Annotated in this window: 47 protein-coding genes and 1 riboswitch (2 of these 48 only partly in view); of the genes, 32 read left to right on the plus strand and 15 right to left on the minus strand. The window is 57.7% G+C overall.

Going from position 1 to position 57671, the window contains the following annotated elements:
- The 5 genes from GT003_RS04305 to GT003_RS04325 all read left to right on the plus strand — a co-directional run.
- On the plus strand, nt 1-383 hold the final stretch of the coding sequence (locus tag GT003_RS04305; RefSeq protein ID WP_161694815.1) for an ABC transporter substrate-binding protein. It extends 970 nt beyond the left edge of the window; the window shows 383 of its 1353 coding nt (coding positions 971-1353); the start codon falls outside the window, past its left edge; it ends in the stop codon at nt 381-383.
- 69 nt (nt 384-452) lie between these two features.
- The gene (locus tag GT003_RS04310; protein ID WP_161694817.1) at nt 453-1394 is read left to right on the plus strand and encodes a carbohydrate ABC transporter permease; all 942 of its coding nucleotides are present in this window, start codon (nt 453-455) and stop codon (nt 1392-1394) included.
- Nucleotides 1394-2212 carry a carbohydrate ABC transporter permease gene (locus GT003_RS04315; protein ID WP_161694819.1) on the plus strand — a complete coding sequence of 273 codons (819 nt, stop codon included), beginning with the start codon at nt 1394-1396 and terminating at the stop codon, nt 2210-2212. Before GT003_RS04310 ends, GT003_RS04315 begins: the two co-directional genes overlap by 1 nt.
- 11 nt (nt 2213-2223) lie before the next feature.
- Nucleotides 2224-3963, plus strand: coding sequence for a cache domain-containing sensor histidine kinase (locus GT003_RS04320; protein ID WP_161694821.1), 1740 nt, complete (start codon nt 2224-2226; stop codon nt 3961-3963).
- Nucleotides 3960-5456: a response regulator transcription factor gene (locus GT003_RS04325; RefSeq protein ID WP_161694823.1), complete on the plus strand. Its 1497-nt coding sequence runs from the start codon at nt 3960-3962 to the stop codon at nt 5454-5456. Before GT003_RS04320 ends, GT003_RS04325 begins: the two co-directional genes overlap by 4 nt.
- Before the next feature lie 249 nt (nt 5457-5705).
- Here the strand turns inward: GT003_RS04325 and GT003_RS04330 are convergent, their stop codons facing one another.
- Nucleotides 5706-6533: an exonuclease domain-containing protein gene (locus GT003_RS04330; RefSeq protein WP_161694825.1), complete on the minus strand. Its 828-nt coding sequence runs from the start codon at nt 6531-6533 to the stop codon at nt 5706-5708.
- Between the two features lie 176 nt (nt 6534-6709).
- Here GT003_RS04330 and GT003_RS04335 point away from each other — a divergent pair, with 176 nt between their 5' ends.
- Both GT003_RS04335 and GT003_RS04340 read left to right on the plus strand, forming a co-directional pair.
- Complete coding sequence (locus tag GT003_RS04335) at nt 6710-7624, plus strand: permease (protein WP_161694827.1); 915 nt, start codon at nt 6710-6712, stop codon at nt 7622-7624.
- Complete coding sequence (locus GT003_RS04340; protein WP_161694829.1) at nt 7621-8646, plus strand: TIGR03943 family putative permease subunit; 1026 nt, start codon at nt 7621-7623, stop codon at nt 8644-8646. The genes GT003_RS04335 and GT003_RS04340 overlap by 4 nt, the downstream gene beginning before the upstream one ends.
- A gap of 85 nt (nt 8647-8731) precedes the next feature.
- Here the strand turns inward: GT003_RS04340 and GT003_RS04345 are convergent, their stop codons facing one another.
- The 6 genes from GT003_RS04345 to GT003_RS04370 form a co-directional block, all read right to left on the minus strand.
- Complete coding sequence (locus tag GT003_RS04345; RefSeq protein ID WP_161694831.1) at nt 8732-10411, minus strand: DUF11 domain-containing protein; 1680 nt, start codon at nt 10409-10411, stop codon at nt 8732-8734.
- On the minus strand, nt 10408-17121 hold the full coding sequence (locus GT003_RS04350) for a DUF7507 domain-containing protein (RefSeq protein ID WP_161694833.1): 6714 nt from the start codon (nt 17119-17121) through the stop codon (nt 10408-10410). The genes GT003_RS04345 and GT003_RS04350 overlap by 4 nt, the downstream gene beginning before the upstream one ends.
- A gap of 66 nt (nt 17122-17187) precedes the next feature.
- Complete coding sequence (locus GT003_RS04355; RefSeq protein ID WP_161694835.1) at nt 17188-17826, minus strand: methyltransferase domain-containing protein; 639 nt, start codon at nt 17824-17826, stop codon at nt 17188-17190.
- Between the two features lie 211 nt (nt 17827-18037).
- Nucleotides 18038-18556, minus strand: a complete 519-nt coding sequence (locus GT003_RS04360) for a C40 family peptidase (protein ID WP_420831380.1) — start codon at nt 18554-18556, stop codon at nt 18038-18040.
- 231 nt (nt 18557-18787) lie between these two features.
- Nucleotides 18788-19243 carry a cupin domain-containing protein gene (locus GT003_RS04365; RefSeq protein WP_161695305.1) on the minus strand — a complete coding sequence of 152 codons (456 nt, stop codon included), beginning with the start codon at nt 19241-19243 and terminating at the stop codon, nt 18788-18790.
- A gap of 173 nt (nt 19244-19416) precedes the next feature.
- Complete coding sequence (locus GT003_RS04370; RefSeq protein WP_161694837.1) at nt 19417-19974, minus strand: superoxide dismutase family protein; 558 nt, start codon at nt 19972-19974, stop codon at nt 19417-19419.
- A 195-nt stretch (nt 19975-20169) separates the two neighbouring features.
- Between GT003_RS04370 and GT003_RS04375 the strand changes: the two genes are divergently transcribed.
- From GT003_RS04375 to GT003_RS04395, 5 genes are all read left to right on the plus strand, one after another.
- Nucleotides 20170-21141, plus strand: coding sequence for a Gfo/Idh/MocA family oxidoreductase (locus GT003_RS04375; RefSeq protein WP_161694839.1), 972 nt, complete (start codon nt 20170-20172; stop codon nt 21139-21141).
- A 160-nt stretch (nt 21142-21301) separates the two neighbouring features.
- A complete protein-coding gene (locus GT003_RS04380; RefSeq protein ID WP_161694841.1) occupies nt 21302-21730 on the plus strand; it encodes a DUF2203 domain-containing protein in 429 nt (142 codons plus the stop codon).
- A gap of 203 nt (nt 21731-21933) precedes the next feature.
- A complete protein-coding gene (locus GT003_RS04385; protein WP_161694843.1) occupies nt 21934-23121 on the plus strand; it encodes a glucosaminidase domain-containing protein in 1188 nt (395 codons plus the stop codon).
- Nucleotides 23122-23195: 74 nt separating this feature from the next.
- Nucleotides 23196-23292, plus strand: a riboswitch (purine riboswitch).
- 81 nt (nt 23293-23373) lie between these two features.
- The gene (locus GT003_RS04390) at nt 23374-24348 is read left to right on the plus strand and encodes an EamA family transporter (RefSeq protein WP_161694845.1); all 975 of its coding nucleotides are present in this window, start codon (nt 23374-23376) and stop codon (nt 24346-24348) included.
- Between the two features lie 93 nt (nt 24349-24441).
- On the plus strand, nt 24442-24984 hold the full coding sequence (locus tag GT003_RS04395; protein ID WP_161694847.1) for a DUF1697 domain-containing protein: 543 nt from the start codon (nt 24442-24444) through the stop codon (nt 24982-24984).
- A 242-nt stretch (nt 24985-25226) separates the two neighbouring features.
- Here the strand turns inward: GT003_RS04395 and GT003_RS32105 are convergent, their stop codons facing one another.
- A complete protein-coding gene (locus tag GT003_RS32105) occupies nt 25227-25397 on the minus strand; it encodes a hypothetical protein (RefSeq protein WP_170312128.1) in 171 nt (56 codons plus the stop codon).
- Nucleotides 25398-25735: 338 nt separating this feature from the next.
- On the opposite strand from GT003_RS32105, the gene GT003_RS04400 reads away from it, so the two are divergent.
- Nucleotides 25736-26440 carry an SDR family oxidoreductase gene (locus tag GT003_RS04400; protein ID WP_161694849.1) on the plus strand — a complete coding sequence of 235 codons (705 nt, stop codon included), beginning with the start codon at nt 25736-25738 and terminating at the stop codon, nt 26438-26440.
- A 302-nt stretch (nt 26441-26742) separates the two neighbouring features.
- On the opposite strand, the gene GT003_RS04405 is transcribed toward GT003_RS04400, so the two are convergent.
- The 3 genes from GT003_RS04405 to GT003_RS04415 form a co-directional block, all read right to left on the minus strand.
- Nucleotides 26743-28209 (minus strand): DHA2 family efflux MFS transporter permease subunit, encoded by a 1467-nt coding sequence (locus GT003_RS04405; RefSeq protein WP_161694851.1) that lies wholly within the window; start codon nt 28207-28209, stop codon nt 26743-26745.
- A gap of 276 nt (nt 28210-28485) precedes the next feature.
- On the minus strand, nt 28486-29094 hold the full coding sequence (locus tag GT003_RS04410) for a thymidine kinase (protein WP_161694854.1): 609 nt from the start codon (nt 29092-29094) through the stop codon (nt 28486-28488).
- A gap of 114 nt (nt 29095-29208) precedes the next feature.
- A complete protein-coding gene (locus GT003_RS04415) occupies nt 29209-29496 on the minus strand; it encodes a hypothetical protein (protein WP_161694856.1) in 288 nt (95 codons plus the stop codon).
- Between the two features lie 267 nt (nt 29497-29763).
- Here GT003_RS04415 and GT003_RS04420 point away from each other — a divergent pair, with 267 nt between their 5' ends.
- The 5 genes from GT003_RS04420 (at nt 29764) to GT003_RS04440 (ending at nt 37087) form a co-directional block, all read left to right on the plus strand.
- The gene (locus GT003_RS04420) at nt 29764-30861 is read left to right on the plus strand and encodes a threonine aldolase family protein (RefSeq protein WP_161694857.1); all 1098 of its coding nucleotides are present in this window, start codon (nt 29764-29766) and stop codon (nt 30859-30861) included.
- A 266-nt stretch (nt 30862-31127) separates the two neighbouring features.
- Nucleotides 31128-32684 (plus strand): spore germination protein, encoded by a 1557-nt coding sequence (locus GT003_RS04425; RefSeq protein ID WP_239565610.1) that lies wholly within the window; start codon nt 31128-31130, stop codon nt 32682-32684.
- Entirely contained in the window at nt 32681-33796 is a 1116-nt protein-coding gene (locus tag GT003_RS04430; RefSeq protein WP_161694859.1) for a GerAB/ArcD/ProY family transporter, read from the plus strand. Before GT003_RS04425 ends, GT003_RS04430 begins: the two co-directional genes overlap by 4 nt.
- Nucleotides 33793-34917: a Ger(x)C family spore germination protein gene (locus GT003_RS04435; protein ID WP_161694861.1), complete on the plus strand. Its 1125-nt coding sequence runs from the start codon at nt 33793-33795 to the stop codon at nt 34915-34917. Before GT003_RS04430 ends, GT003_RS04435 begins: the two co-directional genes overlap by 4 nt.
- A 613-nt stretch (nt 34918-35530) precedes the next feature.
- Nucleotides 35531-37087, plus strand: coding sequence for an ABC-F family ATP-binding cassette domain-containing protein (locus GT003_RS04440; protein ID WP_161694863.1), 1557 nt, complete (start codon nt 35531-35533; stop codon nt 37085-37087).
- Between the two features lie 108 nt (nt 37088-37195).
- Here the strand turns inward: GT003_RS04440 and GT003_RS04445 are convergent, their stop codons facing one another.
- The gene (locus GT003_RS04445; protein ID WP_161694865.1) at nt 37196-38053 is read right to left on the minus strand and encodes a helix-turn-helix domain-containing protein; all 858 of its coding nucleotides are present in this window, start codon (nt 38051-38053) and stop codon (nt 37196-37198) included.
- Nucleotides 38054-38206: 153 nt separating this feature from the next.
- Between GT003_RS04445 and GT003_RS04450 the strand changes: the two genes are divergently transcribed.
- Entirely contained in the window at nt 38207-41020 is a 2814-nt protein-coding gene (locus GT003_RS04450; protein WP_161694867.1) for an alpha-L-rhamnosidase-related protein, read from the plus strand.
- 119 nt (nt 41021-41139) lie between these two features.
- Here the strand turns inward: GT003_RS04450 and GT003_RS04455 are convergent, their stop codons facing one another.
- Nucleotides 41140-43050 carry an ABC transporter substrate-binding protein gene (locus GT003_RS04455; RefSeq protein WP_161694868.1) on the minus strand — a complete coding sequence of 637 codons (1911 nt, stop codon included), beginning with the start codon at nt 43048-43050 and terminating at the stop codon, nt 41140-41142.
- A gap of 138 nt (nt 43051-43188) precedes the next feature.
- On the opposite strand from GT003_RS04455, the gene GT003_RS04460 reads away from it, so the two are divergent.
- The 6 genes from GT003_RS04460 (at nt 43189) to GT003_RS04485 (ending at nt 49745) form a co-directional block, all read left to right on the plus strand.
- On the plus strand, nt 43189-44739 hold the full coding sequence (locus tag GT003_RS04460) for a DUF4153 domain-containing protein (protein WP_161694870.1): 1551 nt from the start codon (nt 43189-43191) through the stop codon (nt 44737-44739).
- Nucleotides 44740-44776: 37 nt separating this feature from the next.
- The gene (locus tag GT003_RS04465) at nt 44777-45160 is read left to right on the plus strand and encodes an MmcQ/YjbR family DNA-binding protein (RefSeq protein WP_170312129.1); all 384 of its coding nucleotides are present in this window, start codon (nt 44777-44779) and stop codon (nt 45158-45160) included.
- A 388-nt stretch (nt 45161-45548) separates the two neighbouring features.
- Nucleotides 45549-47300, plus strand: a complete 1752-nt coding sequence (locus GT003_RS04470) for a proline--tRNA ligase (protein ID WP_161694872.1) — start codon at nt 45549-45551, stop codon at nt 47298-47300.
- Nucleotides 47301-47582: 282 nt separating this feature from the next.
- Nucleotides 47583-48863, plus strand: a complete 1281-nt coding sequence (locus GT003_RS04475; protein ID WP_161694874.1) for an ArsB/NhaD family transporter — start codon at nt 47583-47585, stop codon at nt 48861-48863.
- 18 nt (nt 48864-48881) lie between these two features.
- Nucleotides 48882-49163: a hypothetical protein gene (locus GT003_RS04480; RefSeq protein ID WP_161694876.1), complete on the plus strand. Its 282-nt coding sequence runs from the start codon at nt 48882-48884 to the stop codon at nt 49161-49163.
- Nucleotides 49164-49280: 117 nt separating this feature from the next.
- Nucleotides 49281-49745, plus strand: a complete 465-nt coding sequence (locus GT003_RS04485) for a GyrI-like domain-containing protein (RefSeq protein ID WP_161694878.1) — start codon at nt 49281-49283, stop codon at nt 49743-49745.
- A 107-nt stretch (nt 49746-49852) separates the two neighbouring features.
- Here the strand turns inward: GT003_RS04485 and xerS are convergent, their stop codons facing one another.
- Nucleotides 49853-50935, minus strand: a complete 1083-nt coding sequence (gene xerS / locus GT003_RS04490) for a tyrosine recombinase XerS (protein WP_161694880.1) — start codon at nt 50933-50935, stop codon at nt 49853-49855.
- 219 nt (nt 50936-51154) lie between these two features.
- On the opposite strand from xerS, the gene GT003_RS04495 reads away from it, so the two are divergent.
- The 6 genes from GT003_RS04495 (at nt 51155) to GT003_RS04520 (ending at nt 56242) form a co-directional block, all read left to right on the plus strand.
- The gene (locus GT003_RS04495) at nt 51155-51526 is read left to right on the plus strand and encodes a GntR family transcriptional regulator (RefSeq protein WP_161694882.1); all 372 of its coding nucleotides are present in this window, start codon (nt 51155-51157) and stop codon (nt 51524-51526) included.
- On the plus strand, nt 51523-52416 hold the full coding sequence (locus GT003_RS04500; protein ID WP_161694884.1) for an ABC transporter ATP-binding protein: 894 nt from the start codon (nt 51523-51525) through the stop codon (nt 52414-52416). The genes GT003_RS04495 and GT003_RS04500 overlap by 4 nt, the downstream gene beginning before the upstream one ends.
- A complete protein-coding gene (locus GT003_RS04505; RefSeq protein WP_161694886.1) occupies nt 52413-53099 on the plus strand; it encodes a hypothetical protein in 687 nt (228 codons plus the stop codon). Before GT003_RS04500 ends, GT003_RS04505 begins: the two co-directional genes overlap by 4 nt.
- A gap of 125 nt (nt 53100-53224) precedes the next feature.
- Nucleotides 53225-53884 carry a cell wall hydrolase gene (locus GT003_RS04510; RefSeq protein WP_161694888.1) on the plus strand — a complete coding sequence of 220 codons (660 nt, stop codon included), beginning with the start codon at nt 53225-53227 and terminating at the stop codon, nt 53882-53884.
- 241 nt (nt 53885-54125) lie between these two features.
- Nucleotides 54126-55541 carry an immunoglobulin-like domain-containing protein gene (locus tag GT003_RS04515; protein WP_161694890.1) on the plus strand — a complete coding sequence of 472 codons (1416 nt, stop codon included), beginning with the start codon at nt 54126-54128 and terminating at the stop codon, nt 55539-55541.
- Nucleotides 55542-55696: 155 nt separating this feature from the next.
- Nucleotides 55697-56242: an NUDIX domain-containing protein gene (locus GT003_RS04520; protein WP_338045840.1), complete on the plus strand. Its 546-nt coding sequence runs from the start codon at nt 55697-55699 to the stop codon at nt 56240-56242.
- A 58-nt stretch (nt 56243-56300) separates the two neighbouring features.
- Here the strand turns inward: GT003_RS04520 and GT003_RS04525 are convergent, their stop codons facing one another.
- Complete coding sequence (locus tag GT003_RS04525; RefSeq protein WP_161694894.1) at nt 56301-56786, minus strand: C40 family peptidase; 486 nt, start codon at nt 56784-56786, stop codon at nt 56301-56303.
- Nucleotides 56787-57034: 248 nt separating this feature from the next.
- On the opposite strand from GT003_RS04525, the gene msrA reads away from it, so the two are divergent.
- A protein-coding gene (gene msrA / locus GT003_RS04530) for a peptide-methionine (S)-S-oxide reductase MsrA (protein WP_161694896.1) crosses the window boundary here: on the plus strand, nt 57035-57671 show its 5' portion. It continues 350 nt past the right edge of the window; only the first 637 of its 987 coding nucleotides appear in the window; its start codon is at nt 57035-57037; the stop codon falls past the right edge of the window.

Genomic DNA, 57671 nt, shown 5'->3' on the forward strand with positions numbered 1-57671 from the left:
TCACCTCGATGGTCGACGGCGATTCGCAGACGTTCTCCGGCGGCGAACGCTATACGATGGGCGCCTGGAAGGACGGCAAGCATCTGGAGGAGTCGAAGAAGCTGATCGCGTTCTTCTCCAAGCCAGAGAACATGTCCAAGATCGCCAATGCCACGAAGCTGCCGCCCGGCCTCAAGGACATTACGTCCGAGCATGAATTCACGAAGTATTACGAGCAATTCAGCGCTGTGCGCGTATTCCCTTACTTCGACCGCGTCTATCTGCCGAACGGCATGTGGGACGTCATGTGCAAGACGGGCACGGCGCTCGTCGCGGGCGACGTCTCGCCGGAGCAGTTCTCCGACAAGATGAAGCAGGAATACGACCGTCTCCGCAATCAATAGTCAGGCCGGGACGGGAAGGGCGCCGCTCTTTCCGTCCCGTCATACCAACTTAGGCTGGGAGGAGAGCGCATGGCGAGAACAACGACAATCGTTCGCAGCACGGACCGCGCCGCCGCGCCGCTGCAGGGACCTGCCCGGAAGCGGAAGCGCAGCACCGCATGGCTCAATCTGCTCTATGTACCGGCGCTGCTGCTGTTCGCGGTGTTCATTTTCTATCCGTTCGTCAAGGGCGTCCAAATCTCGTTCACGAACTGGGACGGCTACAACCAGGATTACAAATGGATCGGCGGTTCGAATTATAAGCGCTTCTTCAACGACCCCGACATGGGCCGCGTCATTCGAAATACGATTATCTACGGCGTAGGCAGCGCCTTCCTTCAGAATTTGATCGGTCTGGCCTACGCGCTGTTCCTGAATATGAATATTCGAACGCGCGGCGTCGTACGAACGGTTATCTACCTGCCCGTCATCATCAGCTCGCTGATCATGGGGTATATCTGGTATTTCTTCTTCCAATACGACGGCGGCGCCATTAACGATATCCTGCTGCTGTTCCAGGACGAACCGTCCAATCTGCTTGGAGACAAGGATTGGAACAGCTGGATCATCACCTTCGTCAATACGTACCAATACCTCGGTATCGCGATGGTGCTGTTCCTGGCCGGCCTGCAGACGATTCCGAAGGATTATTACGAAGCGGCGACGATCGACGGCGCCACGGCCCTCAGCAGGTTCCGGCATATAACGTGGCCGCTCATCGCCCCGTCGCTCACGGTCAGCATGGTGCTGAATCTGATCGGCGGCCTGAAGCTGTTCGACGTCATCGTCGCGATGACGAACAGCGGCCCCGGCTATGCTTCGGCCTCCATGTCGTCCATCATGTACCTGCTGTATTTCGGCAGGGAAGACGCGGGCTATGCGGCCACGATCGGCATTCTGATGTTCGTCATGATTTCCGTCGTCAGCATCTTCGCCTTGTACTTGCTGCGCAGAAGGGAGGTTCACGCGTAATGAGAAATAAACGGTCGGCGTGGCTGACCTCCTTGTCGCTCGTTATTTGCCTGATCCATATCCTCCCATTTTATATTCTGCTGACGACTTCGTTCAAAGCGGCGGATGACTTGAGCTCCAAATGGGTCATGCCGGGGTATCTGTTCCTCGACAATTTCTCCAGCGCCTGGCGCGAAGCGAACATGATGTCGGCGTTCCGCAGCAACCTCATCGTAACGGCGGTCTCCGTCGTGCTGATCATCATCATCGGTTCCATCGCCGCGTATCCGCTCGCCCGCTACCAGACGCGCTGGAACCAATTCGTCTACGCGGTGTTCGTGTCCGCGCTGATCGTGCCGCCGCTCACGATTCTCGTGCCGCTCTATAAATTCATGGTCGACATCGGCGGCATGAATCAATACTGGGGCATTATTCTCTTGTTCGTGACGTTCAACCTGCCGATGACCATCTTCCTGTACACCGGCTTCATCAGCACGATCCCGCGGGAGCTCGACGAGGCCGCGATGATCGACGGCGCCGGACGGTTCGAGCTGTTTTATCGGATCTTGCTGCCGCTCTTGAAGCCGATTACGGCAACGGTCATCATCTTGACCGGCGTCGCCGTATGGAACGATTATCAATTCTCGGTCTTCTTCCTGCAGCATCCGCATACGCGGACGATCACGGTCGCGCTCGCCTCGTTCTTCGGCCAATACAACAGCAATATCGGATGGGTGGCCGCGGGCTCGCTCATGGGCGCGCTGCCGATGATCGTCCTGTACTTGTTCCTGCAGCGGTACTTCATCTCCGGTCTTGCCTCCGGCGCCATCAAAGGATAGGGAAGTGATCCATGAGACAATCCATTCGGCTCAAGCTGACGCTGCTGTTTCTTCTCACCATCATTCTTCCGATTGTTCTCATCGTCGTGGAGCTCCCCGCCTATTACGTCAAATCCATCAAAGAGCAGCAGTCCTCGCTAATGGCGGGGACTTTAGCTGCTCTTACGTCGCATATCGAGACCTATCTCGACGACCTCGACCGAATGACGGTCACCCCGTATTTCTATGACGACGTCATGCGCGCCATGAAGCTGAAATCCACCTACGGCTGGAACCTCTTGACGCCTTTCGAGCAATTCGAGGCGGGGCAGACCTTGTCGACCACGCTTCCGAACGCGCTGCGGAATACCCGCAAAGATATTCTGGGCACGATCCTGCTGCCGATGGACGGCTCCGTCTACGTCTCTTCGTCCAGCAACTTGACCGGGGCGGTGGATCGCTTTCCGTTCACGAAGCAGGACTGGTACATTAAGGCCTTGCGAGCGGACGGCGACGTGGCGTTCATTAGCGTGCACGACCAGAACTACTTGAACGGCGCGCGGGCGAACGTCTTCTCCGTCGCCCGGCTCATCAAGGACCCCGATTCGAGGCGCCCGCTCGGCGTCATCATGGCGGATGCGGACACGGTCGCCATCGAGCGCATGATCGACGGGATCGGTCTATCTAATGGCGCATTGGCCGCGATATTGGACGATAACGGAAAGCTGATCTATGCGAGCGGTCCCGCCGTGAGCGGGCTTCGCGCGCAATTAGCTTCGGGTGCCGGTTACGTCCATGCGCCCGGAGACGACTATCATGTCGTGAGCAAAACGATCGCGAGATCGCAGTGGGGCATCTATGTCATGTTCCCGGAAACGGCCGTGCGCCGGCAGCTCGATCGCGTCTATGACATCGGAATCTGGTTTGCCGCAGGCGGCCTGGTCGTCGCGCTCATTCTGTACACGACCGTCTCCCATTGGATGGTCACGCCGTTCAAGCGGATGATCCAAACGATGAAGCGGGTGCAGCGAGGCGATATGGGGGCGTTCTACCCCGTAAAGGGAAACGACGAGGTCGCGCAGCTGGGAACGAGCTTGAATACGATGATCAGCCGGCTCGGCGAGCTGATCGATCGCGAGTACCGCGCGGTGCTCGGACAGCGGAACGCGGAGTATCACGCGCTGCAATCGCAGATTCAGCCGCATTTTTTGTACAACACGCTGAACGGCTTCATCGGCTTGAACCGGTCGGGCCAGAGCGCGCTGCTGGAACGGGCGATCCTGTCTCTCGGCGGCATGCTCCGTTATACGCTGGACAAGAACGAACGCGCCAGCCTGAAGGACGAGATGGAGTTCGTGGAGAAATACTGCGAGCTGCAGCAGCTGCGGTTCACGGACAAAATGGAATTCGAGATCGATTTCTCCCCGGAAGTTTATCCCATGCTCATACCGAAGCTGCTGCTTCAGCCGCTCGTCGAGAACGCGGTCATTCATGGCATCGAGCCTTGCAAGTCGTCCTGCCTGCTGCGCATTGAAGCGCATGTCGCGCGCTCGAATGATTTTGGAAGGGATGACGATCGCCTGATCATCACGGTATCGGACAACGGCATCGGCTTCGATCCCGGAACCGGCCGCAGCGGCGTAGGCGTGACGAACGTTCGCGAACGGCTGAAGCTGGCCTTCGAGCATGCGTCCTTTTCGATGCGCTCGGTGCCGGGACAAGGGACGGAGGCCGTCATACAAATTCCGTTGAAGGATGTGGATCTCGCATGAAGCTGGTCATAGCCGATGACGAAAATTTAGTCCGGTACGCGATTCGCAGCATGGTCAGCGAGATGGACGCGGCATGGACGGTCGCGGGCGAAGCAACGAACGGCGAAGACTTGCTCGAGCTTCTCGTGGAACAGCAGCCGAACGTAGCCATCGTCGACATCCATATGCCGGGCCTGAACGGGCTGGAAGCGATCCGGCGGGGCAAGGTCTTGTCGCCGATGACGAAATGGTTGATCCTGACCGGATATTCCGATTTTCAGTATGCGCAGGAAGCCGTGAAGCTCGGCGCGTCGGAATATTTGCTCAAGCCGGTCAGTCCCGACGAGTTGGAACGAGCGCTCTATGCGACCTACAAGGATAGCAGAGAGATGCTCCTGCTTCACAACGAGCGGTTCGGCAGCAATTTAACGGCGCTGCTGCATGGTTTGATTGCGGTTCGTCAGGAGGATCGGGAAGGCGTATTCCACCAGGGCAGCTTCATGGGGGCTGTCTTCGAGCAGGACCGGCCGGCGGGAGGACCGGCGCGTGCCGAGGCGCATGCCGCATTCTACCGGCAGTTGACGGCATGCACCGACAGGCATCTGAACTGCGGCATCCATCTGGCGATCGTCACGCTGCCGGGAGGCGAGTTGGCCGCGGTCGGAGCATGGAACGTCAGCATCGGCTGCGAGGGGAGGCGGCAGGTTGCCGGCTTCTTCGAAGACGTGCTGCGGGAAGCCCGGAAAGCAAGCTCGCAGGAGGAATCGGTCACCGTGCTCGCAACGGGGGAATGCCGCGGATTCAAGGAGCTTAATGCGCGGCTGGCGGGGCTGCAGCAGCTGCGCGAGCTGCGGTTCTTCTGCGGATTCGGCGGCGTGATCGAGTATGGCGGCCTGCAGTCTTTGGCGGGCAGGCAGGAGCTGCTGACCCTGGGCCGGAAGCTTACGGCAGCGTTCGAATATTTGCACGAGGGGCGGTATTTAAACTTTCAGAATACGGCCTTGGAGCTGGAGGCGGCTATCAAGAACTGGGAGCGAACGGCGACGGAAGGCGAGAGGCGTTCGTTGTTCCTGTACATCGGGCATGCCGCGCCGGGGATTCGGCTCTCCGATCGGAGCGGAGCGGATGCCGTCGCGCAGGAGCTTCGCTCGTACGGCGAGCGGATGCTGCGCCAGCTCCAATCGAAGGACATCGCGCAAAGCGACGCCGTCTCGCAGATGCTTCAATATATCGACCGCCATTATGCCGAGGAAGTCGCCATCGGTCAAATCGCCGATCTGCTGAATGTGACGCCCAGTTATCTGAGCACGCTGTTTCATAAGAAGACCGGCATGACGTTCATGAAATACTTAACGCGGCTGCGGATGGGGAAGGCGGAGGAGCTGCTGCTCGGAACCCGCCTGTCGATCAAACAAATCGCCGAAGCGGTGGGGTACTTCAGTACGCGGCATTTCACGAAGCTGTTCACGGAGACGTTCGGGAAGTATCCGTCCGATTATCGAAAATCGGTCTAGGACAGTGGCAGCGAGTTCGCTAGAGCAAGAGGCGCGCCGGTTGCGATACATTGGCGGAAAAGCAGCGAATTCGGAGCAAGAACTGCAGTAGGTCCGGCATACACCCAGCGGAGCGGCAGCCGAACCGGCGCAAGAAGCGCTGCCTCATCGATCAAAGTTTACGAAAAAGGGATGGAGCCGTTTCTCGGCTCCATCCCTGTTCGGCGTTAGCGCGGCGATGCCGGTTTCCCGCGCCTTATTTTGGATCGCTTAATCGTCCTGCTGCGTCTGTGGCTGCGGGTCCGGCTTCGGTTCCGGCTGCGGTGCCGCCGGCTTCGGCTTACGCTGCGGCTTTGCCATTTCGGCCTCGAACACCGCTTCGAGCTCCGCCATTTTGCGCGCGTCGTCCGTCGCGATCTTGCCGGTCAGCACATGCTCCACGATGAGCGCCCACGTCGGCGTCACTTTCTGCGCGGCGATGATGCGGATCGCGTTCTTCACCAGCTTGCGCTCCTTGGCGTTGGAGAAGACGTCGACATAGCGTTGAATGCGGTCGAAGTTCAGGTGCGGGAACACCGCCCGGAAGATTTCCGCCGTCATTCTGGCGTCGTCGAGCGCCCGGTGGGCTTGATTGTCGTCGCCGCTGATTCCGAGCTCGGCGAGCGCGTTCTCCACGCTCACGTCGTTCGTGACGCCCTTGTGCTGAATATAGCCTTTCAGCAAGTCGTAATAGTCGACCTCCAGCCAATAGGCATCGTCCAAGCCGTGCATTCGCGTGTCGAAGACGATTCGTTTCATATCTTCGCCGCCCCATGTCACGATCAGCAGCTCTTCGCGCGGTCCGAGCCATGCCAGAAAATCGGCAATGACGGCCGGGAAGCCGGCCGCCGCATCGATGCCTTCCTGCGGGATGCCGGTTTTCTTCTGAATGAAGTCGTTCAGCTTGGCAAAATAGACCGGTTTGACGAGCGAGGTGAACTGGCCGGTCTGACGAAGCTCCGCATCCAGTCGGACCGCGCCGATCTCAATGACCTCCATCGGCAGGTCGCTGGCAAATTTTCTTCCGTTGAATTCGATATCGAGTATGATGTAGTCCACGTTCGTTTCCTCCGCTCAATGATGTCGCTCTCCATTCTAACAGATAACCGCGAGCGTTGTCGCGGTGCAATATGCGGATCGCGTTCGGACGCAGAAGCGTCATTGGATTTTGCCGACGGAATGATAGATAATGAGGGAAATAGAGAGACTAGGGGACTTTGTCTCGGAGGTATTTCGTGGTCACATTTTTACAGCTTAATACGATTTTTCTCAGTATGATCATGGAAGCGATCCCGTTCATACTTCTCGGCGTCATCGTCTCCGGACTGATACAGACGTTCCTGTCGGAGCGCTGGATCGCGCGCGTCATGCCTCGCAACCGGTACGCGGCCTCGCTGCTCGGCTGCGGCGTCGGTTTGTTGTTCCCTGCCTGCGAATGCGGCATCGTGCCCATCACGCGGCGGCTCCTGAAGAAAGGCGTGCCGCTGCATGCCGGCATCGCGTTCATGCTGACCGGTCCGATCATTAATCCGATCGTGCTCTTCGCCACGTATATCGCGTTCGGCAACGACTGGCATATGGTGCTCGTGCGCGGAGGAGCGGCGATCGTCGTCGCTTACGTAACGGCAATCATCCTGTCTTTCCTGTACCCGAAGCTGCCGATGCGGCTGCATGAGGATGCCATGCCGGAGATTGCCGCCGGCGCGGATGCGTCCATGACGGCCGTAAGCCGCATACCGATGCACCGCCGGTTGTACGACGTCATGCTGCATGCGATCGATGAATTTTTCTCGGTCGGCAAATATTTGGTGCTCGGTGCCTTCATCGCCGCTTCGATGCAGACGTTCATTCCGACGTCGTCGCTGATGAAGCTGGGCGGCAATCCCGTGACCGCTTCGCTCGTCATGATCGTGCTCGCGTTCGTCATGTCGCTCTGTTCGGAAGCGGACGCGTTCATCGCCTCGTCGTTTCGCAGCACGTTCTCGATCGGGGCGCTGTCGGCTTTTCTCGTCTTCGGTCCGATGATCGATATCAAGAATACGCTCATGCTGCTCGGCGTCTTCCGCGGCAGGTTCGTGCTCGTGCTGATCGGGCTCGTTGTCGCTAGCACGCTTGGCGTATCGCTGCTTGTGGGGAGGCTGTTCGGATGATCCGACTGTATGTATTGGCCGGCTTCGGCTGTCTGTTCCTGATGATGAACTTGAACGGCAATTTGAACAAATACATCAACACCAAATACGCCTACTTGTCGGAAAGCGCGATCGTGCTGCTGGCCATCTTGTTCGTCTTCGAATTCGTGCGGCTGTACGCGAAGGAGAAGGAAGCAGCCAAGCGCAAGGCGGCACAGGCTGCGGCGGAGCGCATGAACGCCGAGGGCGGCGCGCATGGCGAACCTGAAGACGAGCTTGGCCATGCCCCGAATAACTCTCACGATCACGGTCATGAACATGGTCACCACCGCCATAACGGGCATGATCATCACGGCCATGATCATTATCACGATATAGCGGGCCACGGTCGCGAAGGACACAGCCATCACGGCCACTCCCATGAGCAGCCCGTCCGATGGAAAAGGTATCTCGGCTACGGGATCTTAATTTTCCCGCTGTTGACCGGATTTATCCTGCCCGTGCAAACGCTGGATTCCAGCTTCGTGAAGGCGAAAGGCTTCTCGTTTCCCGATTTCAACGTGTCGGCCGACAATCCGGGCTTCCACCAGTTTCTGAAGCCGGATACGAGCGTCTTCTACGGCAAGCAGGGCTACGCCAAGGTATCCAAGAAGGAACTAAGCGAATTCGAGTCGGCCAAGGACGTGCGGTTGACGGACGCCAATTTCCTGAAAGGGCTGGAGGCGCTCTACAATTATCCGGATGCGTTCCTCGGCCGGACGCTCAGCTTTGACGGATTTATTTATAAAGGCGAACAGGCGAAAGGCAACTCGTATTTCGTCTTCCGATTCGGATTTATCCACTGCGTGGCCGATTCCGGCGTATTCGGGATGCTGGTGACGTTTCCGGAAGGACAATCGTTCGAGAATGATCAGTGGGTCCATGTGACCGGCAAGCTCGGCTCGGAATTCTACCAGCCGTTCAAGCAGACGCTTCCCGTGCTCGAGGTGAAGGAATGGACGGGCATTCCGAAGCCGAAGGATCCTTACGTCTATCGGGCTTGATCGTTCATGCTTCATCGCAGCAGAAAGGCGCAGTGCTCCTCGATCGGAGCGCTGCGCCTTTCTTGTGCGATTTTTCGCGCGAATGCTATTCTTCGTGAGACTCGATGCGAACCGTCGCTTCGTTGGAATACACGGAAGCGTCCGCATAGGCGGTATGAACCGCGAATCGGTAAGCGGCACGGACGCGGAAACGGATTCGATACTGATAAGGATGCAGATCCACCAGAAGTCGATAGGCGATGGTCGCCGTTTCATCCGGCGAAAGTATGCCGACCGGTATGCCGCTTTCTGCGTCGCCCGGCGTCAACCGCCCGTTTACGTACGCGCTGCCCGGTTCAAGCGAGGTTTCGTCAGGGACGAAATCGATCAGCGTGACGTCTGCGGGATAATTGCCGGTATTCGTGATTCGCACCTCGGCGTAGAATGTTCCGCCGGCTTCGACGAGCTGCGGGTTAACGGCCAGGTGAACGGCAATAACGGGCAGGACGAGGCGTACCGTAACGGTATTCGTCGCGAGCGTATCGGTCACGGCCATGCCGTCGGGAAGCCGGAAGCCGTATTCAAGGACGGCTCGGTTGTCGATGGCGGGCTGAAGCGGCTGCAGGACGACGCGCGTCACGATGACGTCGAAGGTGAGCGTATACGTGATGCCGGGCGGAAGCGGACCGAGCGGGATCCCGTTAACCGGGTCGGCGCCGGGGAGGACGCGGCCGTTCAAAGCCGCGGTACCCTGCACGTAAGACGTGCCGTACGGAATCAAGTCTCTGGCGATGATGCTCGTCTCGAGCGAACCGGTATTGGTAATCACGACGGCGTATTTCAACGTGTCGCCAATCGTGGCCAAACCGGGCTCGACGCTGATGATCGCGTCCAAGGCGGGACCCGACACGATGGCCGTAACGGCATTGGACTCCGCCGATTGTTCGAATTGGCCGTAATGGAACGCAAGCCTTGCACGGTTCGTCAGCCGCGTTTGGACCGGGACGTCAAGCACGACGGCGTTGAATCGGATCTGCTTGACGGCTCCGGGCTCGATCGTGCCAAGCGGAATGCCGGTATTCGGCGACACGGAAGGATTGCGTATTCCGCCGATCGTCACGCTTCCGGGGACGAAGCTCGTGCCCGCAGGCAGCGGATCGAGCAGCACGCACTGCCGGAGCGGCTCCGAACCTTCGTTGGATGCCGTAACGCTGTACGTGATCATATCCCCAACGTACGTAACCGCGCTCGAGACGCTTTTGACCAGACTGACCGCAAGCGCGGTCACGGGCACGGATACGACGTTGGACATGACCGACCCGTTAATGACGCGATCATCCAAGGTCCTGAATTCATAGTCCGCGCGGGCTTGGTTCTCGATCCGCCCGGACGGAGGGACGACCGTCAGAATCAGCTGGAAAACGATCGTATAGAACGCGCCCGGATTCACCTCCCCAAGCGGAATGCCGGCACCCGGCGTGATGCCGGGCACGGGCGATCCGTTAACCAGCACGCTGTTCGCGACGAACGACGTACCGGGAGGCGGGCTGTCATATACGGTTACGTTCGCGGCCCGATTGCCGCTGTTGCTGACCGCGATGCGGAACGTTACGGGCAGCGACAGCCCGGCTTGCGCCATATCGGACGATTTGACGATCGCGATGCTCGGGCCGTTGATGACCGTATTGACGATATTGGAATACGAGAAGCTCGTCACCGTACCGGAATGGAAGGTGACGACGGACTGGTTGCGAATCGTCTGCGGCAGGCTTTCGCCCTCGATCATGACACGAGCACCTGGAATTGGACGATGGAGGAGGCGCCGGCGGCGATGGTTCCTACATTAATGCCGCTGTTCGGATTAGCCGTAGGCGCGGGAACGCCGTTTACGCTAACGCTGCCCGCGATGAAGGTGACGCCTGCCGGAACCGGATCGACGACGGTGACGCTATTGACTGGCGAGATGCCGTTGTTCGTAACGACGATGGTGTAGGTAATCGTATCGCCGCTGACGGCATCGATCGCATCGGTCGACTTGACGGCCGTGACGTTCGGCGAAGAGACGGGAATGATGACCGTATTCGAAAGCACGGAACCGGTCAGCGTGCGCCCGTCAGGCGGCGAGAACGAGTAGGTGGCCGTCGCTTGGTTGGCCAGCTGCTGCGGCGACGGCAGCGCGTCGACCGTTACCTGCAGCGTGACGATGACATGGACCGTCGTGCCCGGCGGGACGCTGCCGACCAGGATGCCGGACGTCGGATCGGCGCCGGGCTGCGGCACGCCTCCGACGGTAACGCTGTTCGGCACGAACACGGCGCCGGTCGGCACGGTATCGAATATCGTGACGGTTGCCGCGATATTGCCGGTATTCGTGACGTCCAGCATGTAGGTGATCGTGTCGCCGACGGTGGCATTCGCCGTGCTTGCGCTCTTGAGCACCGCCAGAATCGGATTATACACGGGCGTCGTGACGGCATTGGATGAGCTCGTGCCCGAGAAAGCGCCGGACGTGAAGCTGACCGTAGACGTATTGGTGATCAAGCCGCTGGCCGGGAGAGAGGCGATCGACACATCGAACGACACGGTGACGGATGCCCCCGGAGCAAGCGCGCCGAGCGCGATACCGGAGGCCGGGTTGTCGGCCGGCCGCGGGCTGCCGCCGACGAGGACGCTCCCCGGAACGAAGGACGTGCCTGCAGGCACGATATCCGAGAGCACCGCGCTGTTCACCGTTGCGACGCTGACGTTCGTCACGAGGCTTACATACGTCACGACGTCGCCGATAACGGCATCCGTCGAAGTCGTGCTCTTGAAGACCGTAATGTTCGGCGAGCTGACCGGAACCGTGAGCGTGTTGGACAACGACGTGCCCGAGAATGACCGCGTGTCCGGCAGGGTATATAAATAATTGCCCGTTGCCTGGTTGACCAGCTGCTGCCCCGCGGGCAGCGTATTGATCAGATATTCGAACGTCGTCGTGATGCTGGCTCCGGCCGCGAGCGTGCCGATGCTGAACCCGACCGCCGGGTCGGCTCCGGCCTGCGGGCTGCCGCCGACCACGACGCTGTTCGGGATGAACGACGTTCCATCCGGCGTATTATCCAAGATGGTTACCGCGGCCGGATAATTCCCGCTGTTCGTCGCGACGACCGAGTAGACGATGCTGCCGCCGACGCTGGCGACGCTCGTCAGCGTCGTTTTCGCAAGCGTAATGACCGGCTGGTAGACCGGTGTCGTGACCGTGTTGGAGAAGGTGACGGCCGCGAAGACGCCGGACGTGAAGCTGACCGACGATCGGTTGCTGACCAAGCCGCCTTCCGGAACGGCGGTCACGGTAACGCTGAAGGTCACGGGCACCGTGTCCCCTGCAGGAATGGAGTTGAGCGAGAATCCCGCCGCCGGATTGGCGGCAGGCACGGCAACGCCATTGACCGTGACGCTGCCCGTCAGGAATGCCGTCCCTGGCGGAATCGGATCTGAGAAAATGACATTGTCGACGGGCGCGATGCCGCTGTTCGATACGGCAATGTTGTACGTCAGCGTATCGCCGATTGTCAGCGCGGTGCTTGGCGTGCTCTTGACGACGCCGACATCCGGCGGAGATACCGGGAACGACAGCGTGTTCGAGAGCGACGAGCCGTTCAACGTGCGGCCGTCCGGAAGAATGTACACGAAAGCGGTCGTCGCCTGATTCGAGAGCTGCTGGCCGGCCGGAAGCGAATTGATGACGACGGAGAACGTTGCGGTCGTGGTTGAAGCCGGGTTGATTACGCCGAGCGGTATACCCGTAACGGGATCCGTGCCCGGCTGCGGCGCTCCGTTGACGATCACGCTGTTCGGCACGAAGGAGACGGATGGATCGATCGTATCGGTCAACGTATTGAATGCGGGATAGTTGCCGGTATTCGATACGGCGATCGTGTACGTGACCGTATCGCCGACCGTAGCATTGGTCGTGCTGGCCGTTTTGACCGCGCTGATAACCGGCTGATAGACGGGAATGGATACGCCGTTCGAGAACGTGATGCCCGAGAAGGCGCCCGAGCTGAAGGTGACGGTCGCCTGATTCGTGATCGCTGCCGGCGTCGGAACGGATGTGACGATCAAGGAGAATGTGACCGGCACGCTGCCCCCGCTCGGGATCGTGCCGACGTTGACGCCGAGCGCGGGATTGGCGCCCGGAATGACGACGCCGTTCAAGGTTACGCTGTCCGGCACGAAAGCAGTGCCGGCGGGAATGCCGTCTAAGAAAACGGTATTCGTGACGGGCGCAATCCCGGTATTCGTGATGAGCACGTTATACGGGATGATGTCGCCGATCGACACGGCGGTCGAAGTCGACGACTTGACGGCGCTGACATTCGGCGACGAGACCGGAATCGATAAGGTGTTGGACAGCTGCGTCCGCGTCAGCACCCTTCCGTCCGGCGGCGTAAACGTATAGGAGGCGGACGCCTGGTTCACGAGAAACTGAGGGTTCGGCAAGGAGTTGATGACGACGGAGAACATGACGAATACGGTACTGTCCGGATTAACGGTTCCGACATTGATACCGCCGCCGGGAGTGGCGCCAGGCTGCGGAACGCCGCCGACGATGACGCTGTTCGGCACGAAGGCGGATGTCGGCGGCACCGTATCCGTCAGTATGACGGTTGCCGCGATATTGCCGGTATTGCTTACCGCGATCGTGAACGTCACGGTATCGCCGACGCTGGCGTTGGCCGTGCTTCCCGACTTGACCAAGCCGATGATCGGCTGGATGATCGGCGTCGTGGTCACGTTCGAGGAAGACGTGGCCGAGAAAGCGCCGGACGTGAAGCTGACGGTCGACTGATTAACGATCTGATCGGACACAGGCATTGTTATCATCACCCCATAGGTTACGGTCGCAAAGGCGCCAGGCGCCAAGGAACCGATCAGAATGCCGGCGGTTGCATCCGCCTGTGGTCTTGCAATTCCGTTCACCGTGACGCTGCCGGGAACGAAGGTCGTGCCGGGAATCGAGGGGCCGACGAAAGTGACGTTGTTGACCGTGGCGATGCCGTTGTTCGTCACGACGCCTACATAAGTGATCGTGTCGCCGGTTACGGCGTCGATGGCCGCCGTGCTCAAGACGACGGAGACATTGGGCGCCGAGACGGGAATGGCGACGGTGTTCGAAGAAGCGGAGCCGTTGATGATTCTGCCGTTCGAGAGCGTGTAGGCGAATGCCGCCGCCGCCTGGTTGACGAGCTGCTGCGGATTCGGCAGCGAATCGACGGTGACTTCGAACGTGACGACGGCCGATCCCGCCGCCGGAATCGATGCGATCGGAATGCCTGCAGCAGGATTCGTTCCTGGCAGCGGCGTGCCGTTCACCTGGACCGAGTTCGTCGTGAACGTCGTGCCGGCCGGAATATTGTCCGTCAGGTTGACCGATGCCGCGATATTGCCGGAATTCTGCAGCAGCAGGGTATAGACCACCGTGTCGCCGAGCGTCGCTGCCGTCCGATTCGCGCTCTTCGCCACCGATATTATCGCTTGGAAGACGGGAATGACGATGGTGCCCGAGAATGACGAACCGTTGAATGCACCCGACGTAAAGCTGACCGCGCCGCGATTGCTCAGCGTGCCCGAGGACGGAATCGAGCTCACGATCACCCTGAATGACAGCGTTACGGAAGCCGATGGAGCGATGGACCCGACGGAGACGCCCGCTGCCGGATTGGCGGAAGGCGAAGGCACGCCGTTGATCAATACGCTTCCGGAGACGAATTGCGAGCCGTCCGGTATCGGATCCGAGACGATGACCTGATTGACCGCCTCGATGCCGTTATTGCTCACGACAAGCGTATACGTAATTTCGTCGCCGACGGCGGCAACCGCTTCGCTTGCGCTTTTGGCGACGGTCACGTTCGGCGTGGAAGCCGGAATCGAGACCGTATTCGAGTTGATGCTTCCGCTAAACGGACGGCCGTCCGGGAGCGTATAAGCATATCCGACAGCCGCCTGGTTCACGAGGTTCGGCGGGTTCGGCAGCGACTGCAGCAGAACCGAGAAGGCGACCGTTGCCGAAGCGCCGGCGTTAACCGTCCCGACGGTAATCCCGGTTTGCGGCGTTTGCCCCGGTCTCGGCGAACCGTTGACCGTGATGCTGTTCGCGACATAGGTCGTTCCGGCGGGCAGAGCGTCCGTCAAGGTCAGCGAGGCAGGGAAATTGCCGGTATTCTGGACCGCGAACGTATACGTGATCGTATCGCCGACGGTCGCCTGCGTCAGGCTGGCTGTTTTCTGCGCGGCGATGACCGGCAGAAAAACGGGGACGCTCACGAGATTGGACAACGATACGCCGGTAAACGTCCCCGAGCTGTACGAAGAGGTGGAACGGTTGTCGAGCTGCGCCGGATTGGGCAGCGCGTTCACGAGCACTTGGAATACGACCGTTACCGAGCTGCTTGGCGCGATGGTGCCGACGGAAATGCCCGCAGAAGGAACGGCGCTCGGCTGCGCGACTCCATTGACGGTCACGGACCCGGCGACGAAGCTTGAGCCCGGCGGAATCGCATCCGTAAACACCACGTTCGTCACGGCGGCAACGCCTGAATTGGACAGGACCGACGTGAACGTGACGGTATCCCCGACGGTCGTTGCCGTGCGATTGACGCTTTTCGCCGTAGTGACGTTCGGCAGGCTGACGGGCAGTACCAGCGTGTTGGACGCCGCGCTGCCGTTCAGCGTCCGGCCGTCGGGCGGACTGTACGAGTACGCGGCCGTGGCTTGGTCCGTCAGTTGAGGCGGCGTCGGCAGCGCGTTCACGAGCACCTGAAACGTCACCGTTCGTGAGCCGCCCGCGGGAACGAGCCCGATCGGGACGCCGACTGCCGGATTGGCGCCGGGCTGCACGACGCCATTGACGGTGAAGCTGTTCGGCACGAAGGTACTGCCCGCGGGAATGTTGTCCGTCAGCGTCGTCGTCGCCCCGATGCTGCCGGAGTTCGCGACCAAGATCGTATAGGTGACGGTGGAGCCGACGGATGCATTGGCGGTGTTGGCGCTCTTGGTCATGGTCAGAACGGGAGCGTAAACAGGCGTATTGACGGTATTCGACGGGATGACGCCGGTGATGATATCTCCGCCCGCGACGCTCTGGAACGTAAACGCCGCGTTGGCGGTGTTGGAAATTTGCTGCGAGCTGGGCAGCGAGGTCACGTTGGCCTTGTATGTAAGCGTGACAGAGGTGCCGAAGGCTAACGTACCGATGGCAACGCCAGCCGTAATATTGGCGGTCGGTCTTGGAACGCCGGCGACGACGACGCTTCCGGCGACGAACGCGGAGCCGGACGGCAGCGCATCGCTGACGACGACGCTCGTGGCGCTCGCGTTGCCTGTATTGCTGACGGTGACGGTATACGTGATTTGGTCGCCGATTATGGTGCTCGTCGTGTTCGCGCTCTTGGAAACGGCGATCGTCGGCGAATTGATGTTGATCTGGAGCGCGAGCCCGTTGACGACATACGCATCGCCGGATGTCGTCAGCTGGAGCACCGCGGACGACTGGTTGTTGACGAGCCGGGCGGACACGTCCACGTTGGTGATGTCCCAGCCTTGGCGGCCGCCGATGATATTGGTGCCCGGCGCGCCGTTCACTTGGTTGCGGTTCCCGAAGGTTCCCGTCGTGTCGAGATTGCCCGAATCGTTGTTGATCTGCGAAGCGAAGAAGTTGGCCGCAAAATTGTTCGGACCCGACAGCGCGACGAGCGATGCCGCCGTCGGCCCGAACAGCGCTTGGTCGCCGGTTCGGTTGGCATCTCCTTCCTGGCCGCTTAGCAGCGCCCGGCCGCCTAGCGCGCCGGAAACCGGCGTGGCGAAGCCCGTTATGGTCGTGTTGACGGGACCGGAAGCAGCCTGAATGAGCACGGCGCCCGCTCGCAGCGACATGTTGCGAAACGGCAGGGCCGGGTTGGAATAGATAACCCCGAGCGTCCAGCCCGCATGATTGGCGGTCGGATCGGTAAGGGCGATCGTTCCGACGACGCCGCCTACGTTGTAGGTGCCGGCCCCGCCTTGCTGGATCAGGGTCGTGACGTTCGCGGAACGCGTATAGCCAAGCGCGCCGGAGCCCAGATCGTAGTTGTTGCTCGTCGCGGGGTCGGGACTGATGCTCGAACTGACATTGTTCGGCAGCCTCAGCGTGACGGGGTTATTGATTGCCCCCGTCAGATTGACGCCGGGAACGAGATACGTGCCGCCCCAGATCAACTCGGCGTAGACGACGGTGCTGCCGGCGGGCATCGTCAGAATCGCATTCGCGTTGTTGATCAGGTAATTATTCGTGGTCCCGGCAGGATAGGTCCCGAACTGAAGGGCGGTATTGGTCGTGGAGAATGCGCCAATGCTGTCCTGGGTACCGGGTACGCCCTCCGTCGTAGAGCGGCTGAGTCCGAGCGTATTGCCGGTGAAGGTGATGGCGCCGGTTATATTAACCGTAGCCCGTACTACGAGAGCAATGTTCCTCACCCCCTAAGCGTGTCGATTACCGAATGCACTATAGGAGCATATGCAGAAAAATCGCGGATGAGAAGTTTATGTCTTTTCTTGCAGGCGGCTTCTGATCTGCTGGACGGCGAGGGGCTCCGAATACGAGGTCTGGCATAGTTCTTGCCATGCGCCGAGGCTGAGCTGGCCTTTGACGACGACGAATCGGTAGAGGATCTCGCTCACGACATTCGCTTGCAGCTCCTTCAACATCTCGAGCTCGTCAGGCTCATAGAGCGGGGGGCTATAAGCGGGCTCATAAAATAATTCCATATGCAGCAGCCGGAAATCATAGGGGAGCGCGGGTACGTAATCGTAAGGGGCAAGCGGCGGACAAGCAGCGCCTTCTTCGGGCTGCATGAAACGGTTGGTTAAGTAGCGAGGGGTATGTTCATCGAATCGGTGCTTCAAATAAGGATTGGAGCTGTGGCGGAAATGATGCGCGTACGGACAGAGAAGCGTAAGGATTGCGCCGTGTTTGCTGATCCGGTACAGCTCAGCGAGGGTAAACGCGAGATTATCCACATACGGAAGCATGCGGCAAACCGCGACCGACGTGACGGAATGATCGGGAAACGGAAGCGCTTCGTTCAAGTCGCTGACCAAATTGATACCGGGCAGCGACAGGCGGTCGATGCCGTAATAATCCGGACGTTTAAACGAGCCGCAGCCGATATCGAGTTTCATTGCATTCGCCTCCCTGGGGGATCGACTCCTTTCTTCAGTGTATGGATAGCCGCTGATGGACGATTATACGCTTGCCCATTCTCGCCAAAAACGGTGCCGTTGATCCAATCATCCGCACGACGAAACCCCCTACTACGCTCGAGAGCGGAAATAGGGGGCTAGAAAGATGCTTTCTATTTAACGAAATGCTTCATCTGACGTCCGCGGATGCTTACAGGACCCTGCGGGCGGTTACGAATCTGTGGTCCCACGTGCTGCCTTTGAACGTGGAAATCGTCACGCCGACGCCTACGCGGTAGGTATGAAGCAGCTTGCCGTTGCCGATATACAGGCTGACATGGTTAATGATGCCGTCGCCGTTCGTGTCCGAGAATACGAGATCGCCGGCACGCAGATTGCTCTTGGATACCCTCACGCCGACCTTCGATTGCGACTTGGACGAACGCGGGAGGCTGATGCCGTTCTTCTTGAAGATATATTGGATAAAGGACGAGCAGTCGAAAGCGCTCGTGATGCCGGCTTTCGCACCGAATTTGTACGGCACGCCCATATATTTTTTGCCCGTGGCCGTGATTTTGCTCGCAAGCGAGGTCTTGGACGACGATGCGGACACGGAAGCTGCCTGCGTCTCGTGCGGCGCTAACGTCATCGCTCCGCCCGTGCAAGCGATCGCAAGGCCAAGTGTGAGGGATAGGATTTTATGAGAGATGCGTTTCTTAGGTGTGATCAACTGAATTCCTCCTAGTGGTTGGTTATTTCTGCTTGGACGTCTTCTCGAAAACTACTATATCACGCCTAAACATGCCACCATTTACCAATGTAAGAGGAATTCCTTGCCTACCAAGGGGGAAACGCCGTTTGTTAGAAAATTATGAGAAATACCTCATGAAACAGGGGTTGACAATTAGAAAGCCAACCAGGTTTATCCCTGATTGGCTTTTTATGGGCCTAATGGCCTAATTCATTTACGGTCAATGAGTTTAAAGTCATCATAATGGAAGCCTGGCGCCACGACGCAGGAGACAAGTACGGGTTCATCGCCCAGCGGCTTCGCCTTCTGCCATACGGTTGCGGGAACGAGTGCCTGCGGATGCTGGCCGTTCGCAATGTCGGGACCGATGACGATTTCTTCGGTCGCATGCGGTTGTTCCTCCGTGCCGCCGAGCGTCAGCAGCAGCGGACTTCCGGAATGCCACAGCCACAGCTCATCGGATAATACCGTGTGCCATTCGGAAGCTTCATCGGGGTGAAGCACGAAGTAGATCGACGTGGCCGCAGCCCGCGCACCGGAATAGGAGCCGCCAAGCACGTCGCGCGGAATTTCGAACGATGCCTTCCACAGCTCTTTGTACCAGCCGCCTTCCGGGTGCGGGGCGAGGTCCAATGCTTTTACCCAAGGGGATAATTCTTTCGTCAAGTTGCTCATGCGTTTGTCCAGTCTCCTCATCCAATGCGAATCTCTCTAGCGATCTCTATCTCAATCTCTATAATAGTATCAATGTAGCCGATTTTGCTCTTGAAGTAAACGAAAGAAGCCATGGCAGTTGATTCCTGGGCCACGGCTTCGCAATGGTGTAAACGCAACAATTGTTATTGAATAACCCCGCAGGCGATCCGATCGCCGGAATTGCCGGATGGATCGGTCACGTAGTCGTCGGCTTTATCGTGAATGACGAGGGAGGATCCGCCGTCTTTCAGAAGCGAATTCGGCTGTCCCTTTGCCAGCGTCACGACTTTCGTCTCGAATTCGGCCTTGGCATTGCCGCCGGCGTCCGCCTTCAAATTAGGAAGATCTCCGTTATGGAAGCCCTTCGGATTATTGAAGCCATGCTGCCTGTCGGCGGGATTGAAGTGCGCGCCTGCGGTTTTGAAGTCGGGCACCTCGCATTTGCCGACCTGATGGAAGTGCAGTCCGTGTTCGCCGGGCGTCAGCTTGCTCGCCTCCACGCGGACCATGACGGAATCGTTCTTCTGCGTGAGGGAAGCGGTGCCGATCTCTTCGCCTTTGGTATTGATCAGCTTGACCGTCACCTGCGGCGCTTGCTGCATATGGTGGTCGCTCGCCAGCGCATGAAGCGGGTTTACCGCCGCAATGCCGGCGATCAACGCGCAAGCGGCCGTTCCTTTCCAAAATCGTGCTTGTTTCATATCGGGAATCATCCTCCTGTGTTGAGCTCCGAGTAGTCGTGTTTCCCGTTTATCATTTCCTGCATTGGCGTTCGGCAAACATCTTTTTTTGGCAGACGCTTCCGAACTTGGCGTAATATTGGATTGGTCGGACCTGCAAAGTATGCTACTTTAGTGATGATAGCGCTATCTTTCACTCATCGGGAGGCGAAACAGGTGAACGCAATTCGCATCGGTTTTATTGGAACGGGCGGCATCGCGGGCTGGCACGCCCGTCAGCTGCAGGAACTGCCGGAAGCGGTCATTACGGCGCTCGCGGATACGAGCGAGCAGAACAGGAACAGCTTTATCGAGAAACACGGTCTGAGCGGCGTACATACGTATGCGGATTACCGGGATTTGCTGGACTCCGGGGAAGTGGACGCGGTCATTATCTGTTCGCCGCATACGCTGCATTTCCAGCAGGCCAGCGACGCGCTTCACAAAGGCTTGCATGTCATGATCGAGAAGCCGATGACCTGCTCTTCCGTCGAAGCCGGTCAATTGATTCAGATCGCCGAGGATGCCGGCAAAATCATGCAGGTGTCGTACCAGCGGCATTTTCAACCCGAATATCTGTACATCCGGGATGCGATCGCCCGCGGGGAAATCGGCAAGCTCACGTCGATCACCGCTTCCCTCTACCAGGAATGGCAGGTCGGAACGGTCGGCTCGTGGCGGCAGAATCCCGCATTGTCCGGCGGAGGCTTCCTGATGGATTCCGGCAGCCATATCATCGACGTGCTGCTCTGGACGACGGGCCTTACGCCGATCGAAGTGAAGCCGCAGCTGCAAATGCACGGCACGCCGGTCGAGATCGACACGTTCACTTCCATTCGGTTCGCGGAAGGCGCGGTCGCCGGTCTCAATCTCGTGGGCAATGCGCCATGCTGGCATGAAACGTTCGTCTTCTGCGGCGAGACGGGCGGCATCTTCTTCGATAACGGCAAAATCACGCTTCGCCGCAAGGGACAGGAGCATGTGACGCCGGAGCTTCCTCAAGCGACGACGAACCAGGACAAGAGCTTCGTGGATGCCATCCTTGGCCGGCATGAAGTGCTGGTTCCGGGCGAATTCGCCTTGAAGGTCGTCAAATTATCGGAGATGATCTACGAAGCAGCAGGTTACGCGCCGCTCGCAAGCGTGTAATCCGCACTCCTTCGCGGTTGAACGGCCGGAGGCTCCTTGACGGAGTCTCCGGCTTTTTTGCGTTCGTTTTCGTGCGAAATGATCCTTTCGGAGGACCGCCGCAGAATGGCATTTTGTGTCGATATACAGTAAACTTGGCTGTAAGGAGTGGATGGATGCGATGAAGCCGGTTACCTTTACATTAGAAGAAGCGAATCGCCTGCTGCCTCGGCTGCAGGAAGAATTAATCAAGCTTCAATTGCTGACGCAGCAATTCGAAATGAAATTCGAGCTGTTGGCGCAGCTGAAGGAAAAGCAACGCGAAGGCATGCTGCCGGCGAACGGCGACGGAAAAGACCCGTTCTTCGAGCTGGAAAGCCAGCTGGAATTCATGCGGATGGAAGTAGAGCTCGCTGTCGGCAACTTCGAACGCCAGGGCGTGCTGCTCAAAATGATCAATCCCGGACTGATCGATTTCCCTTCGATTCTCAATGGTGAGGAAATTCTAATCTGTTGGAAGCAAGGAGAGGAGCAAGCGACTCATTATCATGGCTACGATGACGGCTATATGGGCCGCAAACGTTATCCTGACGCGGGTTTGACGAATTGACAGCAGTTGTGAAAAAAGATTGGAAATTTCTCATTTAAGGAGCCTGAGCAATCAGGCTTCTTTTTGTTTCGTCAGAAGAGGCATGTCCGTCGACAAAAGATCATACGTTTCTTACAGAAGCTTTGACATGCTTTTCAGTTGACAGCCTTTACAATCTAACCTATATCGGAAAGGCCCTAAAAATCCTAGGAAGAGGTGTTTCAATGTCTCGGAGTCTCCAGTGGAATGCAGTGGCTTATATGATTGTCGCGGCGCTTCTCGCGTCGTTATTCTTCTCGTTCAATCTGTCCATGAATAGCGTGTCGTCGAATAACCATGCTGCAGACGTTAATTACCCGTCATGGCTCAAAACGAAAACATGGACCGTGCCTGCCGGCGGGTATGCCGCCGAACACCCATTATCCTCGAAATCCGGCTTTCAGCCCGTCACGGTCATACCCAAATCCCCTACGGCTACGGCTGCTTCGGCTGCCTCTTCCAACCCAGCCATTCCCGCGACTAAGATCGTTCCGGTCGTTACCGAGAAGGTCAGCGCGCCTCCCGTTGCGAAAATCATCCCTACATATAAAGTAACTTCGTATTACCTCAATGTCCGCGCCTTGCCGAATGCCGAGTCCAAAATCCTGAAGGCGGTGAAGATGGGCACGCTGCTGAAGGTGAAAGCCCGGAACGAGAACGGCTGGCTGACGCTGGAAGGCGGAGGTTACGTACACGGCGGCTATGCCGTGCCGGTGACAGGCGAACTTGCCGGGAAGCAAGCCGTATCGTCCGCAGCCGGGGCTGCCGCTTCGCTGGCCGCCTCGACCGGCGCCGCGGCGCTCATGGGCTCGGATAAAGCCGCAGCCGCCCCGATCCAAGCGAAGCAAGCCGCGCAAACGAAAGCCGGCGTGACGAAGCTGGCCGTCCATAACGACACCGCAGCCGGATCCGCCGTGAATGAGGCGGGCGATCCACGGAAGCCGACCTCGAAGGTCATGTCCGATTCCGGTCTGACGAAGGGGCATATCGCCGCCTTGTTGAAGGGAACGAAGCTGCAAGGTTTGGGACTCGAGGAGGTCATCCTCGGCGTAGAGAAGCAATATGGCATTAATGCGTTCTTTACGATCGCCGTCATGAAGCTGGAGAGCGGTAACGGCAAGAGCACGCTGTCCCGTACGAAGAACAATCTGTTCGGATTAAACGCCGTCACCGGCAATGCGCGCAAAAAGGCGTTCAGCTTCGCGACCAAGGGGGACAGCATCCGGAAATTCGGACAACTCATCAACGACAATTACGTCGAAAAAGGATTTACGACGATCGAAAAAGTCGCGCGAAAATATTGTCCTGCCAATGGATTATGGGCAGGGCATGTCCGAACGATCATGCGGGGCGACTTCGGGAAGCTGACCTGACGTGATCCAAAATGGGTGCAAAATGCGGTTGACAGGATCTCACTCGTCATGTAATATTTCGAGAAGTGAGCATTTGTAGCAGTTCGAATTTCATTCGTATAGCCTCGCAGCAGGGCGGGGGTTTCTACAGGAAGCCGTAACTTCCTAACTACGAATATGGACGATCCCAGTCGGATTCCATATTTGCGGTTAGGAAGTTTTTTTGCGTCCGCATGACCGGACTGCCAGCTCAAGAGAGGGGTCAATTTATAAATGAAGTATGCAATTGCCGTATTTCTGGGTGCCGTCAGCTACGGCATTTTATCTACGATCGTCGTAAAGGCATACGGCCAAGGTTATCAATTGGGCGAGGTGGTCGGCTCGCAGCTGTTGGTCGGATTCGCATTGTCCTGGCTGCTGGCCTTATTCACGAAAATGCACTCGGCGCGCAAGCGGAATGCGGTACCGCATTCCGCCGGCGGCAATTCGGCCGCCGGAGCAACGATGCGGCCCGGATTAACCTGGAAGCAGCGCCTGCTGCTGATGTCCGCCGGCATGCCGACAGCCTTGACCGGTCTTTTGTATTACCAGTCGCTGCGCTATATCCCGAATTCGCTAGCCATTATCCTCTTGTTCCAATTCACATGGATGGGCGTGCTTATGCACGCGCTCCGGAATCGCAAACGGCCTAGCAATCTGATGCTGGTGACGCTTGCCGTCCTGTTCGGGGGAACGCTGCTCGCGGCCGGCATTCTGGACCAAGGCTTGAGCCATTTCGATGCCCTCGGCGTCGTTCTAGGCCTGCTCGCGGCCGTGAGCTATTCCCTGTTCGTCCTATTCAGCGGAAAGGCCGTGCCTGCCGCGGAGCCCGCGTACCGCAGCGCCTGGATGATTACCGGCGGACTGATTCTCGTCTTCATTCTGTTTCCGCCGGTCTTCCTGTTTAACGGGTTGATTTGGGGTCATTTGCTGTTGTTCGGTTTGCTTCTCGGCCTATTCGGCGCCTTTATCCCGCCGGTGCTGTTCGCCGCAGGCGTTCCGCATATCGGCGAAGGCATGGCCGCCATTCTCGGCGCTTCCGAGTTGCCGGTTGCCGTCATGCTGTCGGCGATCGTTCTGCATGAGCGCGTCAGCACGCTGCAGTGGGTCGGCGTCGTGCTCGTATTGCTCGGCGTCGCGCTGCCGGAGCTCGTCAAGCGGCGCCCGCGTACGAGGGCAAAAGGCTACGTCCACAGCCGCAGGGCGTAATATCGCTTATGCTTCATTTCATTGTCATCCAAATGCCGCCGCGGTATAGTGGAATCATAATGGCAAGCTGGAGAGAATGGAGTGGCTGTGGCAATGACGAACTTTATTGCGCTTATTCGAGGTATCAACGTCGGAGGGAAGAATAAGCTGCCCATGGCGGATTTGAAGCGCGAGCTCGAAGCAAGCGGCTTGGAGCGCGTCCAGACGTACATTCAAAGCGGCAATATCGTGCTTCAATCGGATAAGGATGCACAGCAGCTGAGAGCGGATATCGAAGCTGCAATAACGCGCGTATCGGGCATCGTAACGAAAGTAATGGTCCGCACGGAGTCCGAGCTGAATGCCATCGTCGAGGGCTGTCCCTATGCCGAAGAAGCCAGCGCGGAAGGGAAGAGCGTTCATCTTACCGTATTGCACGAGCCGATTACGGAGAAGCAGCTCGAGAAACTGAATGCCAGTATCTCTGATCGGGACCGATATCATGCGGAAGGCACGGCGCTTTATTGCCACTATGGGCAAAGCGTGTTGGATTCCAAGCTGGCCGGCAGTATCGCCAAGCTCGGAGACGGTACAACGACGCGCAACTGGAACACGGTGCTGAAGCTGCAAGCGATGATCGAGGCGTTGAAATCGTAAACGCGGGCAATTTGCCGGGATTAAGCACGGAGTAATGCTGGCAGCATGCGATCCGCTTGGCGTCAAAACTGGCAAATCTGAAAAATGAAAAGTTATCGCGCGAAGAAGCCTCCCGGCATGCCGGGAGGCTTCTTTGCTGTTCCAATCCGATTATCCGGAAGCGAAGCCGGATATAAGAGCGGTACGTTTGTCGGCACGAGCAGGGCAGAGGGGGATTCCGCCCGGGAGTTCCATTTATGCTTTTATTCCTGCTCTTCGTTCTGTGCGGAGTGGTTCGCCGACTGGTTGTTCTCGAACGCTTCTGCTGCTTCTTCAGCGGAGAACTCCGTGTCTTCCTGACCAGGCACAGGCAGTTTGTTCAACTCCGAAGACTGCACGTCTGCTTTGGAAACTTGATTTTGATTATTCGACATGGGTACACCTCCTTAGCTGATCTTATGGCTGCTTTTGGCAACAAAAGCTATAATGCCCATGCGTAGGCCGGTTTTATACGTCTTCACGATTTCTTCATTTCATCCTGCAGCTGATTACGGCGGCCTGCCCGACGGCTCGGACGGCTGCAGCGGGACCTGCGGCAGTCCTTAAAATCGTGCAGTGCAGTAAAGCTCCGCTGCCGGCCGCGATCGTCCGCTTGGCGGTACGTGAATGCCCCTTTGCTGGTGTAATTTAGCGGATCCGGCCGATTGGCTTTTCACCTCATGAAAGCGTTATACTTAGAATGGAAAGCGATCGGAGAGGAGCATGATAGTTTATGAGAATCGTCATTACAGGTGCAAGCCGTGGATTAGGATACGAGCTTGCGGTCGCCGCGGCTGGCCGAGGACATCAGATTCTCGCCGGCGTTCGCAACAGGCAGGAGGCCGAATCGAGGTTCGATAGACTGGATGCGAAACTTCGTGCATCGATCGAGCTCGTCGAGCTGGACGTGGTCGACGATGCGTCGATCGAAGCTTTTGCTTCGCTGCTCCATGACCGCGAAGCATCCATCGATGCGCTCGTGAACAATGCGGCCATCCTGCGCGGGCGGGATCACGGCATCGAGTCCATGGATCTGCAAGACTTGGCAGCGTCGTTCGATACGAATTTTTTCGGCCCGGTCAAGATGATCCAAGCGCTGCTTCCATTCCTCCGCAAGGCCTCCTTGCCGTCCATCATGAATATTTCGTCCGATGCGGGTTCCTATGCGTCGGCCAGCGGCGGCGATTACCCTTACGGGGTGTCGAAGGCCGCGCTTACCTATCTGTCCGAGAAGCTGCGCAAAGAGCTGGAGCCTCAAGGATTCCAAGTGCTAGCCATCCATCCGGGCTGGATCAGAACCGATATGGGCGGCGATCAGGCGCCTGGCGATCCCGTTCAATCGGCGGAACAGCTGATCGGTCTGCTGGAGCGCGTACGGCCGCTGAAGGTCAAAAAATACGGATTCGTCAGCCCTGCAGGGTTGGAATTGCCAATCTAAAGCAGCCTTTCATGAATGGCAGCCGTGGTTTTCCTGATTAGCTTCAGGGAACCTCGGCTTTTTTTATTTCGAGTCTTCATGGTGCGGGAACTGCGGATATGTCGAACGGGGTTTCATGCGGAAGAGATGCGCTTATATGTAACCATGGCTCAGTCCCAAGCAAGAGAAGCTCGCGGGCCGATCTTGACGCAACCGCGATGTTCGGCTCCGCATCCAGCTCGGAACAGCCATCATGCAAAGTCATGCTAGTCAATAAAAAAGCGTTCCGAGCTGCTGCTCGGAACGCTTTTTCCATGCTGCCGTTATCCCATATCTACCGAATGCGCGACAGGTGCGTTCGCATGATCCGTCTTCGGCCGTCTCAACGTGGCCGCGCATAGGATGCCGAACGCGGCCAATCCGACGAGCACGAGATACGCATCGTGGAACCCATGCGACATCGCATCCGGCATCGGCTTCTCCCCGGCGGATACGTAATGCGACGTGCGGTTCGCGATGATCGTCGTCAGGCCTGCCACCGAGAACGACGTGACCACCTGCTGCGCGGCGCTCGTGAGCGAGGTGACGCGGCTGACGAGATTGCTGGGCGCCGATTGAATCAGATGGGTGTTGAGCGCGAGGAACGACAGCCCCATTCCCATGCCGAGCATCGCGCGAGGCAGGAAGAACTGCCATGCGCTGTCATGCGGGTCGATCTGGGCGATCAGGAACGCGCCGACGCCGACGATGGCGAGACCGGCCAGCACGAGCGGCCTTGCCCCGATACGGTCGTAGAGCCGTCCGCCGATCGGCATGAACACGCCTGCCGCGATCGCTTGCGGCAAGGTCCACATGCCCGCGTCGAATGCGGACATGCCCATCAGCTTCTGCATGAAGAACGGCACGGAGAAGATAATGCCGAACATCACGAACTGCAGCACCCATTGAATCAGAATGCCGCGGGTAAAGAGCGAGGAGCGGAAGACGCGCAGCTCCAGCAGCGGCTCTTTCTTCCGCGTAAGCTCGACGATAATGAAGGCGGCGAGCGCGACGACGCCGACGATGAGACCGATAATCGTTTTGCTCGAAGTCCAGCTCGTCGAGCCCTCGCTAAGACCGTAAGACAATCCCGAGAAGGCCAGCGGCCCCAGAATGATGCCGAGCATGTCCAGCGAGGTCGAGGTTTTCTTCGGCAGCTTCGGGAGAAGCAGCGCGCAGAGAATGACGCCGACGATGCCGACCGGAATGTTGATCAGGAAGATCCATTCCCATTCCACGTAATCGACCAGATAGCCGGAGATGATCGGGCCAAGCGCGGGGGCGAGCAGAATCGGCATGCCCATCAAGCCCATGATCGAACCTGCTTTCTCCGGCGGACTGAACCGGTAGGTCATCGCAAAGGCGATCGGACTCACCATGCCGCCGCCAAGCCCTTGAAGCACCCGGTAAAGGATGAGCTGGTCGACGGTTTGCGCGGTCGCGCACAGAATGGAACCGAGCGTGAACAGAATAAGCGATAGAATGAAAATTTGCTTCGAACCGAACCGGTCCGTCATCCAGCCTGCCAGAGGTATGACGGCAGCCTGCGCCAATGCGTAACCGGTAATGGTCCACTGGACGGTTTCGAGCTTGCTGTGGAAATCGTCGACCAGCTTGGGAACCGCTACGTTCACGGCCGTGCTGTCCAGGATGACCATGAAGATACCGACGATAATGGCGATAAGAGGGCCTGCTAATTGACGCATCGAAGTGTAAGGCAGCTCGGCGGATTTGGAGCGTATGGCGGACATAAAAGCCTCCTAAATTTCTATTTGTTTCCACTTTATAGCTGCGTGATCAGGAAGTCAAAAGAAAAATTCGGCTTGTCAGCCTTGCTTATGGACGCGCTATGTGGCCGACTTGCAAGCTGCATTTTTGAACGTGCTTCCATAGCGTAGCGAGCGGATAGCATACCTTTCGGCACAAAAAAACCAACCGTCTGCGAACAGACAATTGGCCTCGGATTTTCGCGCCTTTCGAATGACGCAGCTTGCAGAATGAATGACCTGCCGAAGCCTGAACCGCAGTCAGGGCTCCAGCTTCGTGTCGACTACCTGAAACGCCTGATTCCAACAGCGCCTGCAGACCGGCTTGTAGTCTTCGTTGCCGCCGATCTGGATCTGCTCGCCGGAGTTGACCGGCTTGCCGTCGCGGAAGCGGATGACCATCGTCGCTTTGCGGTCGCAGTACCAGCAGATCGTTTTGATTTCCTCGATCTTGTCCGCCTGGATCAGCAGGTTATAGCTGCCCTCGAAGAGCTGGTTCTGAAAATCGTTCTTCAGCCCGAATGCCATAACGGGAATATTCAACTCGTCGACGACGCGCGTGAGCGACAGGATATGATGCTTCTTCAAAAACTGCGCTTCGTCGATGAGGATGCAGTAGATCTGCTTGGGACCCGACGAGGACAGATGGGATTTGACGTTCTCGTACAGGTCGGTATCCTCTTCCACCGGTATCGCTTCCCGCTCGAAGCCGACGCGCGAGCCGACCAGCTGCGCCGTGCCTCTGGCGCTGAAGGAAGGGGAGTAGATGAGCACTCGTTTGCCTTGCTCCTCGTAATTGTGGGCGACTTTGATGATCTCGAACGACTTGCCGCTGTTCATTGTGCCGTATTTGTAATAGAGCTGTGCCATGGAACCTCTCCTCAGCATGATGTCTTTCCTTATTGTACAGATTTAATCGCCGCTGGCAAGGCGCCGGGCCAAAAAGAAACAGCCGCCGGAAACCGGCGGCTGTCCTGTAGGCGTTTACAATTTGCCCTTCAGATCCATCAGATATTTGACGACGACACCGAAAGCGCCAATGTAGTAAGCTGTTTCCATAATCCAGTCGGTTTTGTCGAAGACGGTCATGCCGGCAAGCAGGAACAACGGGAATACGAGCATCAGGAGATCCGTGAGATACTTCGTAATCAAGTCGCTCGAAAACGTGCTGTTTTTAAGCGATTGATAGAGACCGAGCAGGAAATTGAGCCCCATGGCTCCGAGCACGACCCACATCGAATACAGCATCCAATCCGTAAGTGCGAATGTCATTTGAAATCACCTCCCCGCCGGGAAGAGTAATTGCATACGGTATCATATGCCGAAGGCTTTCAGGTTGTACTGGGACAACGCTGATTTTGTCGAAAACGGGAAATCGAGGAGCGGTCCGGACAAGTATAACGGGTGTAACGGTTATGGCGGGTATTAAGGCGTAGGGGTCGGTACCCGGTATAACGGCGCCGTCTCGGGAAAATCCTAGATGGATTGAACGGGGAGCGTGTATGATAGATAAGAAAGCTGACGAAAAGGAGCGGGGACATGAACGAGAGCAAGACATTGCAGCAGGCCTTCAACGAATCGGTTTATCCCGTCGGCGGTCACGGGAAACGCAGCGTGAACGTGCTGTTGGAAGCATTCGAGGGGATTAACGGAGATACGGAAAGCGATATATACGGAAACGGACCGCTGATCGAAGAATTCCAGACGGAAATGGCGAGCTATCTGGGCAAGCCGTCGGCGGTATTCTTCCCGAGCGGAACGATGGCGCAGCAGATCGCGCTGCGGATCTGGAGCGATCGGAGCGGGAAGACCAAGGTCGCGTACCATCCGCTCTGCCACTTGGAAATTCACGAACAGAACGGCTTGCGCGAGCTGCACCGGCTGGAACCGGTTCTGCTGGCGGACAAGTCCAGGCTCATTACGCTGCAGGACGTGGAGGCGATGCCGGACGGTATCTCGTGCCTGCTGCTGGAGCTGCCGCAGCGCGAGATCGGGGGCCAGCTTCCGGATTACGGCGAACTTGAAGCGATTGCGGCATATTGCCGCAGCAAAGGAATCAAGCTGCATCTGGACGGGGCCCGGCTCTTTGAAGTGCTGCCCTATTACGGCAAGAGCGCGGCGGAGGTCTGCGCGTTCTTCGACAGCGTCTACGTCTCGTTCTATAAGGGAATCGGCGGCATCGCGGGCGCGATTCTGGCCGGCGATACGGATTTCACGGATGAATCGAAAATATGGAAGAGACGGCACGGCGGCGATCTGATCGGCCTATATCCGTACATTATTCCGGCGGCGCATTACTTCCGGCAGCGGCTGCCGAAGATGGAACAATATTACGAAGACGCCATCCGGCTCGCCGCGATGTATAACGGCTGCACGGGCGCGGCGACGAGACCCGCCGTGCCGGTATCGAATATGTTCCACGTCCATTTGGACGTTTCCAAAGAAACGGCGGAATCCGCGATACGCGGGATTATCCGGGAGACGGGCGTCGGCTTGACGCATAATATCAATGCCGTGTCGGAGCAGAGCTGCAGTTACGAGATCAGCCTCGGCGACCGATACCGGCTCGTCCCGGAAGACAAGCTGCGCGAAGCGTTTCGACTTCTGGACGACGAGCTGCGCAAGGCCAAGGAATAGCGAACGACGCTGTTGAGGCAAGCTGAGCACCCTTGTAAAAACCGCGGTTTCTCTACAAACCGAGCAGTCCGGCGCGGACTGCTCTTTTTGCTGTTCCGTTCTCGCCGCGCTATGCCCGCCTGCCACCTTGGCTCCGCCTGCGACCTGCTGCGTTCCGCCTGTGCTTCGGCAGCGGCAAAGCTTGCGACATGGTCGGAACAGCGCATAAAGATCAACCGCGATTGGCAAAATAAACTATCCGAGCTAGAAAAAGGAGGGGATGCGAAATGACCATGATCCGCCGATTTCTCAAGCTGATGGGCGCGGGCGGCCAAGCTTCCAGCCGAAAGGCGAAGGGCGGCGCAGTGGACCGGCACGCTCCTCTGTCGACCAGCCTCGAACGCAATCTGGCCGATCTGAAGCGCATCTTCACCGAAGCTCCCGATCTCGTCATTCGTACCTTTCCTTATAAGCAGACGGGTCGCCGCGCGGCGCTGGCGTACTTGAACGGTCTATCGGACAAAAATTCGATCAACAACAATATCCTGCATGAATTAATGCAGGTGGACGAAGAGGAAGGGACGCCGGGCATACTTCCCGTGTCGATCGGCAAAGTGGAGACGTGCACGAGCTGGACGCAGCTGGAGTATGCCGTTTTGAACGGGCAAAGCCTGCTGTTGATCGACGGCGCGGACCGCGTCTTCGCCTTGGCGACGCAAGGCTGGCCGCAGCGCGCCATCGCCGATTCGCAGATCGAAGCCTCCCTGAAGGGCGCCCACCAAGCCTTCGTCGAGACGAGCGAATCCAACATCGCGCTGATTCGCCGTCTGCTCGGCACCAGCGAATTGAAAATCAAAGAAATGATCGTCGGCAACCGGGTGCCCTGCAAAGTATCGATCATGTACATGGAGGACTTGACGGAGCCGGAGTTCATAAGCACGATGTCCCAGCGCATCGCGAAGCTCGACACGGATTGCATCCTGAATACGGGCGAATTGGCGGAGATGCTCGAGGATCAGCCCTTTTCCCTGCTGCCGCAGCTCATCACGACGGAGCGGCCCGACACCGCGGCTTCCCAGATTCTCCAGGGCCGGATCTGCGTCGTGGTCGACCGTTCCTCCAGCGTGTTGATCGCGCCCGTCAACTTCGTCGCTTTCTTCCACGGCATCGACGACTACAGCACGCGCTGGCCGATCGCAAGCTTCATGCGGCTGCTGCGCTTCTTCGCCTGCTTCGTTGCCATATTTCTGCCCGGCATTTATATCGCCTGCATCTCGTTCAATTACGAGGTCATCCCGCTCGATCTCATCCTGTCCATCGGCCAATTCCGCGCCGCCGTGCCGTTCCCGCCGTTTATCGAGGCGCTGATCATGGAAATCACGCTTGAGATGCTGCGCGAAGCCGGCGTTCGGCTGCCCGCGCCAGTGGCGCAAACCGTCGGCATCGTCGGCGGCATCGTCATCGGCCAAGCGGCTGTGCAGGCCGGCATCGTCAGCAACCTGATGGTCGTCGTCGTCGCCTCGACGGCGGTCGCTTCGTTCATCATTCCGAACTACGACATGGCGGCCGCGATCCGGCTTATGAGGTTTCCGATCATGATCATGGCGTCGCTGTTCGGCATCATCGGCATTATTTCCTGCTTCATGGTTCTCCTTGCCCGCCTAATTAGCTTGCGCTCGCTCGGAGAGTCGTACGGCGTACCGATCGCGCCGCTGCGAATACGGGATTGGAAGGACGTGTTCCTTCGGCTGCCTCTATGGACGATGGTCAAGCGCCCATCGAGCGTCCGTTCGCTGCAGAAGCGAAGAATGGGCTCGAGCGAACACGGAGGCGAAGAGGGATGAGCATCGACAGATGGAACCCGGCAAGCAAGCAGAATTCGATCACGACGCTGCAGTTCATCCTCACGATCCACAGCATGCAGCTGGGCGTGGCGGCCTTGTCCATGCCAGGAGACCTGGCGCGCATCAGCGGCACGGACGGCTGGATTGCCTTGTTCTTCGGCTGGATGTTCTCCTCCGCGGCGAGCCTGATTATCGTTCAGATCATGAAAGCCTATCCGTCGGGCACGATTATCGAGCTGATGGCTCATTTCTTCGGCAAATGGACCGGCAAACTGACGGCGCTGCTGTTCGGCGTCTACATGAGCATTTTCGCTTATTTGATTCTCGACCGGATGGCCCTTCTTATTCAGAGCTGGATCATGCAGCAATCCAAAACGTATATCCTCATGCTGCTTTTCTTCGTGCCCGCTTATACGATCGTCATCGGCGGCGTTCGCGCGATCGGACGGTATTGCGAGATCGTCGTGCTCCTGTCCCTGTGGATGCTGGGCGCGATGCTGTTTCTGCTCAAGGAAGGCAACTGGCTGCATTTGCTGCCGGTCCTGAAGGAAGGCTGGATGCCGGTCATCCGGACGATCAACACGACGATCATTTCGTTTCTCGGTTTCGAGTCGGTGTTTTTTCTTTATCCGCATTTGGATAACAAGAAGAATGCTTCGTGGGGCGTATTGGCGGCCAATACGTATACGCTGCTCATCTATTTGTTTCTGACGCTCATCTGTTTCCTCGTATACAGTCCCGACCAAATATCCGAATACAACGAAGCGCTGCTGACCGTCGTCAAAATCATCGAATTTCGCTTCATGGAACGATTCGACATCATTATGCTGGCCTGTTATTTGCTCGTCATCTCCAAGACGTGGGTGCCAGCGCTCTATTTCGGCGCGTTTAGCGTGAAGCGGCTGCTGATCGTCGGCAAACCAAAGCGTTATGCGTGGCTGTTCCTGGCCGTTATGTTCGCGATCACGTACGTGTGGGACCCGGATTGGAACGAAAGCCAAAACGCCATGAAATGGTTCAGTCGCTTGGGTCTTGCGGTCGCCTACGTTATGCCCGTGCTGTTATGGGGCGTCTTATCCATCCTGCTTCGGTTCAAGAGGTGGCAGACATGAGAAGGGCGCTCTCATTGCTCCTAGCCGCGGCGCTGCTGACGACGATTTCCGGGTGCAGGGACCGCGTCGATCTGGAGAACGTCACGCTCATGCTTATGATGGGTCTCGATCTGGACGAGAATAATAAATTGGTCATTTATGCTTCCAGCCCGGTCTTCAGCAAAGAGGCGAAGGAGAAGAACGAAGTCACGCAGGTGAACGCGGAGACGCTGCGGGATTCGAGAGGCAAGCTGGAAGCCCGCGTCTCCGCGCTGATCAGCACGGGCAAGCTGCAAAATATTCTCGTCGGAAAGAAACTGCTGCAGCATCCGGGATGGATCAAGCTGCTCGATCTCTTCTACCGCGACTCGAAGACGCGCATCAATGCGAGGCTGATCGCCGTCGACGGTCCCGTCGGGGAGATCATGTACTTTGCCCCGGCGAACAAACGCAGGCTGTCGCTTCACATCGCGAAGCTGGTCGATACGGCGAACGAGCGGAACTTGGTCGAGAAGGCGACCCTCTTCGAATTCAACCGCCAGCTGCTGGAGCGCGGGAAGATGCCCATAATCACCGGTCTTCGCAAGACGAAGCGGGAAGTCGTCGCCGACGAGAGCATCCTGCTGGACAACAGCGGCATGTACGTCGGTTCGCTGGACTTGGAGGAGAACGAGATACTGCAAATTTTGCAGGACGACCAGATTTCAGATCTGTCGCTGACCTTTCTGCTGCCGGAACAAGGTGCCAATAAGGACAAAGCCCTGAACTTAGGCGCGCTCAGCTGCTATGTCGTTGACGTGAAACGGAAGGTTCGTACCGGATATTCCGATGGGCGATTCCGTTTCGATCTCGATTTCCGCCTGCCGATCCGCTTGACGGAGCGACTGTTTTCGTTCGACGTGCAGAAGGATACCGCTCAGTTGGAGAAGCAGATCGACAAGCAGCTGCAGGCGCAGATGAAAGCGGTCGTCGACAAGCTGCAGAAGCATGCCGTGGATCCGATCGGACTTGGGCTGTTCGCGCGCGCTTACCGGTACCGGGACTGGAAGAAGGTTCAGGATCAGTGGGGGGAAGCGTTCAAGAACGCCGATATTCGCATCCGCGTCCGTACCGAGATCATCGATATGGGCGAGATCCGTTGAGGCAAAGTTGTAGAGAAACCTGTGGTTTTTTAAAACTTCAGGTTTCTATTTTTCGTTTCAGGTTCAATTGAAGGCAACGCATATGACGGAGGCAGGGGCTTCAGCAGGAGCGCAGGCTGCCGATCGTTCAACGTGAGTTTGGGCTGAATCCTAACTTTTAACGGTTGTCAGCGCTGCTAATCCCCCAAAAACCCGACTTATTAAACCCTAACGGTTCTGACAGACGTTATTTGGCGTATAGAGGCTGATTTGCAATGTGAAATTGCGAAATAGGCCTCCTGGCAGCCATTAGCGATATAAAGCGGGCATTTTGAGCCGATTAGCCATCCGTGCAACCGTTAGCCGCAGGGTGCTTAGGTTCAGGGTCATTTTCGCAAGCTGCGTTTTCTACGCTTGTCGGGCGATGGAGTCGAGGGACGATAATACCTTGCATCGGCGATCTGCAGTCCTGTAGAGTTCCTTCGTTTTTGATTTTCTCGACTTTCTGAGGCAGCCTTCGGGCTGCCTTTTTCGCCGCTGCCGATCCATGGCGCATTTCCGCAGATTGACGTTGAGTTGTGCCTGCCTTGACGCTATAATATAACGAGTAAATTCTAACAGAAAAGGTGTACTCATGAGCATATTAAACGTAGAGCGACTCAGCCACGGCTTCGGCGACCGTGCGATATTCAACGACGTATCCTTCCGTCTGCTGAAGGGCGAGCATATCGGATTGATCGGCGCGAACGGCGAGGGCAAATCCACCTTCATGAACATCATTACGGGAAAACTGCAGCCGGACGACGGCAAGGTAGAATGGTCGAAGCGCATGCGCGTCGGTTATTTGGACCAGCATGCGGTGCTGCAGCGCGGCATGACGATTCGCGACGTGCTGAAGGGCGCGTTCCAATATTTGTTCGACATGGAGCAAGAGATGAACGACATGTACGGCCGCATGGGCGAAGTGACGCCGGAAGAGCTGGAGCAGATGCTGGAGGACGTCGGTACGATCCAGGACACGCTGACGAACCAGGACTTTTACATGATCGACGCCAAGATCGAAGAGACCGCGCGCGGCCTCGGCTTGACGGACATCGGCCTGGATAAGGACGTGACGGATCTGAGCGGCGGTCAGCGGACGAAGGTCCTGCTGGCGAAGCTGCTGCTCGAGAAGCCGGACATTCTGCTCCTCGACGAGCCGACCAACTATCTCGACGAGACGCACATCACCTGGTTGAAGCGTTACCTGCAGGAATACGAGAATGCGTTCATCTTGATCTCCCACGACATTCCGTTCCTGAACAGCGTCATCAACTTGATTTATCATATGGAAAATCAAGAATTGAACCGCTACGTCGGCGATTACGAGCATTTCCAACAGGTGTACGAGATGAAGAAGCAGCAGCTGGAATCGGCATTCAAACGCCAGCAGCAGGAGATCGCCGACCTGAAGGATTTCGTCGCGCGGAACAAGGCGAGCGTCGCCACGAGAAACATGGCGATGTCCCGTCAGAAGAAGCTCGACAAGATGGACGTCATCGAGCTTGCGAAGGAGAAACCGAAGCCGCAGTTCAGCTTCAAGGAAGGCCGGACGTCCGGCAAGCTGATCTTCGAAACGAACCAGCTGGTCATCGGCTATGAAGAGCCGCTGTCGAGACCGCTCGATCTGCGCATGGAACGCGGACAGAAGATCGCGCTCGTCGGTGCCAACGGCATCGGGAAAACGACGCTGCTGCGCAGCATCCTCGGCGAGATCCAAGCGATCTCCGGAACGGTTCAGCGCGGCGAGCATCAGCAAGTAGGCTACTTCGAGCAGGAAGTGAAGGACGCCAACTATAACACCTGCATCGAGGAAGTCTGGAAGGAATTCCCGTCCTTCACGCAGTTCGAGGTGCGTGCCGCGCTCGCGAGATGCGGTTTGACGACGAAGCATATCGAGAGCAAAATCGCCGTATTAAGCGGCGGCGAGAAAGCGAAAGTCCGCTTGTGCAAGCTGATCAACCGCGAGTCGAACCTGCTCGTATTCGATGAGCCGACCAATCACTTGGACGTCGACGCGAAGGAAGAGCTGAAGCGCGCGCTGCAGGCGTACAAGGGCAGCATTCTGCTGATTTCCCATGAGCCTGAATTTTACCGCGATGTCGTGACCGAGACGTGGAACTGCGAATCGTGGACGACGAAAGTATTTTAACGAACGTAGTTTAAGGCATAAGGTTCGAACGAAAAAGCTGCCAAGCAGAGAGAGGGCGACGCCCTTCTGTTTGGCAGCTTTGCTGCGTTATGGCGCCGAATCGAACGTTCAGCGCCGCGCTCGGCGATAGGCCGAGGGCGTGCAGCCCGCGAGCTGCTTGAACACGCGGTTAAAGCTCTTCAGATCCTTATAGCCGGCCAGCTCGGCGATATCCGCGACGCTTCGGCCGGTCGTCTCGAGCAGCATGCAGCCGTGGCTGATCCGCATATGCTGCACGTATTCGAGGAACGTCCGACCCGTGGCCTGCTTGAACAGACGGCGGAAATGACGAGGGCTGACGCCCGCCGCTTCGGCAGCTTGCTCGAGCGATAAGCCGCTCTCGGTACAGTGCTGATCGAGCCAGCTTATGGCCGTCTGCATCTGGCTGCCGGCGGATTCCGAGCTCGGAACGGAGCCGGGCTTCCGGTCGAACAGCTTGACGTGAAGCAGCATCACCCAGGCGGTAAGGGCCGTTCGGCAGCCGGGCAGCCGCGCATGATATTCCTGGTACATGCTGCGGAAGAGGCCGCCGATCTCTTCGGCCCGATCCTCGAAAGCGAACCAGGCTTTCGAAGCGCCCTCGTCGGACGCGCTCGGAACAGAGAAACCGTGTACCGTTTGCAGCTGTTTCAAGTAATTCGCGTCGACGTCGCAATTGTAGATGACCAGCTTCGGCGCGGGCGGCTGGCCGGACGGCCGGAAGATATGGGAGGTACCGACGGGCAGATAGAAGACGTCGCCGCGTTTCACGCGCACCAGTTCGTCCTCGATATAATGAAAGCCGGTGCCCTCCTCCACGTAGATGATCTCCACGAAGTCATGCGTATGCTGCTCGAAATAGAAGCCCTCCTCCGATCTGGCGACATAGATCGGGAGCTTGTCGGTATAGAGCATTTTGCCTTCCAGCATGCGCCTTGTTTGCCTCACGGACTGCTTCTCCTCCTTCGGGGCCGTTGTCCGGAATCCCCCTTGATTTTGTCCGGAACAGCCCCATTCGTTGACGGTTACCTTCAGTATAATGGTCCCATAACAGAAGTAAAGCCGATGGATCGACATTCGGAAAAGGGAGTGGACCGAAGCATGAAGCACGGAGGGAATGGGGCAGCACCGGAAGCGGCAGCGATCTGGTACGACGAGAGAGGACAAGAGCGGAACGCATATGCCAGATTCAGGCTTTCGTTCGATCTGACGGACAAGCCGGAAGCGGCAGGCTTGCATCTGTTCGCGGATACGACCTATCAGTTGTACGTAAACGGCGAATTCGTTCGGAACGGCGGGATTCGTTTCGATCCCTCGCATCCCGTCTACGACACGCATGATCTGACGGAATGGCTCGTCCCGGGCCGCAACACGATTGCGGTGCAAGTCAACTATGTCGGGCACAAGACGTTTATCACGATGAAATCGCAGGCCGGTTTTAAGGCATGGGGAAGCATCCAATCCACGGGCGGCGACTGCGTGAACGTAACGACGGGAACGGCGAGTTGGAAAGCGGCAGCGGCAAAGGCCTATCGTTATGCAGCCAAGTCGAGTCTGTTCCTGAAGGCAGGCGACAGCTACGATCAGCGGCTGGACGAGCCGGGTTGGACGGATGCGAATTACGATGATTCCGCTTGGGCGGCAGGCGTGACGCTTCGGAACCAGGAGGCATGGGGAACACTGGAACCGCGCAGGATTCCTTACATGTCCGGCGATCCGATCGCCGTGGAGAAGGTGCTGCATGTATTGCCGCTGGAGCCGGTCGAGGATATCTATTCGTTCAGCGTGCCGCTGCCGCATGTCAACGAGATTCATGAACCGGACGCGTCGAGCGCGTTCATGGCGGTCACGACGTGGATCTACGCGCCGGAAGATACCAGGACGACTATGGGCTTGTATTACCAGCGCACATGGCTGAACGGAGAGCGGATACCGGACGGCTTGTACTCGCCGAACAAGAGCATGAGGCTGAATCACCGGATTCGACTCCGACAAGGGTGGAATCACTATTTCGCCGAGACCGGCGCCATGCAGGATATGCATCATCATTATGTCGGACTGCCGAAGCACGCCGGGTTCGTCTTGTCGGCCGATCGTAATCCGGAGACGGGTATCCGATTCAGACGTTCGCCGGTCGTATCGGCAGAGGTTTACGAGCGGCATCTGCGGGATCTGGAAATTCCATACCGACAGGAGGAGCGCTTGGAGGCGGTCGGAGGCTGGATCGAGGTGAGCCGGGATGAAACGGGCGAGAGCCCGACCCTGTCGAGCGGTTGGGACAACTATGGAGAGCCGATCGAGAAATTGGAGCCCGCGCAGCTGACGAATGCTTCGTTTCCGCTGGAGCGCTACCCGCACGGCTTCTCGCTGCTGCTTGACCTCGGGATGACGCGGCTCGTCTCTCCGCGAATCGTCATCGAAGGAGCCGGCGGCGCCGTCGTCGATCTGACGTATGGCGAGCATCTGAACGAGGACGGCAAGCATCTGCGTCATACCCATTGGTATGGCCTGGGAGACCGCGCGTATGGGGATGCGGACGAGGAACGGCTCGAATGGCGGCTGACGCAGCCCAGAGGATTCCGCTTTGTCCAACTCACGGTACGCCATCCGCTGCAGGATGTGAAGCTCAGGGAGCTGGACCTGCGATCGGCCAGCTATCCGGCGGAAGAGAAGGGACGATTCAGCTGCTCCGATCCGCTGCTCGAGCAGATCTGGGCGATGGGCGTTCGCACGGAGGCCGTGAACATGGAGGATGCTTATACGGACTGCGTCACTCGCGAGCGCGGCCAATATATACGGGACACGATTATCCAGTACCACAACAATTTGGCCGTATTCGGGGATCAAGCCTTGATGCGCCGCTGTCTGGAGCTGGTCGGGCAATCGCCGGACGCGACGAACAAGTTCCGGGCGGTCTATCCCAATACGGGCGATTACACGATTTCCGACTTTGCGTTAAATGCCTTGGAAGGATTCGATGCGTATTATGCGCAGACAGGCGACGGCGAGCTGATCGTGGACTACTGGGATGCCATGATGCGCAACCTATCGTGGTTCCACGAGCTGGCGGACGAACGGGAGGATCTGCTGCTGGATGCGGAGTGGGACGTGAAACGCGGGATCAAGGCGCATTACGGCGGCTTTCATGGCGATCTGGCCATCGCGGAGGGCTACATGGCGACGACCGGCATTCACTGCGTGTTCAGCTGCACCTATCTGATCGCGCTGCAAAGCGCGGCCAGGCTCGCCGATGCCATAGGCAAGGAAGCGGACAAGGTCGAGCTAGACCGAAGGATTGCGATTCTCGCATCTTCCATCCAGAACGGCTTCTGGGACGAAGAGAAGGGCTGCTTCGCCGATAATCTGGACCGAACGACGCATTCCGCTCATGCGAGCCTCTTCGCGGCGCGGGCAGGGATACTGATCGCTGAACGGTTGGAACCGGTCAAACGGCATGTACGCCGTTCGCTGCGCTCGTTGTTCGTAAACGGATACGGACCGGAGGATGGCGTCTATGTCTCGCCGAGCTTCTCGTTCTATATCTTCGAAGGGCTGTACGCGCTCGGACTCGCGGACACGGCCGAGCGGATGATGCGCCAAGGCTGGGGCTGGTTCCTGCAGCAGGGCTTGAAGCAGACGCCGGAGTACTTCGACTTGTCGAACAGTTTGTGCCATGCGTGGTCTTCGTGTCCGACGTATTTCTTGTCCCGGCATGTGCTGGGCGTCCAATTGCCGGTTGAAGGTTCGAAGGAAGTCTTGATTCGGGTGCTGACCGGGGACATTACGGAAGCCGAAGGCGCCGTGCCGCTGGCGAACGGACTCGTCGAGGTCAAATGGCATGCTTCCCCGGATGGGAAGCGCGTCTTCGATTACGTTCGGGTGCCCGAGGGTTATCGGGCCGTCGTCGTCTCGTAACGTGCAGCGCCAATCGCTTGGAGTCTAATACGGACATCGTAAACTTCCGCATATGAAAAAGGGGTAGTCCAAAAGCCGTTAGGCTTATGGAACTGCCCCTTTGTTCTTCGTCCGCTTTCTTACAGGGCGTTCAACGGCTCCGGTTTAAACCACAAGTCGCGGAACCGTACCCAGCCCAGCGATTCCAGCGCAATGCCGCGAACGGAAGGATGGAAGGCGGTTTTCAAATGTTTGCGATACAGGAACAGGAGCAAATGCGAGGCACAGAGCTCGCCCTCCATTTCGAGCAGCGCGCGGGTTCGCATCTCTGCGCTCGGAAGGGCGAGGAGGGCGGTGATCCTTCGCTCCAAATCGGCCTGCGTGTCCAGCGATAAATGATGCAGCATGCTCTTGAACAGCTCGATCAGCCGCAGCTCGCGATGCTCGTCCAGCATGACGGCGAACAGCAGCAGGTCCGCGGTCAGCCGCGACTCGCCCTTGAACATCTCGGCGGGAAGGAGCTTAATGTCCAGCCGGATGCCTGCTTGCCTGCACTCATCCCGGACGAGCTCGGCATCGGATTGATATTGAGGAATGGTGGCCAGCACGATCGTCTCGCCCGTATAGCCGGAAGCCTTCAACTTATCCGCCGGAGACGGGGTTGCGGTTACCGCCGATGCAACTGACGCGGCTGACGAAGCCGTACCGTCCGAAGCCGTACCCGCCGAAGCTGCCGCTTGCGTTCCGGCCGTTGCGCGGACCGCCGTATCCGTTCGCTCGAAGCCGCGTGCAGGGAGCGGACGACCGGGCCAGAAGCTTTCCGCTCTCTCGATCACGTCGCCCGACAGCCGCTCGATCAATTTGGTCCGGTCCAACAGCTCGTGCAGCGCTTCGCGGAGCGCGGGCCGGCGCAGAGGACCCTCGCGCAGTTCGTTGACGGTCAGGAATTTGCAGGTCATGCCCGACTGCCGCACCTGCTGCAGCTGCTTCGCCGCGGGCTCCGTCAGCCTGACGTTATGCATCACTTGGAAAGACGGCTTTCCGCCATCCGCGCCGAAGCGAGTCGTTTCCGTCTCCGTCCATACCTCCACTACATCCAGGAAGCCGCGGCCTTGAAAGTACGACTCGAACGCCTCCAGCGTATAGATGCCATGCTCGCTGCCGGCAAGACGGAATGGACCGGTGCCGATCGGACGGCTGCCGAACGAAGCGCTCGTCTGATCCGGCATGTCGGGCACGATCGATGCGCGGTTCGTCGTCAGGAAAGGCAGGAACAGCTCGTTGGGCGCCTTCAGTCGGAACGAAATCGTGCGTTCGTCTTGAATGTGGATCGCTTCCAGATCCCCGTACACCCAATAGAACAATCCTTTGGGCGCGATACGCCGCAGCCGTTCGAAAGTGAATTTGACGTCCGCTGCCGTAAGCTCCCGTCCATGGTGGAACAGGACGCCTTTGCGCAGGAAAAACGTCCATGTCCGCCGCGAATCGTCGACCTCCCACGCATGCGCCAGCTGAGGCAGTACCTCTTCGCCGCCGGGACTCATGCGGACGAGCCCGTCGAACAACTGGTTGACGAGATGCGATTCGCCGGCGAAGTGCATGTCCGCTGGATCCAGGGAACGGATCCGCTGGGGCAGCGGGAAACGCAGCACGTCCAGCCGCCGCTCGCCGCGAACCTCGGAATGAAAGCCGAACCGATCGGACAGCCATGCCTGGAATCGGGAACGCAGTCCGCTTCCGCCTTCGTCCGTTTCCTGGAGGTAAGAGATGGCGCTCTGCAAATCCTGCTTCTCCGCAATCTCCTGCGCTTCCGCCAGCATCATTTCTTCCTTGCCTGCCAAGAACCGGAGAACGGAGCGATTGCCGCGTCCGCGCTTGGACTCCCAGCTCAGCCAAGACTCTCGCTGCATCCGCTGCAGCAGCAGCACCATGTTCCGGTGCGTGCAATCCAGCGCGTCCGCCAGCTCCTGCGTGGTCGTCTCGAGCGGCTCCTGCTCCTTAACATGCTTATAAAGGCTCCGAAGCGCCAGATAATGCCGTCGTATTTTCACCGTATTCTCACTCCCGCTGCACCATCTATATAAAATATGAAATGACGAGAAGTTATCTTTCACTTTTTGTTCTTATTTTATCGGTTAGAATAAAAGGAAGCAAGCGCCAGTATTGGCGCATGAATGGAGCGTGTAAGGATGCGAAATCCGGCACCTTGGCAGCGAAGATACGAGAATATCGCCCTGCTGTCGCTGTTGTTTGGCATCGTTAGCCAATATTTGTTCGTCGGGAACGGGTTTAATTTGTCCGTGCCGTTATTTGTCCTCGCTTTCTATGGACTGTTCTTCTACGCGGTGAAGGGGCGGATCGGCGGGTTCGAGCAATGGCGCGGCCAATCCAGGTCCGGCTGGCTGCTCGGCTTCCCGGTCGTGCTGCTGTCGCTGACGTTCGCGATCTACGCCAATGCGCTGTTTCGCGGCTTGAACGTTGCGATTCTCCCGGCGCTCGTGGCCGCGCAGACCGTGCTGCTGACCCGCAGCAGCGCGAAGCCGTGGTTTCGAACGGGCTTCTACGCCGACGTGCTGTACTTGTCGTTGATCAAACCGTTCGCCTATCTCGGCGTTCCGTTCGGCTTGCTGGCCGATCGTTTCATGCCAAACGGCGAGGGAGACAACCGATCGGCGCCAAGCAAGCTGCGGCGAATCTTGTTCGGACTGCTGCTTGCGGCACCGCTGCTCGGACTCGTTATCGGCCTGCTGGCTTCCGCCGACCGAATCTTCAACGAGCTGGTCTGGCGTATTCCAAGACTGCTGTTTCACTGGAATTTGTTCGACGGTTTTATTCGCATCTTCCTCTGCGCGCTGTTCGCCTGTTATGCGTTCTGTTACTTGTGGGCGATCCTCTTCAATCGCAGCGGAGATCATCGGGAGGAAGCGGCGGCAGGCGAATGGAACGGGCTGTCGGTCTCGGCCTACAGCGCGAAACGAACGCCGTTCGCGTTCGACTCGCTTACGGCCTGCACGCTCTTGATCAGCTTCAACCTCGTCTATCTCTTGTTCGCGGCGATCCAGTTCTCGTATCTGTTCGGCGCATCGAGAGGGCTGCTGCCGTCAGGCGTCGTCTATGCCGAGTATGCAAGGCAGGGCTTCGCCCAATTGATCGTCGTCGCGCTCATTAATTTGATCCTCCTGCTGTGCGGGCTTCATCTGGTCAAGCGGGGAGAGCGAACAGGAGAACGGGTACGCAAACTATCGCTCAGTCTGCTCGTCGGCTGCACGGTGATTATGTTGATTTCGGCCTTCACGCGGCTGTCGCTCTACGAGGAGATGTACGGCTATACGCAGACAAGGCTGCTCGTGCACGGCTTCATGATCTTCCTCTGCTTCATCCTGGCAGCCTCGCTGTTTCGGATATGGAATGCGCATTTCTCGCTGGCGAAGACGTATATCGGACTTGCTATTGCGGCCTATCTCGTCATGAATTATGCTAATCTTGACGCGATGATCGCGGAACGGAATTGCGCCCGGTATGAGAGCAGCGGAAGAATCGACGAGGCCTACTTAATGACGCTGTCCGCGGATGCGCTCCCGGCGCTGCTGAAGCTGGAAGCCAAACACAAGAACGGCGTCGATGGACTCGATATCGTCATCGCGAGCATACGCGAGCAATCGGCGAGCGAGCATGGCTGGCCGGGCTGGAATTGGTCCAAATCCAGAGCCGAACGGGCTAGCGGTCTAGCAGAAGAATGATCGGCCAATAATGAAAACGAAGGGAGCTGACCGGGACATGGCAGCGATCGATAAGATCGACCGGCTATATGCGAAAGCCAGCGAATATTGTCTCTCGTTCCCAGGAACGAGCGAACGCGAGAGCCACGGTTCTTCGGCCTTCTTCATCGACGGGAAGAAAGCGTTCGTGCACTTTCGTAACAACCACCACGGCGACGGAAACATCGGGATCTGGTGCGCGGCTCCCCCGGGCGTCCAGCAGCTGCTGACAGCGGGTAATCCGGACGTTTATTACGTGCCGGCCTATGTGGGGCATCTTGGCTGGGTCGGCGTTCGGCTGGACCGCGCGGACGGCTGGGAAGAAATCGCTGCCGCGATCGGCGATGCCTATGCGGCACGGGCGCCGAAGAAATACCTCGCGCAGCTTGCCGACCGCGTTTAACTTCACGCTGCCTGCGAAGGAAAGCTCATCTTGGCTAACATAACTTGACAGGCACGAGGCTGCTGTTGTATTTTTAGAACCAATCATCAAATGACCGTTATCAAGGACATGCCATTCCGCAATCGCTGCGAACAGAGAGGGAGCCCGCCGGCTGAGAAGCTTCCCGCAGACGCAGATTGGCCCCGCCTTGTAGTCGCTGCAAGGAAATCCGAGTATTTGCAGCCGGGAGATCCCCGTTATCCGAACCAGAGCGCCGAGCGGCAGCATTCGCTGCAATCGGCTGAATTTGGGGTGGTACCACGAGCACGCACTCGTCCCTTAACCAGGGATGGGTGCGTGTTTTTGCTTGTCACGGGATGCGTGAGTTCAAACGAAGAGGAGAATGGATATGCGACAACAATCGTTATTGGCGCCTACGATGCGCGAGACGCCGGCCGATGCGGAGGCCGTCAGCCACCAGCTGCTGGTGAGGGGAGGGTATATCCGCCAGCTGTCCGCGGGGGTTTATTCGTTCCTGCCGCTCGGCAGGCGCGTCCTGCGCAATGCGGAACGGATCGTTCGCGAGGAGATGGAACGGACGGGGGCGCAGGAAGTCTTGCTGCCGGCGCTTCAGCCGGCCGACTTATGGCGCAAGTCGGGCAGGTACGAGGTATACGGTCCGGAGCTGGTTCGCCTGCGCGACCGCGGCGATCGGGAATTCGTGCTCGGGCCAACGCACGAGGAGGTCATCACGGAGCTGGTCGGTCAAGAAATCGCCACGTACCGGAAGCTGCCGGTGACGCTGTTCCAAATCCAGACGAAGTTTCGCGACGAGCGCCGTCCGCGATTCGGGCTGCTGCGCTGCAGGGAGTTCGTCATGAAGGACGCCTACTCGTTCGCGGCAAACTGGGAAGACCTGGATACCGCCTATCGCGCGATGTACGATGCGTATCATCGAATCTTCGAGCGGAGCGGACTTGCGTTCCGTGCGGTGGAAGCCGATGCCGGGGCGATCGGAGGCGAAGGCGGCACGCATGAATTCATGGCCATTGCCGAGTCCGGCGAGGATGATGTCGTGACATGCAGCCACTGCGACTATGCGGCCAATATGGAGAAGGCTGCCGGGCGTCCGGCTGTTCGCGGCAATAATATAGAAGCGGCGGGGGACAATGCAGCGGAAGCCGAGAAATTCCATACGCCGGGCTTGCGCAGCATCGAGGATCTGGTGACGGCACTTGGCATTCGCGGCGGCGAGCTGATCAAGACGCTGATCTATATGGCGGACGGAAAACCCGCCGCGGTGCTCATCCGCGGCGACCGTACGCTTAACGAGACGAAGGTGAAGAACGCGCTTGATGCCGTCGAGCTGGAGCTCGCGGACAGCGAGACGGTTCGGGCAGTTACGGGCGCGAGCACCGGATTTGCCGGTCCGATCGGCCTGCAGGTCCCGCTGCTCGTCGATGAAGAAGTCGCCGTTATGCGGCATGGCGTTGCCGGAGCGAACGAGACGGATTATCATGTCCGGCATGTCGTGCCGGGCAGGGATTTTCCGCTTGAAACCGTCGGGGACTTCCGCAATGTCGCGGAAGACGAAGCGTGTCCGAACTGCGAGGAAGGAAAGCTCCGCTTGATCAGAGGCATCGAGATCGGCCATGTGTTCAAGCTGGGCACGAAATACAGCGAGAAGCTCGGTGCCGCCTTCGTGGACGCCGATGGCGAAAGCCGGCCGATCATCATGGGCTGCTACGGCATCGGAGTGACGCGTCTCCTGTCGGCCGTCATCGAACAGCATCACGACGAGAACGGGATGATCTGGCCGGCCGAGCTGGCGCCTTTCAAGGTGCATGTCATTCCGGTCTCGCATCAAGACGAAGCGCAGATGGCGGCGGCGAACCGGCTGTACGACGAGCTTCGGGAAGCGGGCATCGATACGCTGCTCGACGATCGCGGCGAACGGCTGGGCGTCAAGCTGAAGGACGCCGACTTGATCGGCATCCCGATTCGAATCGTCATCGGCAAAGGAATTGCCGAGGGCGAGGTCGAATGGAAAGCGCGCGGAAGCGAAGGCGCGGCGGAACGCGTGGCCTTGGACCGGATCTGCGCGTCCGTGCGCGATTGGCTTGCCGAACGTCGCCGTTTTTGCTTGACTCCGAAGGGCTGACATTGTATCCTGAATGAAATCAACGGAAGTTTGACGCATGCCATCGCGAGGAATACGGCTTAGCCTGCTCGCTGTACAACTTGAATATGGATTCGCGCATTACGGAGGAGCCTGTCGCCAAGGGCTCCTTTTTTTGTTTTTCGGTCATACGAACGGGAGGGTGGCATGCATGGACAGGACGAGGGGGATAGATGTCGAGATGGGATGACTGCCGTTCGCGGGTAAAACGCAGTCCTTATTCAAATCCTTTAGAGAACAGGTTTTTATTGGAGGGAGCGCGATATGGAGCAGCAGGCATTTTGGGCAATCGGGATTTTTCTAATCATTTATGCGCTGATTATTTCGGAGGAGATCCATCGTACCGTCGCAGCCATGATCGGCGGCTTGCTGATGGTAACGTTCGGAATCGTGAATCAAGAAACGGCACTGCATCATATTGATTTCAACACGCTCGGCTTATTGATCGGCATGATGATGATCGTAAGCATCACGGCGGATACGGGGTTGTTCCGATTCATCGCCATCTGGGCCGCCAAGAAATCCAAGGGCAATCCCGTCCGGATTTTGATTTCGCTGACGTTGATTACGGCAATCGGTTCCGCCTTTCTGGACAATGTGACGACCGTCCTGTTGATGGTGCCCGTCACCTTCAGCATCACGCGCCAACTGCGCGTGCCGCCCGTACCATTCTTGATTACGCAAATCATCGCATCGAACGTGGGCGGTACCGCGACGCTGATCGGAGACCCGCCCAACATCATGATCGGCAGCGCAGTCAAAGAACTTACGTTTATGGCCTTCATCAACAACCTGGCCCCGCTGGCGGCGATCGTCATGGCCGTCTATATCCCGCTGTTCGTCTGGCTGTTTCGGCGCCAAATCCAAACCACGCCCGAACTGACGCGTACCATCATGGAGATGGACGAGAAGTCGCTGATCACGGATAAGAAGCTGCTCCGCAAGAGCTTGAGCGTGCTGGGATTGACGATTCTCGGTTTTTTCCTTCATCAGGCCCTCCATTTGGAGTCCGCTACCGTCGCTTTGGCCGGCGCGTTCGCGCTTCTCCTGCTCACGGGCGAGCATAAGATGGAAACCGCGTTTACGAAGGTGGAATGGACGACGATTTTCTTCTTCGTCGGCTTGTTCGTGCTCGTATCCGGCTTGATCGAAACCGGGGTCATCGCCAAGCTGGCGGCTCAAGCCATGGAACTGACGAACGGCAACGTTATGGCGTCCTCGCTGCTGATCCTATGGTTAAGCGCGATCGCATCGGCGTTTCTGGATAATATCCCGTTCGTCGCCACGATGATTCCGTTGATTCAAGAAATGGGGAATATGGGCGTAAGCGATCTGGAGCCGCTGTGGTGGAGTCTTGCGCTTGGCGCGTGCTTGGGCGGCAACGGGTCCTTGATCGGCGCCAGCGCGAATCTGATCGTGGCCGGCATGTCGGGCAAAGAAGGTCACCCGATTACGTTCATGACGTTTATCAAATATGGATTTCCGCTGATGCTGTTGTCCATCGTATTGTCCAGCGGGTATGTGTATGTTCGCTATCTGATGTAAAGGAAGAGGGGAAGACGCATGAAATTAGCCTATCGCTTCGACGAGCGCCGTATCGAGATTCTGGAGTCGGCCAACGGGACGGACGCCGAATTCGAGATCAACCTTCGCGACCTGGATTTAGAGGACGGCTTGAGAGAAGTGAAGAAGAGGTTCGACGAGAACGATAGTTACACGGACGTGTTGTTTTACGCGTATGAGAATCATCGATTCAAAGTCATCGTACGAAGCGAGTATTACGTCGATTTTATTATGGCGCTGATGGGGAATGGATTGCTGCGGCAGGTGGAGTGGACGGAATAGAACGTCACGGGCAAAGGAAATGCCCAAGGAGAGGTCGAATGGAAGATAGGAGGTAACGAAGGCGCTGCCATGCGAATGGCGCATGACGGCAATTCAGACGAATGGGAGGCGAGAGTCATGAGTCAGGAATGGCGCATGGGAGCAGAACCGTTCAGCGTTACGCTGCACGGCTTAGCGAAGCAGCACCGTCCCGGCGAGGAATACGGGGCGCTGATCATGGAGCTGCTTGGGCAGGTATGGTCGGAGATTCGCGGTCGAGCGCTGCCGAACCTTGGGCGCAATCATGTCATTTATGAGGAAGACGGCTCCGTCTTCGCAGGCGTTGAGCTGGTGACGCAAATCGCAGGCGCGGAAAGCGCCGGCTCCGGTCCCGATCTAATGGCAAAGTCGCTGACCTTGCCGGCATACGCCTATTGCGTGCATCGGGGTCCTTATGGTGAACTCGGCCGCACCTATGACGCGCTGGTCGCGGCCGTTCGGGCGTCCGGGCGTGAATGCCGCCGGCCGCTGCTCGAGATTTACGGACATTGGCAGGAAGACGAGTCGCTTCTGGAAACCGAGATTTATTATTCGCTGCGGTGAGAAGGTGCGCGAACCGCAGCGAACCGCCGCGAACCGCCGCAACCCGCATAACAGGAAAATCGAAAGCCCCGGCCAATGAGGACCGGGGCTGTTTCGCGTTGTTTTCGCTACGCTTCCTTCGGACGGTCGATCGCTTCGGACATCGTTTTATCCGTCAGATGCGCATAGATTTGCGTCGTTTCCGGCGATGCGTGGCCGAGCTGCTCCTGCGTTTTGTAGAGGTCGTTGCGCAAATAGTAGTCGGTCGCGAACGAATGACGCAGCTTGTGCACGGACAGGTACGGCTTGCCGAATCGTTTGGCGTATTTGATCACCATGGCCTGAATCGCGCGCTTCGTCATGCGGGAGCCTTCGTTCTTGCCGTTCGCGATCGCGAGGAACAGCGCTTTCTCCCGTTTTGGCGCCTTGTATTGCGAGTCGCGCAGCGATAGGTAATGCTGCATGTCCCGCAGCGCGTCCTGACGGAAATAGACGGGCGTCTTGAACGTCTCGTCGTTCTTGCCTTTGCGGTATACGTAGAGCAGCTGTTTCTTCAAATCCAAGTCGTCCACGTTCATGTTGACCAGCTCGGATACGCGCAGCCCGGAATTCAGAATGAGACTGACGATGGACGTATCCCGCGTCCGGTTGTTCGCGTAGGAATAGGAGGCTTGCTTATTATTGGCGACTTCCATGCCGTAATCCTCGTTAATGTAGCGAATGAATTCCTCGATTTCCTGCTCCTGCAGCAGCTTGCCTTCGAGCTTCGCGGCCGTATCCTTGGGCTTCGAGGTTCGTTTGACCGATACCTTCGCCATCACGTTGCGCTTCAGCAGCGGATAGAACTCCTCGTCCTCGGCGATTTGGCTCAAATAATGAAAGAGCGAGCGCAGCGACGACAGCTTCCGCGAGATGGTCGTTCGGCTGTTGCTCGACTCCGGACGGGTGGCGAGGAACATGCGGAACGCGTCGATGCTGTCCATATGCAGCTTCTCCAGCTCGTCCAGCTTCACGTCGCGAATCGCAGGTCCTTCGGCAAGCCCTTCGGCCAGAAGCCAGGAGAGGAAGGCGTCATAGTCCCGTACGTATTCCAGCAGGGAAGAAGGAGATAGGTCCGGGAGCTTGAAGTTGATGAATTTCTCGATATACCATGGCATCGTCGGCGTTCTCCGGTCCAGCTCCTGCCGGTCCTTGACCTTCAGAATGTTCATGTCGACATGCACCTCCGTGTAGTCCATTCTAGTGCAGCGGCCGGACAAAGTAAATCCTGGAAAAGAACGCGCGTTCGATCGCAGTAGGCAGCTTGTGGCCGCGTTCGATCGATTTGAAATTGCGGGCGGATGCGGATAATGGAAGTTCGTTGTTGACATCAGGCCTCTTTACTTATATAGTTAGTTACATGAGTAACTAACCAATGTGGTGGTGAAGCGATGGGAAACCAAATCGATGACAGCCGTCCCATCTTCGTGCAGATCGCCGAACGAATCGAGGACGATATTTTGGAAGGCGGACTGCCCGAGGAGTCGCAAGTGCCTTCTACGAATCAATTCGCTTCCTTCTACGGCATTAATCCGGCGACGGCAGCGAAAGGCGTTAATTTGCTGGTGGATCAAGAGATTCTGTATAAGAAGCGAGGGATCGGCATGTTCGTATCATCCGGGGCGAAGGTGAAGCTGATGGAGAAGCGCAAGGAACAGTTTGTCGAACAATACGTCGTGACGATGATGCGGGAAGCGGAGAAGCTCGGGATTACGAGCGAACAGCTGACGGACATGATCCGCGAGAGGGGGAACCGGGCATGAGCGCAATTGTAGAGGCGAAGCGGCTGACGAAGACATACGGGAGCTTCACGGCGGTCAATAATGTAAGCTTTACGATCGAGCCGGACAAAATCTACGGCTTGCTGGGCCGTAACGGCGCAGGGAAGACGACGATCATGCATCTGATTACCGCGCAGCTGTTCGCGTCAAGCGGCGAGCTGCTCGTATTCGGCCAAGAGCCTTACGAGAACGAACGCGTGCTGCGCCAGACCTGCTTTATTAAGGAAAGCCAGAAATATCCGGACACCTTCCGCGTCACGGACGTGCTCGGCACGGCGGCGATGATGTTTCCGAACTGGGACGAAGGGTTCGCGAAGCGGCTGCTGACCGATTTCAATCTGCCGCTCAAACGCCGGATGAAGAAGCTTTCCCGCGGCATGCTGTCGTCCGTCGGCATTATTATCGGGCTTGCCAGCCGGGCGCCGCTCACGATCTTCGACGAGCCATATCTGGGTCTGGACGCCGTCGCGCGGAACATCTTCTATGAGCGGCTGATGGAGGACTACGCGGAATTCCCGCGGACCGTCATTCTCTCGACGCATTTGATCGACGAAGTCAGCAAGCTGCTGGAGCATGTGATCGTCATCGACGGCGGGCAGATCCTGCTGGACGAGGAGGCGGATTCCCTCCGAGGCAGAGCGTATACGGTCACCGGACCTTCGGCGAAGATCGATGCCTACGCGGCCGGCAAGCCGGTCATTCATCAAGAAGCGCTCGGCGGAAGCCGCGCGGTCACGGTGTTCGAACGGCTTGGCGCTACCGATCAGAAGCAGGCCGAGGCGCTCGGACTTCAATTCTCGCCGGTTACGATTCAGCAGCTGATCGTCTGTTTGACGACCCGGTCATCGGAACAGAAGGGGGCTTATCTATGAATTCATCGGTCAAAAGCGTTGTCCGCATGCATATGAAGGATCGTTTGTCTTGGTTCTATCTGCCGTGGTGCATCATGCTCAGCAGCTTCGTCATTAATCTGATTTTAGCCGGGACGATGCAGGAGGAACAGCTCGTAACCGGAGGCTTGGCCTCGATCTTCATCTATATGCTGGTTAGCGGCATCGTATCGGTTCAGCACACGTTTCCGTTCGCGCTCGGCTTCAGCGTCCGCCGCCGCGATTATTATTCCGGATCCATGGTCATGATCGTGGCCGTGAGCCTCTTTACGAGCATCCTGCTCTGTCTGCTGTCTTACATCGAGGACGCATCGGGCGGCTGGGCCGTGGAGCTGTATTTCTTCCATATTCCCTATATCACCGACGGCAACGCGCTTCAACAGCTGGTCGTATTCGCCTCGGTGCTGCTCTTCATGTATCTGCTGGGCTTTGCCATCTCCAGCCTGAATCGCCGCTTCGGCAAGATGGGCTTGTATACGGCGGCGATCGCATCGCTGGTCCTCGGAACGCTGTTCGTCTACGGCGTCATTTACTTGGAATGGTGGAAAGGGATCTTCGATTTCTTCGACGGCCGCTCGGCATTCGAAGTCGGACTGCTGCTGCTTCCCGTATCCATCGTGCTGTCGGGCATTTCTTATGCGCTGCTGCGCAGAAGTACGGTATAATCTTCGGAAATCCTGTCAAATGAGAAAGTTTTAAAATCATTAAAAAACCCCCTTAATCGCTCATGAAGCCCGGGATTCATGTTATGATCAGTCTCCATAATCATGTTTGGAGGGATTCAGGCTTCATGAACAGACACAAACGATTGACCGCCTTATTCGCCGGCATGCTGATCGCGGGAAGCTCCCTGCTTAGCTTTGGCAGCCCTGCAATGGCAGCTTCCCCGACGACGCTCAAATCGGGCAGCCAAGGCGGAGACGTGGCGGACCTGCAGTTCAGACTGCAAACGCTAGGTTATTTCAAAGGCACGATCACGACGACATACGGCCTTATTACGCGGACCGCCGTTACGAAATTCCAGAAGGAGCACGGACTCGCGGCGGACGGGATAGCCGGACCCGCCACCTGGTCTAAGCTGAAGAAGCTGACCGTCAACAAGCCCGAGCTGTCGAAGCTCGCGCGGATCATTTATTCCGAAGCCAGGGGCGAGGTTTATAAAGGACAGGTGGCCGTGGGCGCCGTCGTCATGAACCGTCTTCAGTCGCCGCTCTTCCCGAAGACGTTGACGGATGTCATCATGGCGCCGCTCGCGTTCTCCGCCGTCGCGGACGGACAATATTGGCTGCTGCCGAACAACAGCGCCTTCTTGGCTGCGAAGGATGCTGTCCGCGGCTGGGATCCGACGAAAAACGCGGTTTATTACTACAATCCGACGACGGCGAAATCCAAATGGATTCTGTCCCGCAAAATAACGACAAAGATCGGCAATCACGTGTTTGCGATCTGATCGACAGGTGATTAACCCCATTAACTAAATCCGCCACCGGCGGATTTTTTTTCGTTCAAACGCCCAAATCGACCGCAACTAATTCACGCCGGCCCCCGTCTTAATTAACAGGAGAACGAGAACGCCGCAGCGCGCCGCTCATTTAATGCCATTAAACATACTGCCTTGCTCGTGCGCCCGGCGAAGCTGTCCGTCTCCGGATAGATCTTCGCCACATTCATTCAGAAGAGGAGAGAGAATCATGAAGAAATGGGCAATCGCCTTACTCGTCCTATCTCTGTTTGCGTTCAGCAGCACGGCAGCATTTGCACAAGGCAGCAATAGCGGGAGATCCACGTCCGCCAAACTGAAAAGCCAGCAGGCATCCTGCAACGTGACCGTCATCATGCTTAATCAGGTCCTCCAGAAGACCAAGAGCGAGCAGACGAAGGCGCTGCTTAAGAACCTGATCGCGCAGTTCAAGGCGCAGTGCGTATCCGGCGCGAACCCGAACGATCAGAGCATCAAGAAGGTGACGGACGACAAGAACGCGTTGGCCATACAATTCCTTGGCGGCGATTCGGCGATCAACGTCACGCTCCCGATCATCCTGCCGAGCAAGGGCAAGAACGGTTCGAGCGTCAAGTGGACGTCGAGCAATCCGCAGATCCTCTCGAATGACGGGCTGACGATTCACCGGCCGTCGCAATCCGACGTCGCGGTAGACTTGACCGCTTCGCTGAAGTTCAATAACGCCACGGCGAGCAGAACGTTCCGCGTCGTCGTCAAGGGCGTCTATCCGCAGCTCTCCGACAGCGAGCGCGTCGCGAAGGACAAAGCGGCGCTCGCGATCGGCTTCGGTGGCTCCGACAACGCAGGCAGCGTCACGCAGCCGTTCAAGTCGCTCCCGTCGAAAGGGGCTAACGGCTCCGCGATCAAGTGGACGTCCTCGGCGCCGAACATCATCTCGAATGACGGCCGCAGCGTAAATCGTCCGGGCAACGGCAGCGGGGATGCGTACGTCGTCTTTACGGCGATCATTCAATCCGGTTCCTCCACGGACATCAAGATCTTCCCGGTGACGGTGAAGCAGCAGATGCCGGATCCGCAGCGCGTAGCAGCCGACAAAGCGGCGCTCGCGATCGACTTCGGCGGATCGGATTCGACGGGGCGCGTGACGCGGCCGGTTGACGGGCTGCCTTCCAGAGGCGTGAACGGTTCCAAGATTACCTGGACCTCGAGCACGCCGGGCGTGCTCTCCTCGGACGGCAAGACGATTCACCGTCCGGCTTACGGAAGCGGAGATGCCTTCGTCGTGATGACGGCCATCATCAACAGCGGCTCCGCGACCGACGTGAAGGTGTTCGTCTTGACCGTCAAGCCCGAATTCAACAATCAGGAGAAAGCCGCCGCCGATAAAGCCGATCTTGCCATCTCGTATAAGGGCAGCGATAATGCTTCAAGCGTGACGCAGCCGCTGGGACTGCCGAGCAAAGGGTACTACGGCAGCACGATCGTCTGGTACTCGAGCAATTCGGCCGTGATCTCCAATAACGGCGCGACGCTCCACCGGCCGGCGCACGGAAAAGGCGATGCGGCCGTGACGCTCACCGCGGTCATCAGCAATAATGGATACGGGGATGTCCGTACCTTCAACGTAACGGTCAAGCAGCAATAGCGTTCGGAAAGCCGCCTCTTGGCCGAATCCGACCGGTTCGATATTTATGGTTGTACGGAACGCCCGATAAGCGCTATGATTTAGTCGAGGCAATTCTACCAGCAAGTACATCATATCGGACAGATCGGGTGAAGCAGATGGAGATCAACTATTGTATGTCATGCGGAGCGCCGCTTGAGATTCGCGACGTGGACGGAACGATGCGGAAAGCCTGCACGGCGGACGGCTGCAGCTTCGTGCATTGGGGAAATTACAGCATCGGCGTCGGCGCGCTCGTGCTGCGGGACGAGAAAGTGCTGCTGGTGCGCAGAGCCCAAGAACCGGGCAAAGGCTATTGGACGAATCCGGGCGGTTATATCGAGCAGCTCGAGATGATTCATGATTCGATCAAGCGCGAAGTCAAGGAAGAGACGGCCGTGGATGCGGAAGTTCGGGGAATCGTGGCGCTGCGCGACCTGCCGCGGAACATTCATAACGTCTACATCGCGTTCGCGATGGATTACGTGAGCGGGGAACCGGAACCGGACGGCGTCGAAGTGGATATGGCAGGGTTTTACAGCCTGCAGGAGCTGGAAACGATGAACGTTGCCGGATTTACGCGCTGGTTGATCGACGTCGCCTTGCGTTCGGGAAGCGACGGTTTGACGGAAGATCCGGCGCCGATCGTCAAGATGGACGGACACGGGTTGTTCCGGGTATAAAACGCAAAAGAGCCGGATACGCAAAGGCTGCTGCCTTGCCTATCCGGCTCTTCATGCGTTAGTTGAGCACGCGACGCGCCGTAACGTAATTCTTCTTCCAGTAGCTGGAGCTCAAATCGGAAATTTCGACGCCATCGTTGGCGCTGTGCAGGATTTTATTATTGCCGGCGTAGATGGCCACGTGGCTGATGCTGTACCCGTTCGTTTTGAAGAAGACGAGATCGCCCATGCTGAGATAGCCTTTCGCGACCTTCTGTCCTTTCAACGCTTGGTCAAGCGAAGTACGGGGCAGGGTAATGTTGAAATTGTCGTATACATACTGCGTGAACGAAGAGCAGTCGAATGCGTTCGTCATATAAGGAACTGCACCGTAGAGATAGGGTGTGCCTATGTATTTCTCGCCATAGCTGATCAATTCTTTGGATTTCGCGGTTGCTGCTTCTGCGGTTACAGCCGTTTCGACTACGACGGCTGTCATGCCGATCGAGGCGCAAAGACTCACATTTAGGATGCTTTTGAGTAAACGTTGTTTGGAAACTTTCATGTCTTTCCCTCCAGCTCTTCAAGGTGCCATTTGTCTTTCAACACTATAGCACAGTTGAAACAGGGGGTTTTTGCAGGATGAGGGAAGATAAACAAGGCAACAATGGGCAAATTCGACTTTATGAGAATTACGTGAGAAATTTCTAATTTGTAAAGGCTTGTTTTGTCGAACGGCGTCATTTGGATTCGAAAACCGAACTCTGGTATGATAGTAGAAGCAGTCAAGCGAAAGAAAGGACGTGTCTACGCATGAACGATAACCTGATAGATTCATCCCGCAATTCCAATCCTCAGCTGGCTCGGGCGGCCTTCGCCGGAGGCTGTTTTTGGTGTATGGTAACCCCGTTCGAGGAGCAGCCCGGCATCCATGCCGTCGTCTCCGGTTATATGGGGGGACATACCGTCAATCCGACGTACAAAGAGGTATGCACGGAAACGACGGGGCATGCGGAAGTCGTCCAAATCACGTTCGATCCCGCGATCTATCCGTACGAGAAGCTGCTTGAAACGTACTGGCGCCAGATCGACCCGACGGATGCGGGCGGACAGTTCCACGATCGGGGCGATTCGTATCGCAGCGCGATCTTTACCTACGGCGAAGAACAGCGTGCCGCTGCCGAGCGCTCCAAACAAGAGCTTCAGCAGAGCGGCCGCTTCGATAAACCGATCGTGACGGAGATCGCCCCGGCATCGGAATTTTATCCGGCAGAGGATTACCATCAGGACTACCACCATAAGAATCCCCTTCGCTATAAGATGTACCGCAAAGGCTCGGGCCGCGACGCCTTCATCGCCGAGCATTGGAATACGCGGCAGGACCGCGAAGCCCGCCGTGCGCAGTTGACGCCCGCGCAATTCGAAGTGACGCAGAATAACGGCACGGAAG

Source organism: Paenibacillus sacheonensis (assembly GCF_009909195.1).
GTDB lineage: Bacteria > Bacillota > Bacilli > Paenibacillales > Paenibacillaceae > Paenibacillus_Z > Paenibacillus_Z sacheonensis.

What these genes read in the sequence shown, in the direction of transcription:
- GT003_RS04310 (WP_161694817.1), top strand. Translation starts at nt 453, where the DNA reads ATGGCGAGAACAACGACAATCGTTCGCAGCACGGACCGCGCCGCCGCG.
- GT003_RS04315 (WP_161694819.1), top strand. Translation starts at nt 1,394, where the DNA reads ATGAGAAATAAACGGTCGGCGTGGCTGACCTCCTTGTCGCTCGTTATT.
- GT003_RS04320 (WP_161694821.1), top strand. Translation starts at nt 2,224, where the DNA reads ATGAGACAATCCATTCGGCTCAAGCTGACGCTGCTGTTTCTTCTCACC.
- GT003_RS04325 (WP_161694823.1), top strand. Translation starts at nt 3,960, where the DNA reads ATGAAGCTGGTCATAGCCGATGACGAAAATTTAGTCCGGTACGCGATT.
- GT003_RS04340 (WP_161694829.1), top strand. Translation starts at nt 7,621, where the DNA reads ATGATCCGACTGTATGTATTGGCCGGCTTCGGCTGTCTGTTCCTGATG.
- GT003_RS04345 (WP_161694831.1), bottom strand. Translation starts at nt 10,411, where the DNA reads ATGATCGAGGGCGAAAGCCTGCCGCAGACGATTCGCAACCAGTCCGTC.
- GT003_RS04355 (WP_161694835.1), bottom strand. Translation starts at nt 17,826, where the DNA reads ATGAAACTCGATATCGGCTGCGGCTCGTTTAAACGTCCGGATTATTAC.
- GT003_RS04370 (WP_161694837.1), bottom strand. Translation starts at nt 19,974, where the DNA reads ATGAAACAAGCACGATTTTGGAAAGGAACGGCCGCTTGCGCGTTGATC.
- GT003_RS04380 (WP_161694841.1), top strand. Translation starts at nt 21,302, where the DNA reads ATGAAGCCGGTTACCTTTACATTAGAAGAAGCGAATCGCCTGCTGCCT.
- GT003_RS04385 (WP_161694843.1), top strand. Translation starts at nt 21,934, where the DNA reads ATGTCTCGGAGTCTCCAGTGGAATGCAGTGGCTTATATGATTGTCGCG.
- GT003_RS04390 (WP_161694845.1), top strand. Translation starts at nt 23,374, where the DNA reads ATGAAGTATGCAATTGCCGTATTTCTGGGTGCCGTCAGCTACGGCATT.
- GT003_RS04395 (WP_161694847.1), top strand. Translation starts at nt 24,442, where the DNA reads ATGACGAACTTTATTGCGCTTATTCGAGGTATCAACGTCGGAGGGAAG.
- GT003_RS32105 (WP_170312128.1), bottom strand. Translation starts at nt 25,397, where the DNA reads ATGTCGAATAATCAAAATCAAGTTTCCAAAGCAGACGTGCAGTCTTCG.
- GT003_RS04400 (WP_161694849.1), top strand. Translation starts at nt 25,736, where the DNA reads ATGAGAATCGTCATTACAGGTGCAAGCCGTGGATTAGGATACGAGCTT.
- GT003_RS04405 (WP_161694851.1), bottom strand. Translation starts at nt 28,209, where the DNA reads ATGTCCGCCATACGCTCCAAATCCGCCGAGCTGCCTTACACTTCGATG.
- GT003_RS04410 (WP_161694854.1), bottom strand. Translation starts at nt 29,094, where the DNA reads ATGGCACAGCTCTATTACAAATACGGCACAATGAACAGCGGCAAGTCG.
- GT003_RS04415 (WP_161694856.1), bottom strand. Translation starts at nt 29,496, where the DNA reads ATGACATTCGCACTTACGGATTGGATGCTGTATTCGATGTGGGTCGTG.
- GT003_RS04420 (WP_161694857.1), top strand. Translation starts at nt 29,764, where the DNA reads ATGAACGAGAGCAAGACATTGCAGCAGGCCTTCAACGAATCGGTTTAT.
- GT003_RS04425 (WP_239565610.1), top strand. Translation starts at nt 31,128, where the DNA reads ATGACCATGATCCGCCGATTTCTCAAGCTGATGGGCGCGGGCGGCCAA.
- GT003_RS04430 (WP_161694859.1), top strand. Translation starts at nt 32,681, where the DNA reads ATGAGCATCGACAGATGGAACCCGGCAAGCAAGCAGAATTCGATCACG.
- GT003_RS04435 (WP_161694861.1), top strand. Translation starts at nt 33,793, where the DNA reads ATGAGAAGGGCGCTCTCATTGCTCCTAGCCGCGGCGCTGCTGACGACG.
- GT003_RS04440 (WP_161694863.1), top strand. Translation starts at nt 35,531, where the DNA reads ATGAGCATATTAAACGTAGAGCGACTCAGCCACGGCTTCGGCGACCGT.
- GT003_RS04450 (WP_161694867.1), top strand. Translation starts at nt 38,207, where the DNA reads ATGAAGCACGGAGGGAATGGGGCAGCACCGGAAGCGGCAGCGATCTGG.
- GT003_RS04460 (WP_161694870.1), top strand. Translation starts at nt 43,189, where the DNA reads ATGCGAAATCCGGCACCTTGGCAGCGAAGATACGAGAATATCGCCCTG.
- GT003_RS04465 (WP_170312129.1), top strand. Translation starts at nt 44,777, where the DNA reads ATGGCAGCGATCGATAAGATCGACCGGCTATATGCGAAAGCCAGCGAA.
- GT003_RS04470 (WP_161694872.1), top strand. Translation starts at nt 45,549, where the DNA reads ATGCGACAACAATCGTTATTGGCGCCTACGATGCGCGAGACGCCGGCC.
- GT003_RS04475 (WP_161694874.1), top strand. Translation starts at nt 47,583, where the DNA reads ATGGAGCAGCAGGCATTTTGGGCAATCGGGATTTTTCTAATCATTTAT.
- GT003_RS04480 (WP_161694876.1), top strand. Translation starts at nt 48,882, where the DNA reads ATGAAATTAGCCTATCGCTTCGACGAGCGCCGTATCGAGATTCTGGAG.
- GT003_RS04485 (WP_161694878.1), top strand. Translation starts at nt 49,281, where the DNA reads ATGAGTCAGGAATGGCGCATGGGAGCAGAACCGTTCAGCGTTACGCTG.
- xerS (WP_161694880.1), bottom strand. Translation starts at nt 50,935, where the DNA reads ATGAACATTCTGAAGGTCAAGGACCGGCAGGAGCTGGACCGGAGAACG.
- GT003_RS04495 (WP_161694882.1), top strand. Translation starts at nt 51,155, where the DNA reads ATGGGAAACCAAATCGATGACAGCCGTCCCATCTTCGTGCAGATCGCC.
- GT003_RS04500 (WP_161694884.1), top strand. Translation starts at nt 51,523, where the DNA reads ATGAGCGCAATTGTAGAGGCGAAGCGGCTGACGAAGACATACGGGAGC.
- GT003_RS04505 (WP_161694886.1), top strand. Translation starts at nt 52,413, where the DNA reads ATGAATTCATCGGTCAAAAGCGTTGTCCGCATGCATATGAAGGATCGT.
- GT003_RS04510 (WP_161694888.1), top strand. Translation starts at nt 53,225, where the DNA reads ATGAACAGACACAAACGATTGACCGCCTTATTCGCCGGCATGCTGATC.
- GT003_RS04515 (WP_161694890.1), top strand. Translation starts at nt 54,126, where the DNA reads ATGAAGAAATGGGCAATCGCCTTACTCGTCCTATCTCTGTTTGCGTTC.
- GT003_RS04520 (WP_338045840.1), top strand. Translation starts at nt 55,697, where the DNA reads ATGTCATGCGGAGCGCCGCTTGAGATTCGCGACGTGGACGGAACGATG.
- GT003_RS04525 (WP_161694894.1), bottom strand. Translation starts at nt 56,786, where the DNA reads ATGAAAGTTTCCAAACAACGTTTACTCAAAAGCATCCTAAATGTGAGT.